This window comes from Lysinibacillus sp. NPDC056959, assembly GCF_042674095.1.
Taxonomy (GTDB): domain Bacteria; phylum Bacillota; class Bacilli; order Bacillales_A; family Planococcaceae; genus Lysinibacillus; species Lysinibacillus zambalensis.
In genome coordinates this window covers 1-57,671 of the sequence record NZ_JBHURE010000025.1, presented here as the reverse complement: position 1 = coordinate 57,671, position 57,671 = coordinate 1, and the positions used below count along the sequence as shown (strand labels likewise).

General features: G+C 36.2%; 58 protein-coding genes, 2 pseudogenes and 1 riboswitch (1 of these 61 running past the window's edge). Of the genes and pseudogenes, 15 read left to right on the top strand and 45 right to left on the bottom strand.

The window, feature by feature from the left end:
* Both ACFTQ7_RS20870 and ACFTQ7_RS20865 read right to left on the bottom strand, forming a co-directional pair.
* Positions 1–141: the 5' end (the start) of a MaoC/PaaZ C-terminal domain-containing protein gene (locus ACFTQ7_RS20870; RefSeq protein ID WP_386830779.1), read on the bottom strand. The gene continues 300 nt to the left of window position 1, outside the view; only the first 141 of its 441 coding nucleotides appear in the window; its start codon is at positions 139–141; the stop codon falls past the left edge of the window.
* 46 nt (positions 142–187) lie between these two features.
* Positions 188–448 carry a hypothetical protein gene (locus ACFTQ7_RS20865; protein ID WP_386830777.1) on the bottom strand — a complete coding sequence of 87 codons (261 nt, stop codon included), beginning with the start codon at positions 446–448 and terminating at the stop codon, positions 188–190.
* Between the two features lie 197 nt (positions 449–645).
* On the opposite strand from ACFTQ7_RS20865, the gene ACFTQ7_RS20860 reads away from it, so the two are divergent.
* Complete coding sequence (locus ACFTQ7_RS20860) at positions 646–1,470, top strand: MBL fold metallo-hydrolase (RefSeq protein WP_386830775.1); 825 nt, start codon at positions 646–648, stop codon at positions 1,468–1,470.
* A gap of 314 nt (positions 1,471–1,784) precedes the next feature.
* On the opposite strand, the gene ACFTQ7_RS20855 is transcribed toward ACFTQ7_RS20860, so the two are convergent.
* From ACFTQ7_RS20855 to citZ, 4 genes are all read right to left on the bottom strand, one after another.
* A complete protein-coding gene (locus ACFTQ7_RS20855; protein WP_386830773.1) occupies positions 1,785–2,369 on the bottom strand; it encodes an SMI1/KNR4 family protein in 585 nt (194 codons plus the stop codon).
* Positions 2,370–2,647: 278 nt separating this feature from the next.
* Entirely contained in the window at positions 2,648–3,586 is a 939-nt protein-coding gene (mdh, locus tag ACFTQ7_RS20850; protein ID WP_349659216.1) for a malate dehydrogenase, read from the bottom strand.
* Between the two features lie 372 nt (positions 3,587–3,958).
* Positions 3,959–5,221: an NADP-dependent isocitrate dehydrogenase gene (gene icd / locus ACFTQ7_RS20845; RefSeq protein WP_386830771.1), complete on the bottom strand. Its 1,263-nt coding sequence runs from the start codon at positions 5,219–5,221 to the stop codon at positions 3,959–3,961.
* A gap of 80 nt (positions 5,222–5,301) precedes the next feature.
* Positions 5,302–6,417 (bottom strand): citrate synthase, encoded by a 1,116-nt coding sequence (gene citZ / locus ACFTQ7_RS20840; protein ID WP_386830769.1) that lies wholly within the window; start codon positions 6,415–6,417, stop codon positions 5,302–5,304.
* Positions 6,418–6,670: 253 nt separating this feature from the next.
* Between citZ and ACFTQ7_RS20835 the strand changes: the two genes are divergently transcribed.
* Positions 6,671–7,636 (top strand): AI-2E family transporter, encoded by a 966-nt coding sequence (locus tag ACFTQ7_RS20835; RefSeq protein WP_386830767.1) that lies wholly within the window; start codon positions 6,671–6,673, stop codon positions 7,634–7,636.
* Here the strand turns inward: ACFTQ7_RS20835 and ACFTQ7_RS20830 are convergent.
* The 8 genes from ACFTQ7_RS20830 to ACFTQ7_RS20795 form a co-directional block, all read right to left on the bottom strand.
* Positions 7,620–8,009, bottom strand: coding sequence for an FxsA family protein (locus ACFTQ7_RS20830; protein ID WP_386830765.1), 390 nt, complete (start codon positions 8,007–8,009; stop codon positions 7,620–7,622). The two genes, ACFTQ7_RS20835 and ACFTQ7_RS20830, sit on opposite strands and share 17 nt — an antisense overlap.
* A gap of 296 nt (positions 8,010–8,305) precedes the next feature.
* Positions 8,306–10,066 carry a pyruvate kinase gene (gene pyk, locus ACFTQ7_RS20825; RefSeq protein WP_386830763.1) on the bottom strand — a complete coding sequence of 587 codons (1,761 nt, stop codon included), beginning with the start codon at positions 10,064–10,066 and terminating at the stop codon, positions 8,306–8,308.
* A gap of 28 nt (positions 10,067–10,094) precedes the next feature.
* Positions 10,095–11,054 carry a 6-phosphofructokinase gene (gene pfkA / locus ACFTQ7_RS20820; RefSeq protein ID WP_349659212.1) on the bottom strand — a complete coding sequence of 320 codons (960 nt, stop codon included), beginning with the start codon at positions 11,052–11,054 and terminating at the stop codon, positions 10,095–10,097.
* A gap of 285 nt (positions 11,055–11,339) precedes the next feature.
* Positions 11,340–12,296 carry an acetyl-CoA carboxylase carboxyltransferase subunit alpha gene (locus ACFTQ7_RS20815; RefSeq protein ID WP_386830760.1) on the bottom strand — a complete coding sequence of 319 codons (957 nt, stop codon included), beginning with the start codon at positions 12,294–12,296 and terminating at the stop codon, positions 11,340–11,342.
* The gene (gene accD, locus ACFTQ7_RS20810) at positions 12,289–13,137 is read right to left on the bottom strand and encodes an acetyl-CoA carboxylase, carboxyltransferase subunit beta (RefSeq protein WP_349659210.1); all 849 of its coding nucleotides are present in this window, start codon (positions 13,135–13,137) and stop codon (positions 12,289–12,291) included. The genes ACFTQ7_RS20815 and accD overlap by 8 nt, the downstream gene beginning before the upstream one ends.
* A 21-nt stretch (positions 13,138–13,158) precedes the next feature.
* Entirely contained in the window at positions 13,159–13,800 is a 642-nt protein-coding gene (locus ACFTQ7_RS20805) for a FadR/GntR family transcriptional regulator (RefSeq protein WP_386830758.1), read from the bottom strand.
* Between the two features lie 176 nt (positions 13,801–13,976).
* Positions 13,977–17,060 carry a DNA polymerase III subunit alpha gene (gene dnaE / locus ACFTQ7_RS20800; RefSeq protein WP_386830756.1) on the bottom strand — a complete coding sequence of 1,028 codons (3,084 nt, stop codon included), beginning with the start codon at positions 17,058–17,060 and terminating at the stop codon, positions 13,977–13,979.
* Positions 17,061–17,488: 428 nt separating this feature from the next.
* Complete coding sequence (locus ACFTQ7_RS20795; protein ID WP_386830754.1) at positions 17,489–18,433, bottom strand: DHH family phosphoesterase; 945 nt, start codon at positions 18,431–18,433, stop codon at positions 17,489–17,491.
* Between the two features lie 90 nt (positions 18,434–18,523).
* Between ACFTQ7_RS20795 and ACFTQ7_RS20790 the strand changes: the two genes are divergently transcribed.
* Complete coding sequence (locus ACFTQ7_RS20790; protein ID WP_386830752.1) at positions 18,524–18,829, top strand: YtpI family protein; 306 nt, start codon at positions 18,524–18,526, stop codon at positions 18,827–18,829.
* Between the two features lie 227 nt (positions 18,830–19,056).
* Positions 19,057–19,248 (top strand): hypothetical protein, encoded by a 192-nt coding sequence (locus ACFTQ7_RS20785; protein WP_386830750.1) that lies wholly within the window; start codon positions 19,057–19,059, stop codon positions 19,246–19,248.
* A gap of 33 nt (positions 19,249–19,281) precedes the next feature.
* Here the strand turns inward: ACFTQ7_RS20785 and ACFTQ7_RS20780 are convergent, their stop codons facing one another.
* Both ACFTQ7_RS20780 and ACFTQ7_RS20775 read right to left on the bottom strand, forming a co-directional pair.
* Positions 19,282–20,589, bottom strand: a complete 1,308-nt coding sequence (locus ACFTQ7_RS20780) for a DRTGG domain-containing protein (protein WP_079561602.1) — start codon at positions 20,587–20,589, stop codon at positions 19,282–19,284.
* Positions 20,590–20,741: 152 nt separating this feature from the next.
* The gene (locus ACFTQ7_RS20775) at positions 20,742–21,425 is read right to left on the bottom strand and encodes a metal-dependent hydrolase (protein ID WP_386830748.1); all 684 of its coding nucleotides are present in this window, start codon (positions 21,423–21,425) and stop codon (positions 20,742–20,744) included.
* Positions 21,426–21,696: 271 nt separating this feature from the next.
* Here ACFTQ7_RS20775 and ACFTQ7_RS20770 point away from each other — a divergent pair, with 271 nt between their 5' ends.
* Positions 21,697–22,785 carry a M24 family metallopeptidase gene (locus ACFTQ7_RS20770; RefSeq protein WP_386830746.1) on the top strand — a complete coding sequence of 363 codons (1,089 nt, stop codon included), beginning with the start codon at positions 21,697–21,699 and terminating at the stop codon, positions 22,783–22,785.
* A 558-nt stretch (positions 22,786–23,343) separates the two neighbouring features.
* On the opposite strand, the gene ald is transcribed toward ACFTQ7_RS20770, so the two are convergent.
* Entirely contained in the window at positions 23,344–24,459 is a 1,116-nt protein-coding gene (gene ald / locus ACFTQ7_RS20765; protein WP_386830744.1) for an alanine dehydrogenase, read from the bottom strand.
* A 436-nt stretch (positions 24,460–24,895) separates the two neighbouring features.
* Between ald and ACFTQ7_RS20760 the strand changes: the two genes are divergently transcribed.
* Positions 24,896–25,345, top strand: coding sequence for a universal stress protein (locus tag ACFTQ7_RS20760; protein ID WP_079561606.1), 450 nt, complete (start codon positions 24,896–24,898; stop codon positions 25,343–25,345).
* Positions 25,346–25,391: 46 nt separating this feature from the next.
* Here ACFTQ7_RS20760 and ACFTQ7_RS20755 read toward each other — a convergent pair whose 3' ends face one another.
* The 5 genes from ACFTQ7_RS20755 to mbcS all read right to left on the bottom strand — a co-directional run bounded on the left by ACFTQ7_RS20755 (position 25,392) and on the right by mbcS (position 30,590).
* Positions 25,392–26,321: a class I SAM-dependent methyltransferase gene (locus ACFTQ7_RS20755; RefSeq protein WP_386830742.1), complete on the bottom strand. Its 930-nt coding sequence runs from the start codon at positions 26,319–26,321 to the stop codon at positions 25,392–25,394.
* 89 nt (positions 26,322–26,410) lie between these two features.
* Positions 26,411–26,914, bottom strand: coding sequence for a thiol peroxidase (gene tpx / locus ACFTQ7_RS20750; RefSeq protein ID WP_349659199.1), 504 nt, complete (start codon positions 26,912–26,914; stop codon positions 26,411–26,413).
* A gap of 238 nt (positions 26,915–27,152) precedes the next feature.
* Positions 27,153–27,770, bottom strand: coding sequence for an RDD family protein (locus tag ACFTQ7_RS20745; protein WP_386830739.1), 618 nt, complete (start codon positions 27,768–27,770; stop codon positions 27,153–27,155).
* A 12-nt stretch (positions 27,771–27,782) separates the two neighbouring features.
* Positions 27,783–28,796, bottom strand: a complete 1,014-nt coding sequence (gene sppA / locus ACFTQ7_RS20740) for a signal peptide peptidase SppA (RefSeq protein WP_386830737.1) — start codon at positions 28,794–28,796, stop codon at positions 27,783–27,785.
* 204 nt (positions 28,797–29,000) lie between these two features.
* On the bottom strand, positions 29,001–30,590 hold the full coding sequence (gene mbcS, locus ACFTQ7_RS20735) for an acyl-CoA synthetase MbcS (protein WP_386830734.1): 1,590 nt from the start codon (positions 30,588–30,590) through the stop codon (positions 29,001–29,003).
* 243 nt (positions 30,591–30,833) lie between these two features.
* Positions 30,834–30,932: riboswitch (TPP riboswitch) on the top strand.
* A gap of 85 nt (positions 30,933–31,017) precedes the next feature.
* On the opposite strand from mbcS, the gene thiM reads away from it, so the two are divergent.
* Genes thiM through thiE form a run of 3 tightly spaced genes read left to right on the top strand, consistent with a single transcriptional unit; the run spans position 31,018 to position 33,219 of the window.
* The gene (gene thiM / locus ACFTQ7_RS20730) at positions 31,018–31,773 is read left to right on the top strand and encodes a hydroxyethylthiazole kinase (protein ID WP_386830732.1); all 756 of its coding nucleotides are present in this window, start codon (positions 31,018–31,020) and stop codon (positions 31,771–31,773) included.
* Positions 31,773–32,597 (top strand): bifunctional hydroxymethylpyrimidine kinase/phosphomethylpyrimidine kinase, encoded by an 825-nt coding sequence (thiD, locus tag ACFTQ7_RS20725; protein ID WP_386830730.1) that lies wholly within the window; start codon positions 31,773–31,775, stop codon positions 32,595–32,597. The genes thiM and thiD overlap by 1 nt, the downstream gene beginning before the upstream one ends.
* Positions 32,587–33,219 carry a thiamine phosphate synthase gene (gene thiE / locus ACFTQ7_RS20720; RefSeq protein ID WP_386830728.1) on the top strand — a complete coding sequence of 211 codons (633 nt, stop codon included), beginning with the start codon at positions 32,587–32,589 and terminating at the stop codon, positions 33,217–33,219. Before thiD ends, thiE begins: the two co-directional genes overlap by 11 nt.
* A gap of 148 nt (positions 33,220–33,367) precedes the next feature.
* Here thiE and ACFTQ7_RS20715 read toward each other — a convergent pair whose 3' ends face one another.
* From ACFTQ7_RS20715 to ezrA, 5 genes are all read right to left on the bottom strand, one after another.
* Entirely contained in the window at positions 33,368–33,583 is a 216-nt protein-coding gene (locus ACFTQ7_RS20715; protein WP_079561613.1) for an alpha/beta-type small acid-soluble spore protein, read from the bottom strand.
* 153 nt (positions 33,584–33,736) lie between these two features.
* Positions 33,737–34,945: a tRNA uracil 4-sulfurtransferase ThiI gene (thiI, locus tag ACFTQ7_RS20710; protein WP_349659192.1), complete on the bottom strand. Its 1,209-nt coding sequence runs from the start codon at positions 34,943–34,945 to the stop codon at positions 33,737–33,739.
* 2 nt (positions 34,946–34,947) lie between these two features.
* Entirely contained in the window at positions 34,948–36,102 is a 1,155-nt protein-coding gene (locus tag ACFTQ7_RS20705; RefSeq protein ID WP_386830725.1) for a cysteine desulfurase family protein, read from the bottom strand.
* Between the two features lie 647 nt (positions 36,103–36,749).
* Positions 36,750–37,223, bottom strand: a complete 474-nt coding sequence (locus tag ACFTQ7_RS20700) for a GNAT family N-acetyltransferase (protein WP_386830723.1) — start codon at positions 37,221–37,223, stop codon at positions 36,750–36,752.
* 205 nt (positions 37,224–37,428) lie between these two features.
* Positions 37,429–39,129 carry a septation ring formation regulator EzrA gene (gene ezrA / locus ACFTQ7_RS20695; RefSeq protein ID WP_386830721.1) on the bottom strand — a complete coding sequence of 567 codons (1,701 nt, stop codon included), beginning with the start codon at positions 39,127–39,129 and terminating at the stop codon, positions 37,429–37,431.
* A gap of 189 nt (positions 39,130–39,318) precedes the next feature.
* Between ezrA and hisJ the strand changes: the two genes are divergently transcribed.
* Both hisJ and ACFTQ7_RS20685 read left to right on the top strand, forming a co-directional pair.
* Complete coding sequence (gene hisJ, locus ACFTQ7_RS20690) at positions 39,319–40,116, top strand: histidinol-phosphatase HisJ (protein ID WP_386830719.1); 798 nt, start codon at positions 39,319–39,321, stop codon at positions 40,114–40,116.
* A 20-nt stretch (positions 40,117–40,136) separates the two neighbouring features.
* Complete coding sequence (locus ACFTQ7_RS20685) at positions 40,137–40,616, top strand: GAF domain-containing protein (RefSeq protein ID WP_386830717.1); 480 nt, start codon at positions 40,137–40,139, stop codon at positions 40,614–40,616.
* Between the two features lie 186 nt (positions 40,617–40,802).
* Here ACFTQ7_RS20685 and ACFTQ7_RS20680 read toward each other — a convergent pair whose 3' ends face one another.
* Entirely contained in the window at positions 40,803–42,680 is a 1,878-nt protein-coding gene (locus ACFTQ7_RS20680) for a sensor domain-containing diguanylate cyclase (RefSeq protein WP_386830715.1), read from the bottom strand.
* A gap of 458 nt (positions 42,681–43,138) precedes the next feature.
* Between ACFTQ7_RS20680 and rpsD the strand changes: the two genes are divergently transcribed.
* On the top strand, positions 43,139–43,741 hold the full coding sequence (gene rpsD / locus ACFTQ7_RS20675; protein WP_134021933.1) for a 30S ribosomal protein S4: 603 nt from the start codon (positions 43,139–43,141) through the stop codon (positions 43,739–43,741).
* Between the two features lie 347 nt (positions 43,742–44,088).
* Here rpsD and ACFTQ7_RS20670 read toward each other — a convergent pair whose 3' ends face one another.
* From ACFTQ7_RS20670 to ACFTQ7_RS20630, 9 genes are all read right to left on the bottom strand, one after another.
* Positions 44,089–45,012, bottom strand: coding sequence for a hypothetical protein (locus ACFTQ7_RS20670; protein ID WP_386830712.1), 924 nt, complete (start codon positions 45,010–45,012; stop codon positions 44,089–44,091).
* Between the two features lie 325 nt (positions 45,013–45,337).
* Positions 45,338–45,517, bottom strand: coding sequence for a hypothetical protein (locus ACFTQ7_RS20665; protein WP_386830710.1), 180 nt, complete (start codon positions 45,515–45,517; stop codon positions 45,338–45,340).
* 219 nt (positions 45,518–45,736) lie between these two features.
* Positions 45,737–46,297 (bottom strand): MarR family transcriptional regulator, encoded by a 561-nt coding sequence (locus tag ACFTQ7_RS20660; RefSeq protein ID WP_386830708.1) that lies wholly within the window; start codon positions 46,295–46,297, stop codon positions 45,737–45,739.
* Between the two features lie 102 nt (positions 46,298–46,399).
* A complete protein-coding gene (locus ACFTQ7_RS20655; protein WP_386830706.1) occupies positions 46,400–47,263 on the bottom strand; it encodes a hypothetical protein in 864 nt (287 codons plus the stop codon).
* A 395-nt stretch (positions 47,264–47,658) separates the two neighbouring features.
* Entirely contained in the window at positions 47,659–48,234 is a 576-nt protein-coding gene (locus tag ACFTQ7_RS20650; RefSeq protein WP_386830704.1) for a hypothetical protein, read from the bottom strand.
* A gap of 175 nt (positions 48,235–48,409) precedes the next feature.
* Complete coding sequence (locus tag ACFTQ7_RS20645; protein WP_386830702.1) at positions 48,410–49,294, bottom strand: hypothetical protein; 885 nt, start codon at positions 49,292–49,294, stop codon at positions 48,410–48,412.
* A 289-nt stretch (positions 49,295–49,583) separates the two neighbouring features.
* The gene (locus ACFTQ7_RS20640; protein WP_386830700.1) at positions 49,584–49,955 is read right to left on the bottom strand and encodes a hypothetical protein; all 372 of its coding nucleotides are present in this window, start codon (positions 49,953–49,955) and stop codon (positions 49,584–49,586) included.
* Between the two features lie 139 nt (positions 49,956–50,094).
* Positions 50,095–50,409 (bottom strand): LexA family transcriptional regulator, encoded by a 315-nt coding sequence (locus ACFTQ7_RS20635; RefSeq protein WP_386830698.1) that lies wholly within the window; start codon positions 50,407–50,409, stop codon positions 50,095–50,097.
* A gap of 14 nt (positions 50,410–50,423) precedes the next feature.
* The gene (locus ACFTQ7_RS20630) at positions 50,424–50,702 is read right to left on the bottom strand and encodes a hypothetical protein (RefSeq protein ID WP_386830696.1); all 279 of its coding nucleotides are present in this window, start codon (positions 50,700–50,702) and stop codon (positions 50,424–50,426) included.
* A gap of 486 nt (positions 50,703–51,188) precedes the next feature.
* Between ACFTQ7_RS20630 and ACFTQ7_RS20625 the strand changes: the two genes are divergently transcribed.
* Entirely contained in the window at positions 51,189–51,401 is a 213-nt protein-coding gene (locus ACFTQ7_RS20625; protein WP_386830694.1) for a helix-turn-helix domain-containing protein, read from the top strand.
* Positions 51,402–51,573: 172 nt separating this feature from the next.
* Here ACFTQ7_RS20625 and ACFTQ7_RS20620 read toward each other — a convergent pair.
* From ACFTQ7_RS20620 to ACFTQ7_RS20600, 5 genes and pseudogenes are all read right to left on the bottom strand, one after another.
* A pseudogene (locus tag ACFTQ7_RS20620) lies at positions 51,574–51,780 on the bottom strand (terminase small subunit); the annotation flags it as partial.
* Between the two features lie 104 nt (positions 51,781–51,884).
* Positions 51,885–52,646 carry a hypothetical protein gene (locus ACFTQ7_RS20615; RefSeq protein ID WP_386830692.1) on the bottom strand — a complete coding sequence of 254 codons (762 nt, stop codon included), beginning with the start codon at positions 52,644–52,646 and terminating at the stop codon, positions 51,885–51,887.
* Positions 52,647–52,822: 176 nt separating this feature from the next.
* A complete protein-coding gene (locus tag ACFTQ7_RS20610) occupies positions 52,823–53,275 on the bottom strand; it encodes a hypothetical protein (protein WP_386830690.1) in 453 nt (150 codons plus the stop codon).
* 139 nt (positions 53,276–53,414) lie between these two features.
* Positions 53,415–54,248, bottom strand: a complete 834-nt coding sequence (locus ACFTQ7_RS20605; RefSeq protein ID WP_386830688.1) for a hypothetical protein — start codon at positions 54,246–54,248, stop codon at positions 53,415–53,417.
* Between the two features lie 55 nt (positions 54,249–54,303).
* Entirely contained in the window at positions 54,304–54,714 is a 411-nt protein-coding gene (locus tag ACFTQ7_RS20600) for a hypothetical protein (RefSeq protein ID WP_386830686.1), read from the bottom strand.
* A 92-nt stretch (positions 54,715–54,806) separates the two neighbouring features.
* Here ACFTQ7_RS20600 and ACFTQ7_RS20595 point away from each other — a divergent pair.
* Positions 54,807–55,379, top strand: a pseudogene (locus ACFTQ7_RS20595) (site-specific integrase); the annotation flags it as partial.
* A gap of 478 nt (positions 55,380–55,857) precedes the next feature.
* Positions 55,858–56,055, top strand: coding sequence for a hypothetical protein (locus ACFTQ7_RS20590; RefSeq protein ID WP_386830684.1), 198 nt, complete (start codon positions 55,858–55,860; stop codon positions 56,053–56,055).
* A gap of 60 nt (positions 56,056–56,115) precedes the next feature.
* Here ACFTQ7_RS20590 and ACFTQ7_RS20585 read toward each other — a convergent pair whose 3' ends face one another.
* From ACFTQ7_RS20585 to ACFTQ7_RS20575, 3 genes are all read right to left on the bottom strand, one after another.
* Complete coding sequence (locus ACFTQ7_RS20585) at positions 56,116–56,538, bottom strand: hypothetical protein (protein WP_386830682.1); 423 nt, start codon at positions 56,536–56,538, stop codon at positions 56,116–56,118.
* Positions 56,539–57,042: 504 nt separating this feature from the next.
* On the bottom strand, positions 57,043–57,330 hold the full coding sequence (locus ACFTQ7_RS20580) for a hypothetical protein (RefSeq protein ID WP_386830680.1): 288 nt from the start codon (positions 57,328–57,330) through the stop codon (positions 57,043–57,045).
* Positions 57,330–57,629 (bottom strand): DUF2089 family protein, encoded by a 300-nt coding sequence (locus ACFTQ7_RS20575; protein WP_142509789.1) that lies wholly within the window; start codon positions 57,627–57,629, stop codon positions 57,330–57,332. The genes ACFTQ7_RS20580 and ACFTQ7_RS20575 overlap by 1 nt, the downstream gene beginning before the upstream one ends.
* Positions 57,630–57,671 lie beyond the last annotated feature (42 nt).

The window sequence follows — 57,671 nt, the reverse complement described above, 5'->3', positions numbered from 1 at the left end:
AATATAAAGTGGATTATTATCATTCGTAAGTCCTAAATAAAGCAATAAATCCTTATCTTCTATCTTTTCGGTTATATGAATCTTCTCGCCAACTGTAATTTCATCAATAGAGAGACCAAGCTTACTGTTTTTTTGAAGCAAAAATACGCCAACCCCTTTTCTATCATATATCTTCATAGTATCAATTTTATTCCAAAAGTACAACGAAAAGCAGAGTAACCATTTTATCTTCATTCAGCAATTGTTTTATCTGTGCGAAAGCGAAGCGGCAGCAACAACAAATGTTTTCTGTGCGAAAGCGAAGCGGCAGCAACAACAAATGTTTTCTGTGCGAAAGCGAAGCGGCAGCAACATTGTTTATCGGTCCTTTGTCTTTAATCGAGAATTGTGTTGCCATTCTTTTTGTTGAACGACCAGATTCTCCAAAGCGTAGCTGAAAAAAATACAAAGGACATCTCCTCTTCATATTTGCGGATTTCATCAATTCCTTACTTAGAGAATCGCCGAATGAACTAAAAATTAACGAACTACAAAATTAACATAATTATGAAATTCAGACTAAAGTTGTAAATACTTTTCTGGATGACGTTGGTAATATATGGTGTGTAATGAATTGAGGTCAAGGATTTTAAAGGAGGAGTAATTTTGAATTACTATATTTGTGAAACATGTGGGGCGCAGTATGAAAAATCAATGGAAGAGCCGAAGCAATGTACTATTTGTTCAGAAGAAAGACAATATGTCAGTGTAAATGGGCAAACTTGGACAACTTTGGACAAAATGATTTCTTCTGAAATCTATAAAAATAACTTCAATCTTGAAGAAGATGGATTATTCAGTATTACAACTAGCCCGACATTTGGAATTGGACAAACAACTTATTTAATTCAAGAACAGGGTTTTAATTTGTTATGGGATTGTATTTCATATATTGATCAAGAAACTATTGATACAATTGAGAGGTTAGGGGGAATTGATGCCATCGCATTATCTCATCCTCATTATTATTCAAGTCAAGTGGAGTGGGCAGAAACTTTTAACGCACCTATTTATATTCATGAGGATGATAAAAAATGGGTTACAAGGACTAGTGACAAGATTATTTTTTGGTCTGGTGAATCCCTTACTTTACAGAATGGGTTAACTCTTTATCGTATGGGTGGTCATTTTAAAGGAGCCACTGTACTAGAATGGAAAAATGGTTATCAACAAAATGGCATATTACTAGTTGGAGATATCATTCGTGTAGTGGCTGATCGTAATTGGGTAACATTTATGTATAGTTTCCCTAATTTCATTCCACTTCCTGTTGAAACAGTGGAAAGAATCTTAAGTCAAGTAGAGAATTTACATTTTGAACGGATATATGATGCTTTTCTCCGTATTGTGAAAAAAGATGCAAAACAATCTGTTCATAACTCAGCTGTAAGGTATATAAATGCTATAGAGGGTAAGCTTTTCACTACTTAAGTTAATTCCACTTTTCGGAAGTATTCTGTTGATATCTCCAAAGTTGTTGCCTCCAATTTTCGCGGAATCAAAAAGCGTCCTGTTATCGTATTTCATTACGATGCAAGACGCTCATCTAATATTTTCTTATAAAACAATACGTAAGCTACTATATTTTTCGCTGTGAGACGCATCGAATCATTTTGCCTGGTAAACTATTATGTCAGACAATATATTTTTGGGTAAAATAAGTGTATGAGATGGATACATCATTCAAGCTTTTCAACAATTGTCGCCCGTTTGTTGAATATTTTTAATATCTAAAATACAAGAGATTACTGTTCTTCGTTTTCCAGAAAAATAAAACCACAGTCAATAAGATCCTGTAAATACTCATCAAAGCTGTTCGCTATCACTTCATATTCATCAGGGTCGTGCAAAAAGCGAATTATTTGACCGCATACACCTTCATCAGATGGGTTAAAATCAATATAGAGTCTCGATGATCCACCATTATTCATACAGTCTGAAAAATGGATATACATACCTGGGAGAAGTCCCTCCGGATTTATCTTAGAGTCAACAGCCTCCTCGTCATATTCTAAAAGATAAGAGACGTCTTCTTCTTCTTTTGAACTTTCGAGCATCTGCTGTGTAGACAGCAAATAGTAAGGATATTTACCTTCTTCAACATCTGAACCTAAAATACAAACCGCAATTTCGCTTTCTCCATATTTCCGCCAATATGTACCATCAATATTATCAAGTAGACAGATTAGTGATTCTGGACAATTTGGATATTCGGACTTTAGCGTTTCAATATCTTCTTTTGTAGCACCACTAGCTGTATTTAGTTCCTCTAGCTCCTCTGTTGATAATGCCTCTCTCAAGCCGTTTAAAAATTGATTTACTAAATCCATTATTTCGTCCTCCCAATAACAAAATATAAAAATTTATTTGTTAGGTTATATGCATGCCAGTACAGAAGGTTTTTTCGTTTTTCTCAAAAACTTTATTTTGTCTCTTTGTTCAAGCAAATGTAGGCAGATAAACCTCGATGTACTTATTGATAGGATAATTTTAGCATATTTCTACTCTTGCACATATGTCCGTACATTTTTACTATACTTTTTGATACCTAAATACTCAAAAAAAAAATCGAGTAGGAATGAATCCTACTCGATTTCATAAACTTTTATTAAGCTAAAACTTTCATAACATCGCGGACTGCTTCTGCCGATTTATCTAAAGCTGCTTTTTCATTGTCTGTTAATTCAAGTTCAAAGATTTTTTCTACACCATTTGCACCTAATAATGTCGGAACACCTAGGTATAAATCATTGTAGCCATATTCGCCTTCTAAGTATGCAATAGATGGAAGTATACGTTTTTGGTCTTTAATGATAGCTTCCGCCATTTCAATAAGCGCTGCTGAAGGAGCATAATATGCAGAACCGTTTCCAAGAAGGTTAACGATTTCAGCGCCACCTTTTCGTGTACGGTCAACAATCTCTTCAAGACGCTCTGCTGGGATTAATGATTCTAATGGAATACCACCAGCGAATGAGTAGCGAGTTAGTGGCACCATTGTATCACCATGCCCACCTAAAACAAAACCTGTGATGTCTTTTACGGAGATATTAAGTTCTTCAGCTACAAACGCACAGAAACGAGCCGTATCGAGTACACCTGATTGACCTATTACACGATTTTTAGGGAAACCAGTTTCTTTGAATACTGTGTAAGTCATTGCATCAACTGGGTTTGTAAGAACAAGGATTGTTGCATTTGGTGAGTACTTAGCAATTTCTTTGGAAACAGCTTTCATTACATCTTGGTTAATTTGAACAAGATCGTCACGGCTCATACCTGGTTTACGAGCAACACCAGCAGTGATAATTACTACATCAGAATCTGCAGTATCCGCATAATTAGAAGTACCTTTAACATAAGAATCATAGCCTTGCACTGGTGCAGCTTCCCACATATCTAGAGCTTTACCTTTTGTTGGGTTTTCAGCTTGAGGGATATCCACTAACACTACATCACCAAGTTCTTTTTGAGCTGCTAAAAATGCTGCAGTAGCGCCAGTAAAACCGCTACCGATTACTGAGATTTTTTTTCGTTTCAGAGACATTCGAATACGCTCCTTTAAAATTAGGTTATATAATCAATTATGCCTCGGCATAATTGCGTCAGGAATCAGCTTTAGGCCTGCACGATGCAGGTCAGTTAGCCGTTATCACATGGATGTGATGATTTTAGGCTAACATCCTCAAAGAACTCCTTTCTGATTCCGTGACATCCGCCGGAGGCTTCATTCAGCGGGTGTTTAAACACCCGCTGAATGAATTTAAAAAAGGGAGGAGAATAAATTCTCCTCCCTCGATTAAACAAGTTCATCGTAAATATTTTATTAAGCTAAGTTCAATAGAAATTTACATTTCACCCTAATTATATCGGCAGAATAACATCCGCTTTAACTATAATTTCTATTTAAAATAGAAAATTAAAGGTTTTTGATTAATTCAGTAGCGAATTCTGAACATTTTACTTCTTTTGCGCCGTCCATTAAACGAGCAAAGTCGTAAGTTACAACTTTAGAAGAGATTGTTTTCTCTACAGATTTAGTAACCATGTCAGCTGCTTCTTGCCATCCTAAGTGTTCAAGCATTAATACACCTGAAAGTAATACTGAAGATGGGTTTACTTTATCTTGACCAGCATATTTTGGAGCTGTACCGTGAGTAGCTTCGAAGATCGCGTGACCAGTTACATAGTTAATGTTTGCGCCTGGAGCGATACCGATACCACCAACTTGAGCAGCTAATGCGTCAGAAATATAGTCACCGTTTAAGTTCATTGTAGCAACTACGTCGAACTCATTTGGACGAGTTAAGATTTGTTGTAAGAAGATATCAGCGATAGAATCTTTAACTAAGATTTTACCAGCTGCTAAAGCGTCAGCTTGTGCTTTGTTCGCTGCTTCTTCACCTTGTTCAGCTTTAATAGCATCATATTGGTTCCAAGTGAATGTTTGATCAGCAAATTCTTTTTCAGCTAATTCATAACCCCATTTTTTGAATCCACCTTCAGTGAATTTCATGATGTTACCTTTGTGTACTAAAGTAACAGATGGGCGTTTATGAGTAATAGCATATTCGATAGCAGAACGTACTAAACGCTCAGTACCTTCTTTAGATACAGGTTTTACACCGATACCAGAAGTTTCTGGGAAGCGGATTTGGTTAACACCAAATTCAGATTGTAGGAAGTTGATGATTTTTTGTGCTTGTTCAGAACCAGATTCGAATTCGATACCAGCATAGATGTCTTCTGTGTTTTCGCGGAAGATAACCATATCAACGTCTTCTGGACGTTTAACTGGAGAAGGTACTCCATCAAAGTGACGTACTGGACGTAAGCATACATATAGGTCAAGCTGTTGACGTAATGCTACGTTTAGAGAGCGGATACCACCACCAATTGGAGTAGTAAGAGGACCTTTGATTGCGATTAGGTATTCGTTAATTTTGTCTAAAGTTTCTTGTGGTAACCATTCACCAGTTTGGTTGAATGCTTTTTCACCAGCTAAAACTTCTAACCATTCGATTTTCTTTTCGCCGTTGTAAGCTTTTTCTACTGCTGCGTCGATTACGCGTGATGCTGCAGCCCAAATATCTGGACCGATTCCGTCACCTTCGATGAAAGGAATCACTGGATTGTTTGGTACATTAAGTACGCCATTTTCAACTACAATTTTGTTTGACATTGATGTTGCCTCCTAAATTCATAATCATAGGACTGTGTTATCAGTAACACAGTCCCAAATATTCTAGCATATTTTCCGAATTAGCGCTCGCTGATTGGAACATATTTTTGCATGCCTGGTCCAACATACTCTGCACGTGGACGGATTAGGCGGTTGTTAGCATATTGCTCAAGAATATGAGCTACCCAACCAGAAGTACGTGATACTGCGAAAATTGGTGTGAATAGGTCATGATCAATACCTAAAGAATCATACACTGACGCAGAGAAGAAGTCTACGTTTGCAGGTAATTTCTTTTGTTCTACGATCATGTCATGGATTTTAACTGACATTTCATAAAGCTCTGGTTTACCAGTTAGCTCAGTTAATTTTTGTGACATTACACGTAAGTGTGGTGCACGTGGGTCGCCTTTGCGGTATACGCGGTGACCGAAGCCCATGATTTTTTCTTTGTTATCTAATTTATTTTGAATATAAGATTCAACGTTTTCAAGTGAGCCGATTTCAGATAACATTTTCATAACTTGCTCATTTGCACCACCATGAAGTGGTCCTTTTAAAGCACCGATAGCTGCAGTTACACCAGAATAAACATCAGATAATGTAGCTACACATACACGTGCTGTGAATGTAGATGCATTTAATTCGTGATCAGCATGTAATACTAATGCTTTGTCGAATGCTTCAACTTCGATTGCTGCTGGTTCTTCACCTTTAAGCATGTATAAGAAGTTTGCAGCATATCCTAATTCTGGTTTTGGAGCAACTGGCTCTAAACCTTTACGAACACGCGCAAATGCAGTAACTACTGTTGCAATTTTAGCTTGTAAACGGATAGCTTTACGATAGTTAGCTTCTGTATCCATAACATCCGCTTCTTCATCGAATACACCAAGTAAAGATACTGCAGTACGTAGTGCAGCCATTGGATGTACAGTTGAAAGTGGGTATGTTTTGAATTGGTCTACAATTGCTTGCGGAATAGACATGTTGTCTGCCAATTGTTGTTTTAATTCAGCTAGCTCGTCTGCTTTTGGTAAACGAGTATGCCATAATAAATAAATTACCTCTTCGAATGACGCGTTCACTGCTAAATCATCAATGTTGTAACCAACATATGTAAGTGTGTCATCGATAATTGAACTGATTTTAGATTCCGCTGCTACGATACCTTCTAAACCTTTAGTTGCTGACATAAATTATCGCTCCCTCATATTTATATTTTTTAGTTGTAAATGCAGTTATTAGGTCGCATTTACGTTTTTTGCTCATATGAACCATTAAGTAAATCGCTTACAATTGCTATTATAATCATTTTTGACAGCTTTGTGAATGAAAAACCTCCGAATAAAGAAAAAGGTGCACGAGCGATTATATATACGCCTGAAAGAGATTCTTTTTTGTATTTTGACATTAATTTATCAATTGAAACGGGGTGAATTTGTAAAAATGAGGAATATTAAATATTTTTCATACGAAAGAACTATAAGTGTTTTGTTTTTTATATTCTACTTAACAATATTGTGGTTCGTATTACCTGTATCTCTCGCGATTTTTTTGTCTTTTTCTACGTATCCTATCATAAAATTCCTTCATTCTTATTGTAGGATTGCCTATTGGCTAGCAGCTATTATCGTGGAAGCACTTATTCTAACTTGCATTTTCCTTCTCGTTATCATTTCTATAAACAGCATTATTCTTATCTTCCCTGAAATTCGAGATACACTACAAAATTTCCCACTTTTCAACGAATATGAATCAATGTTTATCCAAGTTTTAAAGGAAAAATCGCTTTCAATTTTCGATTCAATCTTTTTATACATGGCTAATATTTTCCAACTATTAATGAAACATGTAATTGAAGTATTTATATTCCTTGTCGCTTACTATTTTGCCCTATTGGAAACTCGCAAATCCCGATATTGGTTTTTTCAATATGTGCCAAAAAAATTTCGCAATGAGTGGCAGTCGCATTTTTCTAAAATGATGCAGCTATTTCATTACTTTTTGTATGTGGAGTTTCAGTTGTTCACAATTACTCTACTCATCCTATGTGGGGGCTTCATGATTCTTCAATTTGAACAAGCCATCATCAAAGCTTTTATAGTTGCATTTGCAGATGTACTTCCGTTCTTTGGGATTGGCGTATTTCTTGTACCCATGAGCATTTACTTTTACTTAAAAGGCAATACCTTTTTATGTGTAGCTATTTTACTTTTATATCTCTTCGTTCAATTAACAAGGCAGCTAGCTGATTCCATGCTTTGGTCAAACACATTACAATTACGGACTTTCCACACCTTTTTCATCAGTGCTGCCTCTATTTTATTATTTGGTTTTTACGGCATTTTACTTAGCCCCGTATTTTTATTTTTGGCTGTTAAACTAAAGGAAAATGCTATTTTTGAACGATGATAAATTGACCCTTTTTCATTTTTTTCCGCATCCAATAATAAAAGATTGGTTGGAACATTTTGCGAGAAAAAGGCAGTAACAATAATAAACCAACAAGATCTGTTATAAAACCTGGTAATACTAGAAGTACACCACCACTGAAATTTAAAACGGTGTTAACTAATGCTGGCCCTGGAGCCTCTCCTCGTGCTATCGTATTTTTAACCTTTTGCACAGAATTCATACCTTTATTTTTCACTACATAAATACCTATAATGCTCGTAGCGACTATAAGCAGTAATGTAATTAAAATACCAATATTTTGACCAACTACTATTAATAACGCCAACTCGGCTAATGCATAGACAATGAAACCAAGAAAAATTTTTCTCATATTTTTCTCCTTTCTAGCTGAAAACACTATACCTTATATACGTTATTATAGCCCATTAAGTTTCATAAAAAAACAAAGGTACTATTTAAAGACAAGCCGAAGCTACTCTTTTTATAGTTAAAACTAAGCAAAATTAGCTCACAAAATGCTATTTTCTTCTTTAATATAAGAAAAGCTCCAGTACAACTATGTTGCACTAGAGCTTTTTATTATAGATTCAATTTTGTCTCGGCATCATTTTGCGTTCACAATCGACCGGAGATTTAATTTCTTTCGGGGACAACCACTGAAAGAAATTAAAGAACACTTGCATGCCCTTTGTAAATAACTCCCGTTTCAGCATCCATTGTAATTTCTTGACCGTGACGAATCAGTGTAGTAGCTTCTTTTACTCCAACGATAACAGGGATGCCAAGGCTTAGTCCTACAACTGCTGCATGACTTGTAAGCCCGCCCTCTTCCGTAATCAGACCGATACAATTTTCAAGTGCTGGCATCATGTCACGATCTGAACCAACCGTTACTATAATGCATCCGTCTGTATCATAAGCTAGTGCCTCTGCTGCATTTTTAGCAACAACTGTTTTACCTACTACTGAAGCTTTACCGATTCCTTGACCACGAGCTAATAAATCTCCGATGATGTGTACCTTCATTAAGTTAGTAGTACCTGCTTCACCTACTGGTACACCTGCTGTAATAACAACTGCATCACCATGCGTTACAAAGCCATGTTTCAAGCTTTCATCAACAGCTAGCTCTAAAATTTCATCTGTTGTCGTAACACGTTGGCAAACAACTGGGAATACCCCCCAAACTAGTGTTAATGCGTGAGCTGTATTGGTAGAACCCGTTACCGCGACAATTTGTACACCTGGGCGATATTTTGCAATCATTCTAGCTGTATTACCACTTTCTGTTGGTGCAAGTACGGCCTTTACACCTAAGTTAATCGAAGTGTAAGCTACTGCCTGAGAAATTGCCTCCGTCATATTTGCTTCTTTTTCACGACTACGAGTAGAGACGATTGCCTTATAGTCTAATGAATTTTCTGTACGCTGTGCGATTTTATTCATTGTTTGTACAGACTCTACTGGATATAGTCCTGCTGCAGTTTCACCAGAAAGCATAATTGCATCTGTACCATCGATAATTGCGTTTGCTACGTCACTAGCCTCTGCTCTTGTTGGACGTGGATTACGTTGCATCGAATCTAGCATTTGTGTAGCTGTAATAACTGGTTTACCTACTTGATTACATTTTAAAATTAATTTCTTTTGTACAAGCGGTACTTCTTCTGCCGGGATTTCTACACCAAGATCACCACGCGCTACCATTAATCCATCTGAGACTAAGATGATTTCATCGATATTATCGACACCCTCTTGATTCTCGATTTTCGGGATAATTTGAATGTGGTTACCGCCATTTTGTTCAAGTAATTCTCGAATTTCAAGTACATCCTTTGCTCGACGAACGAACGAGGCTGCAATAAAATCAACACCTTGCTTAATACCGAATAAAATGTCCTGTGCATCTTTTTCTGTAATTCCAGGAAGTTGTACAGAAACGCCCGGCACGTTAACACCCTTTTTATTTTTTAAAACACCTGCATTTTCAACAATCGTATGAATAAGACCTTTTTCCATATCTTTTGCTAATACACGTAGTTGAATAAGTCCATCATCTAATAAAATAATGGCGTTTTGCTCAACATCCTCGATTAAACGTTCGTACGTTACAGAGAAGCTAGTTTCTGTTCCTTCAACTTCCGTCATTGAAATATCAATAACTTGCCCAGCTGCTAAATGCAATTCTCCGTTTTTCATATTATGCGTACGAATTTCAGGACCTTTTGTGTCCAGCAAAATTCCAACTGGTTTCCCTAATTTTTGTGCTACTTCGCGAATTAAATTAATGCGTACTTCGTGTTCTTCATGAGAACCATGCGAAAAGTTTAAGCGTGCTACATTCATACCTGCTTCAATTAGTTTCTCTAAAACTTCTGGTGACTCACTTGCTGGACCAATTGTACATACGATTTTTGTTTTTCTCATTTTCTGCCCACTCCGTTTTTATATCAAATTATATGGATAGTTCTTTCATTAAAGTATATAAGCTTACATCTGCCTCATGATTTTTTTCGAAAGCCTCAGGCATATCATAGTCAATCACTTGATGATTACGGATACCTACCGCCCTGCCAGACTTTCCTTCCATTAGCAATTCAACTGCATGTGCACCGAATTGACTCGCTAGAACACGGTCACGCGCAGTAGGTGAACCACCGCGTTGGATATGTCCAAGAACAGAAACACGTGTCTCTTTTCCTGTTTTTTCATATAATAGCTTTGCCAACTCACTACCTGACATAACGCCTTCAGCGACAATAATAATGCTATGCTTTTTTCCACGCGCTGCACCACGGTCTAAGCGTGCCACAATATCATCCAAATTATAATCTTCTTCTGGAATTAAAACTGTTTCAGCACCGGCTGCAAGACCTGCCCATAAAGCAATGTCTCCTGCATCTCGCCCCATTACCTCAACGATAAAGGAATTTTCATGAGAAGTTGCTGTATCGCGGATTTTATCAATGGATTCCACGACCGTATTTAGCGCAGTATCAAATCCTATCGTATACTCGGTTCCTGGTACGTCATTATCAATAGTTCCTGGAACGCCCACAACAGGAAAGCCTTTTTTCACTAAATCCATAGCTCCACGGTATGAACCGTCTCCGCCAATCACGACTAGTCCTTCAATGCCAGCTTCACGCATATTGTCTATACCTCGTTGCTGAACAGCGGCTTCTTTAAATTCAGGACATCTTGCTGAATTTAAATGTGTACCACCGCGTTGAATAATACCACCTACTGAACCTAAATCAAGATTTTCCATACTTCCTTTTATTAAGCCATCATAGCCGTGCTTAATTCCGACAACATCAATTCCATGATATGCTGCCTTACGAACGACCGCACGAATAGCTGCATTCATTCCTGGTGCATCTCCACCACTTGTTAATACGGCAATTTTTTTCATTGTCGAACCTCCTGCAGATACTATTATTATTCACATTAACATGAAAAAACAAACTATGTAAGTGTTCTGAGGCTACAAAAACATAACTTTTACATAAAAAATAAAAAGAATGCGCTTTCACACACTCTTTCTATTCAAAAATATCCTAAATTTAACATTTTATAAAGTGTTTGGTAATTTATTTTGCACCATTTATTCTTCCATCATTAGGTTATTTTTTTTTAAAAGAAACAACTTTTAACTCTTTACGAGCAAATTTATATGTCCAAAAACCTAAAAATGGATTTAAGCTTCTGTATATTGTCCAATCTTTCTGAATTTCTCATAACGGTCTTCAATTAATTGTTCGCCATTTAAAGAATTCAATGTTTTTAGTGTGTCGCTTAAACATTCTTTTAGATAAAGTGCTTGCTTTGCTACATTGCGATGAGCTCCACCTGTTATTTCAGGGATAATTCCATCAATAACGTTAAGCTCTTTTAAGTCAGGTGCTGTTATACGCATTGCTTCTGCCGCTTGCTTTGCAAGGCTACCATCACGCCATAAAATCGACGCTGCCCCTTCTGGCGAGATTACAGAGTACGTTGAGTTTTCTAGCATAAAGACACGATTTGCCACACCTAATGCAAGGGCACCACCGCTTCCGCCTTCCCCAATAACGATTGAAATAATTGGTACTGTTAAGCCCGCCATTTCGACGAGATTTCTGGCAATCGCTTCACTTTGACCACGTTCCTCCGCTGCCTTACCGGGATAAGCACCTTTCGTATCAATAAAACAAATAATTGGTCGTTTAAATTTCTCCGCCTGCTTCATTAAACGCAATGCCTTACGATATCCTTCAGGGTGTGGCATACCAAAATTCCGACGAATGTTTTCTTTCGTTGATTTTCCTCGTTGGTGTCCAACAATTGTTACTGGCTGTCCTTCAAAAAGAGCAATCCCTCCAAGAATAGCCGCATCATCACCAAACGTACGATCTCCATGTAACTCAATAAAGTTTTCACACATAGCTTCTATATATTGTAAAGTTGTTGGTCGTTCTGGATGTCTAGCAACCTGTACACGATCCCATGGCTTCATATTTGCATAAATAGATTGTTCTAGCTGTGTTAGACGTGTTTCAAGCTTTTCAATTTCGCCTGTCATATCTACATCTGCCTCGGTAGCAATCGTTTTTAATTCATCAATTTTTTCACGTAATTGTACTACTGGTTCTTCAAAAGCTAAATTTTTAGACATGTTGCACGCCTCCTTTTGTATGCATTTTTACAAGCAACGCTACTTGGTTTCGTAAATCTTTTCGATGGAAGATTGCATCAAGCTGCCCATGTGCTAATAAAAATTCTGCTGTTTGGAAATCATTTGGTAGTTTTTCTCTTACTGTTTCTTCGATTACTCGACGACCAGCAAAGCCAATCAATGCTTGTGGCTCCGCAATATTAATATCTCCAACAGAGGCAAAGCTTGCAGAAACGCCACCTGTTGTAGGATGAGTTAGTATTGAAATAAACAATAGTCCATGATCACTATGACGTTTTAATGCCACACTCGTTTTCGCCATTTGCATTAATGATAGTACGCCTTCTTGCATGCGCGCCCCACCACTTGCAGTAAAGATAATAAACGGTACTCGTAATTCCGTAGCTTTTTCTACGGCACTTGTGATTTTTTCTCCAACGACTGAACCCATTGAACCCATACGGAAATGAGAATCCATAATTGCTACAACAATTTCTTCTCCATCAAGGGTACCCACACCTGTCAGTACGGCTTCGTTTAATCCCGTTTTTTGTTGGTCCGCTGAAATTTTTTCAACATAAGCTGGGAAATTAAGCGGATTACTTGTTTGTAAATGATCGTCCATTGAAACAAATGAACCTTCATCTAAAAAACATGCTACGCGCTCCTGTGCAGTCATTTTGAAATGATGGTCACATTTTGTGCATACTTTGTTATTTTTTTCTAATTCTTTCGTTAATTGAATGTGACGGCATTCTGGACATTTTGTCATAAGTCCTTCTGGAAATCCCTTTTCTTGTCCGTCTTCTTTCTTTTTACTAAATATGCTGCGAATTGCCATGTTTGACTCCCCCTTTGTTGTCTAATTACTTCGTAAAGTCTTCATCCACTGCTCGTAAGCTTTTAATGCTTCTTTTTCATAGCCAAGCTGCATCGATTTCAACATAGTTTGAATGATTAATTTTTCTTCTTCTGTTGAGTTTCGATTTAAACGGTCACCATCATAAGCTGCTAACTGAAACCAGACTTTTAGTGAAAGACGATTTCCCGCCGTGATGATTATTTCTCGTAATACATCTCGACAATTAATCGTATCCTCTATCTCTAGCTTTACAAAAAAACTGTCCCACACCGGTAGTGTTCGCAGAGTCCCTGTACAACTTATTACGCGAATGGCTTCCTTTTCATGAATTTGTCGTGTTAATTCGACATCCTTTTTCGATTTTTCATCTTCTAATATAAACATCGACAGTATTTCTACGAGCTGATGCTTATGTGTGGCAGCTAGGAACGTACCTCCCCCATGTTTCGTTTCAATAAGACCTAACAATTCTAAGCTTCGCAATGCCTCTCTCACAGAGGATCGCCCGACACCTAGACGCTCTGAAAGGACTCGTTCAGAAGGTAGTTTTTCTCCAGCCTGTATTTCTTCCATTTTAATAAGTTGTCGTAATTGATGGACGATATCCAAAAACACTTTCTTTTGTTCGGTTTTTTTATCCATACGATCAACTCCTCTTATCAATTCCGCCTTGGCGTAATTGTATCTGTCGCTACATAAACACACCGAAAGTGGTCTGGCCACTTTTGAACATTGACTCTAGCTTACAAAATAACTGTTAAAAAGTAAAGAAAAAACTGCATAAAAAATTTATGCAGTTTCTAATATTTTCTTCAATTTCATATTCTTTTCGTCGCTTGCGCATGTTTTACTTTCACTTGAGGTTTACCAAAGCGTCTTTCAAGTGTCCCCTCAATGTAAAGCAATTCATCTTCAAGTAACAGCTCTTGAACAAGATGAAAAACCTGAGGGAATAAGGTTACAGATACTGTTCCAAACTCATCTTGAAGCTGAACAAAGGCCATTTGCTCACCTTTTTTTGTGCGTATTTTTTTTACTTCTTCTATCATGCCAATCATTTTGACATACGTTCCGTCACGCGCTTGTTTTAACTCTCTGCACGTACTATTTACTTCATTCCAAAAAGCTCTTTCCTCTGTAACCGGATGGGCTGATATATAAAATCCAAGACTTTCCTTTTCGTGTAGCAATTTTTCCTTTTGTGGCATCGCTTCCGCTTCCATATACTTTGGCTTACCAAAGCTAAAGGTAGTAGTCGATTCAATATCAATATCCTCAGTTGGTCTTAGCAGTTCTGCATGCTTCAAAGCTGCCTCCAATGTCGCTATCAGTACTGCACGATCTTTATCTAAATAATCGAGAGCCCCTGCAAAAATTAAAGACTCCATTACTTTTGGTTTAAAATGCTGTGCGCTTAATGCAACTGCCATGTCAAAAATATTATCCAATGCTTCTGGCTTCGCCTGGCGTAAGGCATATACTTTTTCTATAAATGTATAGGGAACACCCTTTATTCCAGATAAGCTGTAGCGAATTCCATCCTTCTCAACAGTAAAGAATTTTGTACTTTGTTTTAATGATGGCGGGTAAAACAAAATTCCTTTCTCTTTTGCCTCATTCTCAAGTTGCAGAATTTTTTCCACATTTCCTGTTGCATTTGATAATAACGCAGAATAAAAACTTTGCGGGAAATGTGCCTTTAAATAGGCCATTTGGTAGGAAATAACGCTATATGCGACAGCATGGCTTTTAGGGAAACCGTAGTCTGCAAAGCGTACAATTAATGCATACACTTCTTCTGCCACATGGACGTCAAAGCCTTGCTTCATTGCTCCATCTACAAATGCGGTACGTTGCTCTTCTAATACTTGACGATTTTTCTTACTTACCGCTCGACGCAATAAATCCGCTTGTCCCATCGTAAATCCAGCCATCACCGAGGCAATTTGCATGATTTGTTCTTGATAAACTATGACACCAAATGTCTCTCGTAAAATGGGCTCTAATGCCGGATGAGGCATAGTAACCGATTCCCTTCCCGCTTTCCGTCTAGCATACATCGGAATAAAATCCATTGGACCAGGACGATACAAAGCATTGACTGCTACTATATCTAAAAAATGGGTTGGTTGAATATCACGTAAAGCTTGCTTCATACCTTCCGATTCTAATTGGAAAATCCCTAATGTATCTCCCATTTGAAGAAGTTGAAATGTTTTTTCATCTTGCATCGGTATAAGCTCAAACTCTATCCAAGGACCACCAGCTTTATAAATTGACCAACGCACTTGCTCTAAAATTGTCAGGTTGCGCAATCCTAAAAAATCCATTTTGACAAGTCCACAAGCTTCTACATCTCCCATCGGCCATTGCGTACAATAAATTCCATCATGCCCTTCTTCAATCGGTATCGTATTAACTAATGGTGAAGGTGACAGCACAATTCCTGCCGCATGGGTGGAAGAATTTCTTGGCACCCCTTCAAGTTTTAACGCCACCTCTAACCAGCGACGATGTTTTTCATCCTCAGCTAACCAGCCTTGTAAGCCTTGTGATTCGGCCACTGCTTTTTGCAATGTTATTCCTGGTTTATTTGGAATCATTTTCGAGATTTTCTCTAGCGTTTCAGCGTCAAAACCAAAAACACGCGCCACATCTCTAGCTACTGCCTTTGCAGATAAAGTGCCAAACGTAATAATTTGCGCCACATTTGCCTTGCCATATTTCTGAGCGACATAATGGATTACTTTTTGTCTTTTACTGTCGACAAAGTCGATATCGATATCCGGCAGTGTAACACGTTCCGGGTTTAAAAATCGTTCGAATAATAATCCGTAAACTAATGGATCTACTTGCGTAATAGATAAGCTATAAGCTACAAGAGAACTTGCTGATGAACCACGACCAGGGCCTGTTAAAATACGATTTTCTTTAGCAAAGTGCATAAAGTCTGCAACAATTAAAAAATAATCTGCAAAGCCCATTGAACAAATAATCTCAAGCTCGTATTGAAGTCGCTCCTGATAAACTTTAGGAATCTCTGCTTGCTTTAATCGTTCTGCCAATCCTGCAAAAGTCTCTTTTACAAGCAAGCTTTCGGCTGTTTCACCTGTAGGAACAGGAAACTTAGGCATTTGTACGTGCATTTCAGGAATTTCCGCCGTACAGCTCGCTAGCATCGTTGCACTAGATGCAAGCCATTCTGGATGATCAGCAAACCAGCTTCGCCATTCCTCTTCTGTCGGAGCGAAATATCCTTGTAAATGAGCTGATCGCATTGTGTCTGTAAGCTTTTCACCTGAATCTATCGCTCTTGCAACCTCAAAGGCGAAATGATCTTCTGGTCGTAAAAAATAACAGCTTTGGGAGGCAACTAGCGTTATATTCATAGTTTCACACCACGTCACAAACGTTTCTTCTTTTTCGGCTTTCATTCCTGCTGGTCTTGCTATCCCCATAAATAAATGATTGCCAAATACCTTGTTTAAAGCACTTGCTACTTCTGTCCAATCCTCAGTTTCTACTAAATCATCCGAAGAAAGTAATGCCACACAGCCCGCCGCATATCCTTCAAGCCATTTCCACGGAAGCGTATTATCCTCTCTTATCGAAACTGCACTACTAATCTTTAAAAGGTGCTGGTAGCCTTCTTGCGTCTGAGCATATAGCACAAGTGGAACTTTTCTATCTTGCCACTGTACGTTTATCGAGAGCCCTAATACAGCATGAATATTCGCTTGCTGCAATGCTTTACAAAAAGGCAAAAGCCCGTACAACTTTGAATTGACGATTGCACAGGCCTGAGTATTTTGCTCTTGTAAAAAAGGGATCAATTGTTCAAGCCGAATCGTACTTTGCAATAAATCCGCACTCGTATGCATTTTCGTATATACATGTGTCAAATGAATCCCTTCCTTTCTAGGTATTTAAAAATGTTAATTTCAAAGCTTTATTATTATGGCAGAAGCACACTCTACAAATCATTACCAAATATTGTATGTTAATAATAAGTGGTTGATTTCCGTTCCGGCCGGCGCTTTCCTAGGGGCGTCCGATAAGCCGCTTGGGCCAACAGATGTTTTTTGCGCGAAAGCGTAGTGCTAACGTAGCGACAGCAGAGGGTTTTGGTTTTGTTTGTGCGAAAGCGCAGCGACAGCAACAGCATGATGTTGGTCACGAAGGCGTGATGTGATGTTTTTAGCCTTCGTTCCTCAATATCGCTGATCCCCAAGGAGTCGCCCAGCCTCCACTCCAATCAACTAACTTATATATGGCATACATTTAACAAATGTCATCCACAAAATTTAGCGATTGAGCTCAATTTTCATGTTTATTGATATGATTTACAAATTTCCTGTAATCTCGTTATAACACGCTCTGCTTCTTCCCATGAATAGGCTGTAGCTCCTGAAGCGAGCGGATGTCCACCACCATTAAATTCCTTCGCCAAAGTGTTAATAATAGGGCCTTTTGAGCGTAAACGCACACGAATTTGATCGACCTCTTCAATGAAGACCACCCATGCACAAATACCTTTCACACTTCCAAGACAGCCAACTAACAGGGACGCCTCTGACGGTACAACATTGAATTCTGCTAGCAATTCCTTTGTCAGCTTGATATGTGCTGCTCCGTACTCATCCATTTTGAAATTTTGATAAATATAGCCCTGTAAATTTAATAGCTTTTGCTCCATTTCATACATTCCATCGAAAATTTGATTTCGATCAAAATCATATGCAATAAGCTCCCCTGCAATTTTAAACGTTTTTGCGGTCGTGCTAGGGAATTGGAAACGTCCTGTATCTCCTACAATACCAGCAAATAATAATCTTGCGGAGGCATCTGGTAGAATCCAGTCGGCTACTTGTTTTCCTTCCTCAAAAAGCTCATAAATCATTTCACTACAAGAACTCGCATTCGTATCTACCCATAGTAAATCACCATACGAATCGTCATTTGGATGATGGTCTATTTTAATAATCATTTTACCTTTTATATAGCGTTGATCGTCCACACGTTCTGTATTTGCCGTATCTGTCACAATAACTAAGGCATTATCGTATTTTTCATCTGTAATGTCATCGGGATTTGCTAAAAATGATAATGATTCATCATGCTCACCTACAGCAAAAACTTTCTTTTCCGGATAATTTGCTAAAATAAGCTCTTTTAAGCCTTGCTGAGATCCATAAGCGTCTGGATCTGGTCGTACATGGCGATGAATAATGATTGTTTCATATGAAGCAATTGTGTCGATGATTTGTCTTTTCAAATTTATTTCCCCCAACTTGATAGTAATAACCGTTAGCATTTTTCTTCAATAATCGTTACAATAATGACTAGTTATGCTAGGAGGTTTACTATGCTCAATTTAATATTTGTGTTTACAATAATCATATCATTTGTGTTTTATTTTTATTTTAAAACAAAACAGTTTCGTTCTGCATTACCGATTGCTAAAAATTGGTATAAGAGTAAAGCCAATGTAAGTTTCGGTGCATTTATTCTTTTGTTTGGTTTTAACCAAGCATATTTATTCCCAGGGTTATTTACATTTATTATTGTAGCAATTCTTGTCGTTTTAGGCATCTTTGTTATTGTCGAAAATACTAAAAAGGTTCGTCACTACGGTCAATTTGTTGAAGAAGAGTACCGTATTAACCAATGAATAATCAATTATACCTCGGCATAATTGCGTCTGGAATCGGCTTTGCGCTTAGGCCTGCGTGAAGTCCGACACGATGTTGGTCATTTCGGTAATGCCACAGGACGTGGCGCTTTTACCGATGCAGGTCAGTTAGCCGTTATCGCATGGATGCGATGATTTTAGGCTAACATCCTATATTGGACTCCCTTCCGATCCCGCGACATCCGCCGGAGGCTTTAGGCCAACAAATGTTTTCTGTGCGAAAGCGTAGTGTTAACGCAGCGGCAGCAAAGGGTTTTGCCTGTGCGAAAGCGAAGCGTCAGCAACAACTTGAAGTTGGTCACTTAGTCGTTGCCACAGGATGTGGCGTTCTTAGACTGAGTTCCTCTATTTCGGCAGGTGATGGACACCCGCAGAAAGAAGTGAAAGGGATGGTCTAGCATTTACCCTAGACCATCCCTTTTTCTGTTTTCTTAACGCTCCAGTAGTTGGAACATCATCATTGCCTTCCCAACAAGCATTTGTTGATTAAACACTTCGAAGTCCATTTTCACAAACTTACGACTCATGTCTAATATTCGAGGCTTTACAGTAAGTGTGCTTTCCATTTGCACAGGCTTGATGAAATAAATCGTCATGTTTTCGGCAACTGCATCCCCACGTTTACGACGCTTTAATGAGAATGAACCAACTTCCGCTAACAAAGTTGTAAATGCTCCATAAGAAATTGCCCCGTATTGGTTTGTCATTTGAGGAGTTACTTTAAATTCTACGATTAATTCTTCATCGCCAAGCACCTTCATCTCATTTTTCACTAAATCATCAATCGTTTCACCATGCTGAGGTTGTCTTTGAGCAAGCTGAAGCGCCTTTAATACATCTTGTCGACTAATTACACCTTGCAAAATATTATCATCATCGACAATTGGTAACAGGTCAATCCCTTCCCAAATCATACGATGTCCTGCAGAAGCAACACTCATTTTCATCGATCCAGCAATCGGATTTTTCGTCATAACCTTTTCAATAAACTCGTTTTCTTCGCGACCGATAACGTCTTTTACTGTAATCATCCCAACAAGCTTATTGTTTGCTGTCACAACAGGAAATGCACCATGAGTTGTTCGTTCATTTAGCTTGTGGAAATGTTGAATTGTTTCATCATTTCGAAGAACAGAAGTATCAGTCATCGGCACAAAAATATCTTCAATAAATAAAATATCTTTTTTAATTAATTGGTCATAAATTGCGCGGTTAATCATTGTTGCCACAGTAAAGGTATCATAGCTTGTTGAAATGATCGGTAAGTCCAAGGAATCTGCAAGTAATTTGTTTTCCTCAGTTGTATCAAAGCCCCCTGTGATTAAAACAGCTGCACCAGCTCGAAGTGCATTTTCATGTGCTTTAAAACGGTTACCAACGATAAGCAAGCTTCCTGCATCTGTATAACGCATCATATCTTCTAATTGCATGGCACCAATAACAAATTTCGTTAACGTTTTATGTAGACCTGTTTTTCCACCTAAAACTTGGCCATCTACAATATTTACGATTTCTGCGAAGGTTAATCGCTCAATATTTTCTTTCTTTTTCTTCTCAATACGAATTGTTCCAACACGTTCAATAGAGCTTACTAAACGACGATTTTCCGCTTCTTTAATAGCACGGTATGCCGTTCCTTCACTCACCTGCATTTCCTTTGCAATTTGACGTACTGAAATTTTATCACCAACGGGTAATGATTCGATGTATTGTAAAATTCTCTCATGTTTTGTAGACAAAATATCACCTATTTCTCAATCATCAATTCTGCTCTTAGTGTACCATATTTTTTATAAAAATATTTAATATAAAGTGATGAATTTGTTATACTTTTCCCACCGTTTCAACTACGCACGCGGTGCCAACTCATATAGTACAGCAGTGTCACTGATTAGGAACAGTTTACTTTTTCACCCGCTTTTAAAATTTGAACCTCTGCATTTTGCACTAAATCTGCAAAAATTTGTGGATCCTGCTCGATTGGAGGGAATGTATTGTAATGAACTGGTACGACAATTTTCGGCTTCAAAAATGACACTGCACAAGCTGCGTCTTCTGGACCCATCGTAAAATTATCACCAATTGGTAAAAATGCAATGTCAATAGGATGGCGTTCTCCTATTAGTTTCATATCACTAAACAAAGCTGTATCCCCTGCATGATAAATTGTTACTCCTTCGATAAATAGTAAAATTCCAGCAGGCATTCCCATATAAATAATTTCGTTATTTTCAGTTACATATGACGAACCGTGGAAAGCTTGCGTAAACTTCACTTTACCAAAATCAAATTCCTTGGCTCCCCCTATATGCATCGGGTGCACTTTCACTCCTTGCCAAGAAATCCAATTGGCTAACTCATTTGGCGCAATGACAAGTGCATCTTTTTTCTTTGCAAGCTCCACTGTATCACCAACATGATCATTATGGCCATGTGTAAGTAAGATTATATCCGGTGCTTCCTCAGCAACCTTTAAATCTGTTTGCCCATTCCCATTAATGAATGGATCTATCAAGATTGTTTTCCCATTTGATTGAATTTTGACAACAGAATGTCCATGATAACTAATTTCCATTACGTTTCCTCCCTGCGGTACATATTGTTCTACACCATTTTTATTCGCTATCCATGCGATTTTTCCCTTTTTTTGATATGCTTGTATAGAGAATAATAGATTCTTTCCCCACAAAGTATAACTTGTAGGGAGACAATTATTCATTCGTACAAAAATGAAGCATCGAATTAGAGTTATAAATCGCTCAAAAGTCGAAGCCTCATCCCGGTTAGGCTATTAGTTTAGCCAAGCACATGGAAATTTTTCAGTGCAATAAGAGGAGGAACTGTTTATGTCAAAGGTTAAAGAAATTCAAAGTTATTTACAACAAAACCAAATTGATGCCGCTTTCGTAACGACACCAGACAATGTTTTTTACGTTTCAGGCTTTAAAAGTGATCCACATGAGAGATTGCTAGGTGTGATGATTTTTAAAGAGGCAGAACCTTTTTTAATTTGTCCAAAAATGGAGATCCCAGATGCGAAGGATGCAGGTTGGTCTTATGAAGTCATCGGCCACCAAGATACTGAAAATTCAATGGAAGTTCTTGCACAAGCGATAAAAGCTCGTAATGTTAATCCACAAAAGTTTGCTATTGAAAAAGGTCAACTTATTGTAGAGCGTTTAGAAGCCCTACAACAATCATTTCCACAGGCAAGTTTCGTCCGCCTTGATGAAAAAATCAATGCTATGCGCGTAATTAAAGAGGAAAATGAATTAGAAAAATTACGTAAAGCCGCTGCACTAGCTGACTATGCTATCGAAATCGGCTGTAAAGAAATTGCTGAAGGTAAAACAGAAATGGAAATCTTAACAGCAATAGAAAGTGCTATTCAGGAGAAAGGCTGCAAGATGTCCTTTGAGACAATGGTGTTGAGTGGTCCAAAAACAGCCTCTCCACATGGTAAACCAGGTGCTCGAAAAATAGAAAAGGGCGATATGATCTTATTCGACCTTGGCGTAATTTACGATGGTTATTGTTCTGACATTACACGTACAGTTGCCTTTGGTGAACCTAGTGAAGCACAAAAGGAAATTTATAACACAGTACTAGCTGCTAACACAAATGCTATTGCAGCCGTGAAGCCAGGTGTTCGCGCAATGGATTTAGATAAAATTGCTCGTGATACTATTACTGAAGCAGGCTATGGCGAATACTTCACACACCGACTTGGTCATGGGCTCGGCATTTCTGTACATGAATTCCCATCTGTTACAGGCGCAAATGAAATGACTATGGAAGAAGGCATGGTCTTCACAATTGAGCCAGGCATCTATAAGTCCGATGTGACAGGTGTCCGTATTGAAGATGATGTTGTAGTAACAAAAGACGGGGTAGAAATACTAACAAAATTCCCGAAAGACTTGATTGTACTGTAAGTTTATTCAAGAAAAAGGAAGCAACCTACAAGGTGCTTCCTTTTTAGTGTTGAAAAGGTCAAGGGAATCTTTGTGAATGTTGTGGCGCTTTAAATGAGGGTGATTTCCATTTAAGACTACTCGCTTTCGCACAGATAAAACTTTGCTGAAGTTTAGTTTTATAACTATAAATTGAAGTGACATATTTGAAAATACACGCTATGTGTGAATTAGTTGATTGGAGTGGCGACTGAGCGACTCCTTGGGGATCAGCGATATAGGAGAACAAAGGCTAAGGGCATCACGTCCTGTGATAACGCCTTCGCGACCAACATAGTGTTGGCCCGATACCCTGGAGCGAGCAGCGCGAGTGAAGCGGCTCATCGGACGCCCCCAGGAAGCTCTGCTCTGCGCGAAAGCGAAGCGTCAGCGGCAAATGTTTTCTGTAGCGAAAGCAAAGCGACAGCTACAAAGCGCTCAGTCGGAACGGAAATCAACCCTCGTTTTGCAAAGAGGAATAGTTTTCAACAACATAAAAGGAAGCAACCATAAACACGGTGCTTCCTTTTGTTATTTTACTTAATGAATTAACTCATCAACATTTACATATGGCAAACCTTGAGAATCTGCAACAGCCTTGTAAACAAGATGTCCATCAATAGTATTAACACCCAGTTTCAATGCTGCGTTTTCAACACATGCTTGTCTATAACCCTTATTAGCAATTTGAAGTGCATAAGGAATTGTATTATTTGTTAAAGCAATTGTTGATGTACGTGGTACAGCTCCTGGCATATTTGCTACTGCATAATGCACAACCCCATGTTTTACATAAGTTGGATTATCATGTGTCGTCACTCGATCAGATGTCTCAAAAATACCGCCTTGGTCAATAGCAATATCGACTACTACTGAGCCTGGTTGCATTGACTGAATCATTTCCTCAGAAACTAGCTTCGGTGCTTTCGCTCCAGGAATTAAAACGGCTCCAACTACTAAATCTGAGTTTTTCACTGATTCTGCAATATTATATGGATTGGACATTAATGTTTGTACATCACGGCCAAATAAATCTTCTAATTGACGTAAACGCTCTGGGCTTAAATCAATTACCGTTACATCAGCACCCATTCCGACTGCTATTTTCGCCGCGTTTGTTCCAGCTATACCGCCACCGATCACTGTAACTTTACCACGTGGTACACCTGATACGCCACCTAGTAAAATACCTTTACCTTCATGGTTTTTTTCTAAGAATTGAGCACCAATTTGCGTTGCCATTTTACCAGCAACTTCACTCATTGGTGTTAAAAGCGGTAAAGAACCATTTGTTAATTGCACTGTTTCATAAGCAATACCTACAACTTTTTTATTTAAAAGTGCCTGCGTTAATTCAAGCTCTGGCGCTAAATGTAAATAAGTAAATAAGATTTGACCTTCATAGAAGTAATCGTATTCTGACGCTACAGGTTCTTTTACTTTCATAATCATTTCTTGCGCCCATGCTTCTTTTGCCGTATCCACAATTTGTGCGCCTGCAGCAACGTAGTCTGCATCTGTAAAGCTTGAGCCTAAACCTGCTCCAGTTTCAATGTACACTTCATGACCTGAATTTGTTAATGTAACAACCCCTGCTGGTGTCATGGCTACACGATTTTCATTGTTTTTAATCTCTTTTGGAATACCAATCTTCATCTTCCCTATCCCCTTCCATTACCTAAAAAATAAGCACATTTTGTTACATACTCTTCGATGTATTGATGCACCCCTTGCATTTCCATATTACCAAACATAAACAAAAAATGCTTTAATTAAAATAATAATAGAAAAAATTAATAATATTTTTATAACGCTAAATTTTCAAACTATACGGCAGTAATTTTCCAATACTTATCTTTCTTCCGGTATGACATTTATTAAAATATATACCTTTTATTAGTTGATAGAAGTGAAGGTTGTACAGCTCCTTGGCGTTCACAGCGCCTTAGAGGAATGTGAATCCCCTATGTTATGATGATAAACAGAACAACTGTAAACGCCTTCATTTTTTCACATTTTTTCTTCCGGAAAGTATTTCCTTTAGAAAATCATTTGGTATAATCAACATATACAAATCAGGGAGGTAATACAAATGGCTAATAAATATAAAAGCATTGTAGTTGCAGTAGACGGTTCGAAGGAAGCTGAGTACGCTTTCCGTAAATCAATTGACGTAGCAAAACGTAACGATGGTGCTGTATTAAATTTAGTAAATGTTATTGATACACGTTCTTTTGCTGCTATTGAAGCATATGACCGTTCGATTGCAGAGCGTGCTCAAGCATTCTCTGAAGAGCTACTAAATGGTTACAAAAAACAAGCTGAAGAAGAAGGCTTAACAAATATTAACCTTGTAATTGAATATGGCTCACCAAAAAATATCATTACAAAAGAGCTTTCTAAAATTGTAGACGCAGACTTAATCATCTGTGGTGCAACTGGTCTAAATGCAGTAGAACGCTTCCTAATCGGTTCAGTATCTGAAGCGATTGTACGCTCAGCTAAATGTGACGTACTTGTTATCCGCACACCTGAAAATTAATTTTGTATTACATAAAAGGTATCCAATATTGGATACCTTTTTTTACTTATTTCCCTTCTTGCCACATCTTTACTTTTTCAAAGAACATAGCTAGAGCTTGTTTATTTTGCATATTTGGTACTTTTGCTAATAGCACCTCTTTTGGAGCTTTGAAATCCTTACCTTGCTTTTGTAAAATGACAATGCTCTTTTCGAGTGCTTTATTGGCGAACATTGTATCTGGCAATTGAATAATTGCTTGAATCCAAGCATGCTTTTGAATGTATTTATGCAGTTGTTTCGATTGCTCAGATTCAAAGAGATGCGTTGGTGCAAGGAAAAATAGATAGCCTCCATCCTTCGTGTAGTTAATGGATTGCTCAATAAATAAATGATGCGCATAGCTCAACCCTTCTGAAGGGCACAGCTCATAGTCTAATGCGATATCTTCATTCGGATAATATCCTACGGGTAAATCACAAACAATAGCATCTGCAGGACTTACTAATAAATCTTGTAACGCATCTTGACGGTATAAGGAAACGGGCTGCTCTGTCAAATCAGCTGTTGCAGCAGCTATACGAATAAGTAGTTCATCAACCTCTACACCTGTTGCCTCTATTTTCTCGTCTAATAAGTTCATAACTGTTAGGAGTAAATTCCCTGTACCTACTGCTGGATCTAAAATAGAAATTTTTTCGGTTTTTAGACGTTCTGCAAATAGTTGCTCCACAAAATAACCAACTAATAACCCAAGAGTATCTGGTGTCATCTGATGATTCGGCTGAGAGCCTTTTCGCATTCCCTTTAAAACAGCAATTTGAATTGCTTTGCGCACATCTTCCTTTGTAGCACCTTCTTGTGAAAAATCAACTTCCCCATCTAGCCATGCCTCTAAGCCATCTAGAATACCCTCTAGCAATGTAATATTATGTTCTTTTTCTATCTTTTCAGCATGTTCATTTAGCATACCAAACAACTTCTCGATATTTTCCATACACAACTTCCTTTCAAGCAGAAAAGAGCCGTGACAAAAACTTGTCACAGCTCCTTTGTCTAGTAATATCTTAGCCTAAAATCAATAAATTATGCTAGTGCTTTGACAGCCGCAATTGCCGCTTCATAGTTTGGATGGTCTGTTGCTTCAGGAACATATTCCACATATGTCACTTTGTCATTTGCATCCACAACAAATACTGCGCGTGTTAGAAGACGTAACTCTTGAATATAGACACCATATGCTTCACCAAATGATAGGTCACGGTGATCTGAAACTGTTTGAACTGCATCAATACCCGCTGCACCACACCAACGTTTTTGAGCGAATGGAAGGTCAACAGATACTGTATAAATTACTACATTATCACCTAAGTCAGCTGCTGCTTCATTAAAACGACGTGTTTGTGCATCGCATACACCAGTATCTAATGATGGTACAACGCTAAATAAACGAATTTTCCCCTCTGAATCTTTTAATGTAACAGGTGACAGGTCATTCGCTAATATAGTGAAATCTGGTGCTTGATCTCCAACCTTTACTTCGTTCCCTACAAGTGTTACTGGACCATTTTTAAATGTTACTTGTGCCATGTAAACGCCTCCTAATCATCATATGTACTTAATATTACTAAATGGAGGGAATTAATTGCAACTGAGACAGCTTATCAAAAATAGTTTTGAAAAATCTTTCACATCTATTCAGCCATATTTACTTAACGTTGCACCTTTTTCCAAGTTCATCACCATAATGTAGGGTTGATTTCCCAACTAACTAATGATGAATCACCCAAAATAAAGAGCTGCCTCTGCAATGAGACAGCTCTAGCCATTATTCTTCGTTTTTTTCTTCTAGCTTTTCAAGTTCTGATTTTTCCTCTAAAGATACTGGTTCAGTCTTTTCCTCTTTGATTGGCAAAGGAGGTTCCACAATATTTTTTTCTATATATATTTTTTCATGAACAACTGTTGTATCCGCGAAGTAATCGTGTAAACCTTGATTGTTCGGTAAGATGCCTACAAGAATATAAAGTGGCATAAAAACGGTGTTGATGATGCGCCCGATCCAATCACGGAATAATACATCTGACCAAGTCAGATTCTCATGCTTTAATGAAATAACACGTAATCCAAATATCATTTTCCCTAATGTTTGCCCAAAAAATCTCGTCATTAATACGAAATAACTGTAATAGAGAATAGCGGATATAATCGAAATCGGTGCATACCACACTGTTTCAGATAATGACCAATCCATTAAATAAAAAATTGGGTTAACGAGAATCCCACCTACTGCAGAAATTATTAATCCATCTATTAAAAATGCCCAAAAACGTATCCAAAAGCCTGCCGTTTTTAATGCATAAATCTTATTCGTAATTGGCTCATCCATTAGGTGAGCATTCTCCATAGAGGGTGACCCTTGCATAACAATCTCATTGTTTGTCATTGTACTCCCTCCTTAGTATTCGCCATATAAGTACATCATTTTAGGTGCTTTATAGTCCGCCATAATTTTCATCAGCATTTTTTCCTCTGCTGATGGACCAAATATGGATCCAATTTTCATCCCAACATATGATTGCCAGCCACCCACATCATATGTATACTCGAATAATTCTGCGTCCTCTAAACCAAAGTCTTTACGCAATGCAGTAATTGTTGCTTCCTCATCACCAATCTCATCAACTAACCCTGCTTCAAGGGCCTTCTTACCACTAAGAATTCGACCATCAGCCACTTTTTTCACATCTGGTTCAGACATATTACGTCCATTTGCAACAATACTAACGAATTCTTGATACGTTTCATTAATCATGTCTTGCATCATAGCACGCTCTTCCGGTGTCACTTCACGCATTGGACTAAGCATATCCTTATGTTCACCAGATTTAAACGTTTCATATTTCACACCAACTTTTTCTGCTAACGCCTGATAATTAATAGATTGCATAATGACACCAATCGAACCTGTAATTGTATCGCGTTGCGCAAAAATTTTATCTGCAGGTGCTGAAATGTAATAACCACCTGAAGCTGCCATCGAATCCATAGATACATAGATTGGAATTTGTCGCTCTTCTTTAATTTTCAACAGCTTTTTATATATTTCTGCTGATTCCTTGACACCGCCACCTGGTGTATTAACACTTAAGACGATACCTTCCACAGTCTCATCATATAAAATATTATCTAATTGATTTAAGAAAAATTGATGATCATAAGAAATTGGTTGCCATAATGTACTTGATCCAACATCTTGAATCGTACCATCAACCTTTAAATATGCAATACGTTTATCCATATTGCCGCTTTCTTTTACCTCTTCTAATACCATCAAGTCGTCTCCAGCAACCAAGCTATCAAAACTGCTAAAGAAATCTGATTTAAATATTGCAAAAATAGTGTTCATTCCTAATGAAAATACTAAAAGCACACCTGCAATTATTAAAGCAGCCCACCTTTTACCATTCATTTTTTTCTGCCTCCTCATGAATATCATAATTTGTTTCATACTTATTGCAATAATATGGCTTATCGCCTTAACACGAAGTTGATCTCCAACACTTTGCAAAAGCTTTAACTTATTCAACCTATAATACATTACCTAATATTATAAAAAAAATCAAAGTTCATAAAAAAGCAGGAACTTTGATTTTCGACATTATTTCCTAGGAAATTAATGATGAGTGATAGAATGGATTTTTTCTTGCTCTCGTAATTCGACACGACGAATTTTGCCTGATGAAGTCTTTGGCAGCTCAGTAACAAATTCAATCGCACGAGGATATTTATATGGGGCTGTTAAAGTTTTTACATGGCTTTGCAGTTTTTTTATAAGTGTTTCATTACCAACTTCTCCTTCACAGAGCACAACAAACGCCTTCACGATATTTCCACGAATCTTATCTGGACTTGCAACAACGGCAGTTTCTTTCACAGCCGGATGCTTTAACAACGCATCTTCTACCTCAAATGGGCCAATCGTATACCCAGAAGAAATAATGACATCATCCCCACGTCCTTCAAACCAAAAATAACCGTCATTATCTTTGTATGCACGATCTCCGGTAATATACCAATCGCCTCTAAATTGTAAATTTGTTCGCTCTGGATCGTTTAAATATTTTTTAAATAACGCGGGTGTTTCACAGTGTACAGCAATATCTCCAACTTCCCCAACCGCAACAGGATTTCCAATATCATTTATAATTTCAATAGTATTACCCGGAGTAGGTTTGCCCATTGATCCCATTCTAGACTCCATCCCTACCATTGTACCAACAAGTAATGTATTCTCTGTTTGTCCATAGCCATCTCGTACTTGTAAATTATAAACTTCGGAAAATACTTTTATCACTTCACTATTTAAAGGTTCACCTGCTGACACAGCCTGACGTATTGTACTTACATTAAAATCTTGTAAATTTTCAAGACTCGCCATAAATCGATATTCGGTTGGTGTGCAACATAGAATATTAATATTGAATTTTTCAATCAGTGCAAAGTAAGTTGCCGCATCAAAGTGACCTTTGTATACAAATGCTGTTGCACCACTTCCTAAAGTAGCGAGGAACGGACTCCAAATCCATTTTTGCCAGCCTGGAGCTGCTGTTGCCCAAACAATGTCACCCTCTTGAACCCCTAACCAATTTGGCGCAGTAGTTCGCAAGTGTGCGTAACCCCAGCTATGTGTATGTACCGCTGCCTTTGGATTGCCTGTTGTACCACTTGTATATGCTAAAAATGCAATGTCTGTACACTTAGTTGGAGTAGAGCTTATATAAGATGTTGGTTGGCCTTGCATTTTTTCAAGCAACGGTTGCCAAGGCTCATGTGCATGACCAATGACAAATTGCTTTATTGCTTGTAAATTTTCCACATTATCAAATTGTTCAATATAAGGCTCAAATGCAACAACTCCTTTTGCATCGGCATGATTGATTCGATATTCAATATCTTTAGTTCTCAGCATTTCTGAACTAGGAATAATCGTTAACCCTGCCTTCAAAGCTGCAATATATACGATATATGCTTCCACTGACCTCGGTACCATGACTAAAATAACATCGCCTTTTTTTAAACCTTGGGAGGTAAATACATGTGCTGCCTGATTCGCCTTTTCAAGTAAAGTTGTATATGATAAGTACTGAATTTCCTCGTCTTCGCTATAAATTAATAATGCATTTTTGGTAGGATCCTGTGCATACTTTTCAATTTCCTCTGAAATGTTATACCATTCTGGTGCGATTAAATCTTCTCGTTTCATGGCAATTGCCCCCTTTTGTTACGCCCATTATAAAACTCAATTTTTATCATTTTCAATGGAATTCACTCTAATTCATTAAAGTCGTGACAACTATCATGCCCCGCTATATGGCATCAGTCACGTATTGCTTCTATTTATTTCAACTTGGCGTAATCATCGCTTTCGCACAGAATTGCTGAATAAAAATAAAAAACTCCCTATTGAACGTGAATGAATAATATGGTACATTTTGGTCAACTAAAAGCATAATTGCAGGGGGACTCAATTAGAGTTGAGAAGGTAAAACCTGACCCTTTGAACCTGTTAGTTAATACTGACGTAGGGAGCAATTCACATCGACTTACTGATGAAAGGCTCTTTTACGTGTTTTTTGCACGCAAAGAGCCTTTTTTGCACGCTTACGTCCATCCAACGAGGAGGACTTAAATTGATATTCCAAACGATCCGTAAACAAAATCCACTTATTCATTGCATGACGAATTATGTTGTTGCTAATTTCCAAGCAAATGGCTTATTAGCAGTAGGCGCTTCACCAGTCATGGCTGATGACGGTCATGAAGTTGAAGAAATGGTCACAATCGCCTCAGGTTTATTGATCAATATCGGGACCCTTAATGAGCGAATGAAAGAATCCATGTTACTTGCAGGGAAAAAAGCAAATGTTCTTGGCATTCCGGTTGTTTTAGATCCTGTTGCAGCAGGTGCAACGACTTACCGGAAACAAACAGTACAGCAATTATTGGAGGAAATAAAATTTGCGGCAATTCGATGTAATATCGGAGAGCTTGCAGCAATTGCCAATGTAGACTGGCAACAAAAAGGCGTAGATAGTGGTAGTGGTTCAATTTCTATAGAACTAGAGGCACAGAAAATAGCTCAACTATACAATTGTATTGTTATTGTGACCGGTGAAAAGGATTTTATTACTGATGGCAAACATCAGCAATGGGTTACGGGTGGAAATTTACAAATGACAGAAGTTACTGGAACTGGTTGCTTATTGAGTGCACTATGTTGTGCCTCCTTCACCGCAGGAGCTCAACCGTTTGACCAATTACTAGAAACATTATCGCTTTATAAAAAATTAGCAGAAAAAGCCGCTTCTTCTACTCGATTCATTGGCGATTTTCAAATTGCTGTATTGAATGAACTACATCGCCTTTCAAAGGAAGGTGAAGAATAATGCATATTGTAACGACAATTGCCGGTTCAGATAGTGGCGGCGGTGCAGGTATACAAGCTGATTTAAAAACATTCCAGGAATTAAAAGTATTTGGAACGTCTGTCATTACAGCTTTAACGGCCCAGAATACTTTGGGTGTATCAGATGTTTTACCAATTGAAGTGAGCTTTGTTGAAAAACAACTGAAAGCGCTAATCGAGGATTTTTCAATTAGTGCTATTAAAACAGGAATGTTGTTTTCCTCCGAAATCATCCAATCAATTGCACATATTTTAGCCGAAGTAAATATTCCCCTTATTGTAGATCCTGTTATGATCGCAAAAGGTGGCGAGAGCTTATTACAACAAGAAGCAATTGAGGCATTACGAAAACATTTGCTACCTTTAGCAACAATTGTAACGCCAAACATTCCTGAGGCCGAAACCCTTTCCGGAAGAAAAATTAATTCTATAGCAGATATTAACGAAGTAGCCCAGATCTTATTACAGACAGGCGTTCAATGCGTCGTTATGAAGGGCGGTCATGTAGAGGATAAATGTTATGCTACTGATTATGTATTTTTTCAAGATGGTCGATCATTTTCTATGCAATCTACTCGTATTACAACAAAAAACACGCATGGTACAGGATGTACATTTTCCGCTGCATTAACTGCTTTTCTTGGTCTTGGGCTACCTATAGAAATGGCAATTGAGGAAGCTAAAAAATTTATTCAATTAGCAATAACTCATGATTTATCCATTGGGAATGGCCATGGTCCAACAAATCATTTTGCTTATCAACAGTATAAGGATTCCTGCGAGGTGATCATTCATGAAACGTGACGATTTACAGCTATATTTTATTATGGGTACAGGTAATGTTTTCAATCAGGAGCCACTAACCGTATTAGAAAAAGCTCTCCAATCTGGAATTACTATGTTTCAATACCGTGAAAAAGGGCCAAATCCCCTTACTGGACAAGCCTATGAAAATTTTGCTCGTAAATGTCAAAACCTCTGTCAACAGTATCATGTTCCGTTTATTATTAATGATGATGTAGAGCTCGCTATAAAACTTAGAGCAGATGGCGTTCATATTGGCCAAGAAGATTTTCCTGTGTCAATGGTACGTGAAAAAATTGGCAACATGATACTAGGTGTTTCTGTTCATTCTCAAGCGGAATTAAAAACTGCTTTACAATATGGTGCTGACTATGTAGGAATTGGTCCAATTTTTTCAACTACTTCTAAAAGTGATGCCAAACCGCCTATTGGAACTGAATTTTTACAACAAGTTCGCAGACAATATCCAAAGCTGCCTATCGTTGCAATTGGAGGCATAAACTGCTCGAATGCACATACGGTATTTAAAGCAGGTGCAGATGGAATAGCAGTTATTTCCTCAATTTGCGAAAGTGAGGATATTCCGAATACAGTCTCTACATTTAAAGCATTTGTAGGATAAAGTGAAACTTTAATCAGTGGGTGTCTTTCAATCCGGTTTTTTAATTACTCCCCGTTAATACGGGATAAAAAATAAACATTTTAAACAAACTAAAACCAGTGCCTTTTACGGTCACTGGTTTTAATTTTAATAATTGCTAATTAAGCAATTATTGGTTGTTCGGCATACCTTTTAATTGAGATTCTGCCATTTGTACAAGACGTTTAGTGATTTCACCGCCAACGGAACCGTTAGCACGAGCTGAAGCGTCAGCTCCTAATTGAACACCAAATTCTTGTGCAATTTCGTATTTCATTTGATCAAGTGCGCGCTCTACACCAGGTACAGCAAGTTGATTTGAACTGCGGTTGTTGTTGTTTGCCATGTGTTTCTCACCTCCTTGTGAATATAGAATGTGCGATTTTAGATTTTTAATACAAAAATATTTCAGGTAAATTGTACCTCAGAAGGAAATAGACTAAAAAAGCCGACTCAAAATGTACTTTTGAGTCGGCTCTTATGAAATCGCAAGTTTCTTCTATAGAAGATCCGCAAATTTATCGGCTTCTTGTTCTTTTTTCGGGAAAATGTAAACTTCACGGTTTTTCACTGCTCGTTCGATGAGTTCATCAAAATCCGAAAAGCTTTCGTAATGCTCAACCTTTTCAAGCTTTGGCTTTGTTTTTGGACTTGCAGGAGTAAAAATTGTACAGCAGTCTTCAAATGGCTGAATAGACGTTTCGTATGTGCCAATCTTCTCTGCAATATCGATAATTTCTAATTTATCTGATGAGATTAATGGACGTAAAATCGGTGTGTTCGTTACTGCATTAATAGCTGTAAGGCTTTCAAGAGTTTGACTCGCTACTTGCCCAAGACTTTCACCTGTAACAATAGCTAGTGCGCCTATGTCTTCACGTACTTTGTCAGCCACTTTTAGCATCATACGACGAGTAGTTGTCATCGATACATTAGATGGTACTTTTTCTTTAATAAGAACTTGAATTTCAGTAAACGGAATAACGTGTAAACGTATACTCGCTCCGAATTTCGTTAATTCATTAGCAAGTACCTTTACTTTTTCCAATGAGTTTTGGCTTGTATATGGTGGGCTAAAGAAGTGAATCGCTTCTAAGCGCACTCCTCGTTTCATCATTAAATAACCGGCAACTGGACTATCGATACCACCTGAAAGCATTAATAAAGATTTACCATTCGAGCCTACAGGCATTCCACCTGCACCCGGAATAACTTGTGCCATCATATATGTTGCATCATGACGCACCTCTACACGAAGTTCGATATCAGGCTTCTTCACCTTTACAGACAAATTTTGATATTGTGGTAATACATAACCACCAATTTCGCGTTGAATGGCATGTGATTCTAACGGGAATGTTTTATCTGTGCGCTTTACTTCTACTTTAAATGTAAGCTGTTCATTTTTAAATGTATCCATAATTGTTATGGCTAGTTTTTTCATGGCTTCGATATCTTTTTCACATGCAGCCACGGGACTAAATGATTGAATACCAAAAATTTTAGGTAATCCTTTTAATAGTACGTCCATTTGTGCTTCATCTTGAATGGCTATAAACATTCGATCACGCTCTGTGCGAATGTGTAAATGTCCTAAATCCGCAAACGCATGACGAATGTTCTCTCGTAAACGACGAATAAAATCCATCTTGTTGCGGCCTTTTGTAGAAAGCTCTCCATATCGAATTAAAATTTCTTTCCAAATCATTTTTAAAATTCTCCTTTAAGTTCCGTCAATACTTCATCTAATACTTGTTTAACCTTTACAATATCTTCATCTGTTACATGCGCGCCAAAGCTTATACGAATAACACCATTTTTAAAATGCTCATCGATATTTAGAGCTTCAACAACATGACTTGTTTTTGTCTGTTTCGATGAACATGCACTCGATGTCGATACAATTACATTGCGTTTTTGCAATGCATTGATAATGACTTCACCTTTTAAGTCGCGAATACTAAAAGATAAAATATGTGCTGCTCCTTTTGGTGTTGATAAAATATGCACTTCATCTCCATATCCACGTAATTGAGTGCATATTTCTTCATACCATTGACGATATTTTTTTGCACGGTCATTCATCGTCTCTATCGCTATCCGGGCTGCTTTTGATAATGCTACAGCTTGCGGTACAGCTACTGTTCCGCTACGTAAACCAAATTCCTGCCCTCCACCAAGTGCATACGGTTGCCATTTCATTTTTTTACGGAATGCGAGTACACCTGAACCTTTAAAGCCATGAATTTTATGACCAGAAATTGAAATACAGTCTGGACCATCGTCATCGTTAAATGATATCGGTAACTTCCCGAAGCTTTGAATAGCGTCTACGTGAAAAGCTGCACGACTCGATTCATGAATAATTTTTGCAGCTTCAAAAATCGGTTGGATTGCGCCCATTTCATTATTTACATGCATCATACTTACTAAAATGGTATCCTTCCGCACTTTTGTGCGAAGCTCCTCTAAAGAAATAACTCCGTTTTCATCTACTTGCAAGTATTCCACATCAAAACCGTCTTGCTCAAGCTGCTTCACAGATTCTAGGACAGATGGATGTTCAATTTCAGTTGTTAAAATATGATTTCCTTTATGTGTGTTGCTACGTGCTAAACCAAATATAGCCGTGTTATTGGATTCAGTACCACCTGATGTAAATAGCACATTTTTTGCGTCTGTATGCAAAATATCTGCTACTTGCTCACGTGCACGCATTAATAATTCGTTTGATTCAACACCCATTGCATGAATGGAAGCAGGATTGGCATAATACTGCTCATTCACTACCATAAATGCTTGCATAACCTCTTTTATAGGTTTTGTTGTTGCACTGTTGTCTAAATAGATTGTATTAACTTCCATTATTATCACACACTTTCAAAACGTTGATTTAACGGTATTTATCATAACGCAATCTTCAGCGATTGACTACTAACTTTAACAATTATCCTAATTTAATCACTTATTTGTTTGCTTTTAATGTGAAAAACCACCCTTTATAGAGTGGCATCTTAAAGACTTGCTATGAACGTTTCCTTAGTATAAAAAATGACTAGGATTTATTATGGTGAAATCCTCCTTCAATACGATAATGTATCATACAAGTGATTTCACAGTTTTGGATGACATGTTATTTGAAAAATATGTCATTTGAATAGTGGAGATTGGGAGACTCCTTGGGGATTAGCGATATAGAGGAACGAAGGCTAAAAACATCACGTCCTGTGATAACGCCTTCGTGACCAACATCCTATTGGCCCAAGGCCCTGGAGCGAAGCGGATGTTTTCTGTGCGAAAGCGCAGTGCTAACGTAGCGGCAGCATCAAAAGCGGCTCATCGGACGCCCCCAGGAAGCTTTGCTCTGCGCGAAAGCGTAGTGCTAACGTAACGGCAGCAATTGTTTTATCTGTGCGAAAGCGAAGCGACAGCAACAAAGCGCCCAATCGGAGCGGAAATCAACTCCACGCTATAATAGAGCCTAACAATACAAAAGTCCAACCCGCTTATTTTTAACCTTTCCTCATTGTTATAAATTCAGTTGAAGCTGTGAAATCCATGACTTTTTTAAAGCCTAATTTTTCATATAGGTGAATGGCTCTTGTATTAAAGGTAGCTACTGTTAAACGAAGAGGACAATTTTTTTCTTGTTGTAGATTTTGTAGATGATTTAAAACAAATGAAAAAAACTCTGCACCATAACCTTTGCCTGTTAACTCGGGCTTCATTCCTATTCCAACATCAATACATTCATCTATATATACACCATAGTCATGTCCTTTTGGTACTTGTGCAGATGTTCCTGTACAGAAGTAACCGACTAGCTCTTCTTGATCATTAACAATAGAATAATACGGACTTTCAAGAAATTCTTTTAGAGATTCGTCGCAAAGTTCATTGTTGTAAACATCATATGGTTCTTCATATTTCCAGTTTAATATATCAGTCGCATACATTTCATTCATTTCCCGACTATAAAATTGCATGTTTAACACCTCTATTTTTCATCATTTCTAATCAAAAATAATTAAAGTTTCCGCCTCATTTGATGTTCCATCTTTAGCTTTTATATCTACGACGAGGGGTTGATTTCCATTCCGGCAGGGCGCTACTTCGCACCTTAATAAAAAGCTGTCTAAAAAGTAATACTATACCTTTTAGACAGCTACTGTAATTTCTTATTATACTTGACTATTTTGACATTGTTTCTTCTGCCACAAGTTCTTGAATTCGCTTTAAAGCACCAGGCTCCATTTCTTCAACTGCTGTCCCAGCCTCTTCTAATGCTTTGGAATAACGGAATTGATTGAAAGATCCTTCTGCTTCTTTTAAACGAGAATTCAATTTTGGATTTGTTGCACGATGACGATTACCGTACTGAATAATGCGCTCAATCAGCATTACATTTTCAATTAATTCATGCGACTTCGCTTTTACATCTTCTACACAAAGTGTTGCGGCATTTAAATTATTATGAACTGTTCCCATGTTGAGAGGCACCTCTTGCAGGCTTTGCATAACTAAATAAATATGCTCTGCTGCCTCATCGAGACGGGCATCCATCTCTTCAGGGATACCTGGAATATTAGCCTTATTCAAAAGACGATCTGTTTCTTGTAATGTTTTCTTTAAGCTTTCTACTTGCGTGCGAGCCTTGTTTTCATCAATTCGTAGCTTCTTCATCGTATTCGACAAATGACCCTGCTCCTCATGAATCCGTTCTAGCTCATCACTAATTTCAATCAATTCTTCCTGCAAACTTGAATATGCAGATTTTTCCTCTCTAACACGCATCGCCAATAAGTCATAGCGACGTTGTAAAGCTTCTAATTGCTTTAATGCAGCTTTTGGAATTTCAGCATCTTTTTCATTTAAGCGATAACTTTGCTGCACAAAGGTTGCTTCATCACTTACTAATCTTGTTGAACTAATAACATTGGTGATTGAGCTTAGTAAACGATCACAATTTTGGTCAACATAATTTTTAGCAATAACCTCTTTTTCAAGAAGATCATAAAAATGATCAATTTCTTCATTTATATCCGTAACACGTGGTTTAACAACATTTAAGTTAAGCTCTGCTAATTCACTTTTTAATGTTACAAATTCTTCTTCAAATTTATTTAGCTCTTCAGTTAGCTCTAAATGTTGTAAATAATAAGATTGATCTTCCATTTCACGCTGGCCACTTCGTAATTCTTGTACCGCTCCTGGAAGCTTCACTTGCAATTCAGTCAAAATTGATGGGACATCATTGATATATTCAAATGTCTGTTGTGATTCTTGGTTTAAACCAATAACAATTTCTCGCGCCTGCAAATAATTCCCTTCACTCGTTAACACATCGAATTCCTCAAACTTTTGAACAAACGTCTCCAGTTTTTTCTCCAGAGCTGGTAATGCTACCCCAAATGAATGTTGGTGCGCTAACAATGTTTTACGTGCAGAGCGATAGTATTCTTTTAATTGTTCAATTTCAATACGATTTTTTTCTTCGCTGCCAATTAATTCATTTAGTTCTTCTAAAATTTTATCTTTATCTTGCTCACACTTTTTAATGTAATCTTCTATCTCACGTTCAATTAATGTTGCTTTATTAAAACGAAGTCTATTGATTTGATCCTCTGCATCAAATAAAAGTGAATCAATTTTAGTCATATGTACATCGATGACTTCATCCCAACTATTACGCCATCGTTCAAACATTTCTTCCGTTTCACCGTTCATGTTTAAAGATTTAACTTTTGAAATTTCCTCATTTATGGGATTGTTTTGTATTTGTGATTTTTCATTTTCAAGTTTAGCAATGATTGTTGTATGTTTTCGTCGCATCATAAATCCTACTATCGCTAAAATTAATAGTAGGATAACTGGAATGATGATATACTCCATCGTAAGCCTCCTATTCTACAATAAACGAATTGGCTAGTTGTATTTATTATATACTATGTTATCGCCTTTTGTACTAAAATTTGAGTGTTTTTTATGTAATTACGCCTTTTTAGAATAACAATAACTTAATTTTTGAACAATATGCGCAAATATAAGTGTATTATCCAAAAATATAAAGGAGTGGTATTTATGAAATGTGACGGCCATGTTCATAGCCCATATTGTCCACATGGTACCTCTGATTCATTTAAGCAGTATATAGAAAAAGCAATCTCTCATGATTTCACAGATATTAGCTTTACAGAACATGCACCATTACCATTGAATTTTGTAGACCCTACACCACAGCAAGACAGTGGTATGAATCCAGAATTTTTAATGCCTTATTTTGAAGAATTACAATGCCTTCAAAAAGAGTACGCACAAGACATTCGCATTCATATAGGGCTAGAGGTCGACTATATTCAAGGCTTTGAACAAGAAACTCGTCAATTTCTTGATACATACGGACACTTTTTAGATGACTCTATTTTATCAGTTCATTTTTTACAATGGGACAATACCTTTGAATGCATAGACTTTTCTCCAGAAAGTTTTATGGCTTTTTCAAAGAAAGTCGGCTCTATTGAACAAGTGTATAATTTATATTACGATACCGTCCTACAATCCATTAAAGCAGATTTAGGACAATACAAGCCTAAGCGCATTGGGCATCCTTCACTTATTCACAAATTCCAATTAGCACATACGGTGAAGATTGATGATTCTGCGCAGATTCGAAAAGTTTTAGATGTAATGAAGGAAGAAGGTTATGAGCTAGATTTAAATAGCGCTGGATTAAGTAAAACATATTGTCAGGAAACTTATCCACCATTTTCCTTCATAGATTATAGTAAATCTATTGGGCTTCCAGTTGTTTTCGGTTCAGATGCTCATACTGTTGCTGATTTGCATCAACACTATAATGTTATATATCCAAAAAAATAACTTTCAAACGAGGTGCTTTTATGTTTACTCAAATCAATTATGAAGGGCCAATTGCCGAGCAATATAATACGTTGGCCAAACAATTAGATGCCCTACTTACAGGAGAAAGTGATCGCATTGCTAATTTAAGTAACGCCTCTGCATTACTAAATCAGTTTCTGCCGAACATTAACTGGGTTGGTTTTTATGTATTACAAGGAGAGCAACTTGTATTAGGGCCATTCCAAGGCTTACCTGCATGCGTCAGAATACCAATTGGACGTGGTGTATGTGGAACAGCAGTAAGTAAAGAAGAAACAATGGTCGTAAAAGACGTACACGACTTCCCTGGTCATATTGCCTGCGACGCCGCTTCTCAATCCGAAATCGTGATTCCCTTGAAAAAAGAAGGAGAGGTCATCGGTGTTCTTGATATCGATAGTCCAATCGTAAATCGCTTTTCTAAGGAAGATCAAGATGGATTAGAGTTATTCGTAGAAACCTTACTCTCCCATTTATAAAAAAAATACCCTGAAATGATTTATTATCATTTCAGGGTATTTCATTGTAAAAAGATGACTAACGTTTTATTTCGTGAAGTCGATTTTCATTCTGAGCACTTTCCTTGTGGCGTCCGATGAGCCACAATTCCGAAAGAGTTGTCCACCCTCCACCGAGATGTCATCCCTAATTTTAGGAGCGAGTTATTAATTTATTTGATACGGTCGATCATGCATACAAAATCGATTTTTACCACTATTTTTAGCTTCATAGAGCGCTGTATCTGCATGTAGGAAAACAGATTGGAACGCTGGACGATACAGTTCATCCCATGTTATGAGACCTGCTGAAATTGTCACCCGAGGATCTGTTGTATTTGGAATTACTGCAACAATTTCTTCAGCCAATTCGATTGCTTCTTTCTCATCAATATTCGGAACATACACAGACATTTCCTCTCCACCCCAGCGTGCACAAATACCACGAGCCCCAATCATTTCTTTTAACTGCACCGCAATTTGCATAAGAATCTTATCACCAATTTGATGACCATACGTATCATTCACACGTTTGAAATTATCAATATCAATGAGTAGGAACATCCCTGATTGATCATTAATAAGTGACTTTTCTACATACTTGTCTAAATAACTTCTTGCATACAATTTTGTTAAATGATCTAAATCTACCATTTCCTGGAGTTGGTGTCGTAATATTGAGTTTGCAATTGCTAAAGAAGAGTGATGAATTAATGATTGCATTAACTTAAAGCTATCAAACGAAAAGAAATATGGCTCCTTGTGTAACACAATACTAAAGCCATTAATTTTTTCTTCCATTAAAATCGGGATTGCCATAATTGAACGATATTCAATATGAGTAGGGGTTAAACGGCTGAAATCTGCAATAAATAGTGGATCGTTGGTACTTTTAAAATGTTGTTCAACATGTTTTATAAATGTTTGACCCTTTTCTGTATTAAATAAGGCCGTACTAGCATCCGTCACTTCAAATGTGTCATTATGCTTAAAAGCGAAACAAACTTCCATTGGTTGAAATGATTTCATTAACTGCTTTTGAAGGAAAAGTAACATTTCATTAATGCCTATCCTCATATTTAAACGATGTGATGTTTCATTGATGAGTTGCAAATCACTCACAAGGCGATGTGACTGATGATATAATTTTGCATTTTCGAGCGCATTTCCTGATGTTTGCGCTAGCATTCGTACAAAATCTTTTTCAGTCGTTGAAAAAAGATACGTTGTAGGTGCACTTACTTGTAAAATGCCATAAATAGCTTGTCTTCCTTTAATAGGGGCGTTTAAAACTCGGCAATTCAAATCGCTAGCAAGCTCCGTCGTCAGCTCTCCTGAGACAAAAGCCTCAATAGTCGCAGGCCTTTCAGATAAGTAATCAAAAAGCTTAATATCGATAGTCGTATGGCGGTCTTGATCATTCGATAGTATAAGCTCCACATTAAATTCGGGGAAATTATCCTTAATATTTTTTAAGACGTTTTCTAAAATTAAATCAATATCCATTGTTGAATGGAATAAATCTGTCATGTTATACAATTTTCTATATTGATCTTCATTCACTTTCACTTCATAATTTTCTCTCATCAACTGAAGAACTTTCGTAAGCGTTTCTATACTTTCTTCTCCGTAATTAGAAGTCATAAAGTCTGTCCAAGCATCTGTTGCCTCTACAAGTAGCACACCTATTGGATTTTTGCCTTCTACTTGGAAAAGAACCATATCTGTCATCTTCGAATAGGCTTCTTTTTCTTTTAATATATAAGGAATTTCCACCATTCTCTGTTGATAAAAACTAGCTTCAATCATTAACCATGACACAGCATTTAGTTTCGTTTCAATTGTTAAAGTAGCCATCTCTTCTACAGGTATTAAAGAATTACCTTCAAAACTGAGGAATGCCATATTTACAATCCCAAAATACTTCTTTAGACACTGTTCTAACGGGTGAAAATACTCATTTAAACCAGTTTGTTCTTTAGAACTCACCCAAATGCTCAAAACATCTGATTTTATATATTTTAGCGTTTGTAAATGGTCTGTCATGAAATCACCTTTTCTATATAACGTACAAATCAATTACTATTAACTTATTGTATATTATACATAATTTGTGTCATTTTGACTATGTTATTCTGCTTTACTTTTACATTTTACACCGCACACTGTATCATTAACTATTCCAAAATTTCGCATTGTGTACTGAAAGGAAATATTTACTATAGTTCTTTTTTGAAAATAGTTTGTGTTATAATTGACGTCTATGTAATAAGCAGTTACAATAAAATTTGTGTAAAATAAACGCAGCAGTGGTATGAGCTTATTACTGTATTTTATTCCTCTATTTTATTTAGGATAACTAAACAGATTCAAATAGATGGTGTATTGTGTAACCTAACGGCTGCATAGGCGAAAATACATGAAAATAAAATACGTATAAGAATGGGTACTACTGGTTTTTGTTTTACAACAAAAAAACCAAATTTAAAGGAGGAGACAACAATATGTCTCGTTATACAGGTCCATCTTGGAAATTATCACGTCGTCTTGGTATCTCACTAAGCGGTACAGGTAAAGAAATCGAAAAACGCCCTTACGCACCAGGTCAACACGGTCCAAACCAACGTAAAAAATTATCAGAATACGGTTTACAACTTCAAGAAAAACAAAAACTTCGTCACATGTACGGCATGAACGAACGTCAATTCCGTACTCTATTCGACCGCGCTGGTAAAATGAAAGGTGTTCACGGTGAAAACTTCATGGTTCTTCTTGAAACTCGCCTTGACAACCTAGTTTACCGTTTAGGTTTAGCTCGTACTCGTCGTGGATCTCGTCAATTAGTAAACCACGGCCACATCTTAGTAGATGGCAAACGCGTTGATATCCCTTCATACAGCGTAAAACCAGGTCAAACGATTTCTCTTCGTGAAAAATCTCAAAACCTTGCTGTAGTAACAGAAGCAATCGAAGTAAACAACTTCGTACCTGACTACTTAACATTTGACGCTGACAAAAAAGAAGGTACATTCACTCGCCTTCCAGAGCGTTCTGAATTATCAGCTGAAATCAACGAAGCATTCATCGTAGAGTTCTACTCTCGTTAATAAAACTTCGTTGCATTTAGCAACATTAAAAGCCTTAGAAACCTTGTTAATTCAAGGATTCCGAGGCTTTTTTCTTTTGTGAAACTTTGCAAGTAAATGTATTAAAATACTTTTCGCTAGGGTTTGATTAGGGTTGTATTAGGGTTGAACCCTAACTATAAAAATAAGCTTGGCGGCGCTTGTATAGGAATGTGTGGGTTTTATTAGATTGGGGCTAACCGCTTCAATCTTTTTTTGTGGTCATTTATCAGAATAACTTAATTACATATAAAATAGCACTGCTTGGCACATTGTATATAAAAGGGATAATAAAAGCCCTCCACAGATAAATTGTGAAAGGCATAGTTTTATAATGAATAAACATGTACTTGTTTTTTATGAAAAATCGAACCCTTGATATTTAGGTATTTGATATTTTTGCCATATTCATTTTCTTTTACGGTAATAAAAGAATAAAATGCAATATGATCATTTCCTTTTTCTACTTCTGCTTTAATATAATCTACAGCTGATTGGTTATACACCGCTACTTCAACAGAAGGAATACTTTTAAATCCATCTTCATCGACTTTATCAATATATGGTCTTGTTAACACTACAGAATGATATTTAAACTTTTCATTCGGTTCCTTGATAACTTTTATTTTTCCTTCAATGCAAACTGGATGTTTTATGTTATTTCCACTTACATATTTAAAACATTTAATATGTTCGTCAGTAGAATAATAAAATTTATTCCAACTAATATTTTCTGCATCGAACTCCAATTGCACAAGAGTGCTTAACTCTTTATTTTCTTCAATTTCAGACCTTAATATTAATATTTTATTCATAGTCGATAAATAGGATTTAAGTTTTCCATTACTTTCATACTCTTGATTTTTTTGTTTATTTACATCATCAGATAATGTGATCTTACTTTCGTTGTCAACTTGTTCTTTCCTTAATTTCTTTAAGGATGTAGCAATTAAATTCATTCTAAAATTATATTTACCATTATCTATACTTTTTAAAATGTCATCGGAATCGCGTGCTATGATTTTCACTCGGCCATCCGTGTTATATTTACAATTTTCATCATGAGTATAAGTATTGGCCAATTTAAAATAATCTCTTACTATCGTAACTTTATTGTCACCATAAATTCGTTTAAACGGACCAACATAGCTTATTGGTGCTTTACAACAAACACAAAATAAATTTGTTGTTATCCCTTTGTTTCTTGCATCTTCAATAGTTATTTCTTCATTAAAATATTTTGCTTTTGGCATTTTTATTCCCATATAAATTATCACTCACTCTCTATCAATTCAATTCGTCAAAAAGGTACCTCGGATGCCTATATGATTGATTTATTTAACAATTTTCAAATGCCGCTTCTTATTGAGCTTCAGCTTTGCAGGCTTTCCATGCCTTGTACAGCAAAATCCATGATATCACGATTCAAATATTCCATAAGTAGCTCCAAAATGCTTTCCCCTATTTTTGCATGTGGTCATAGTTCCTGAGTGATTTCCACAGTTGAAGAAAAAGTAACGGTTTTTTCTAACTATAAATGTATTAAAAAGGACTCCGCCGCAAGAGTCCTAGAATGCTTTATTCTTCTTTTTTATCTTTCTTTTTCTTTTTATCTTTCTTTTTCTGTTTCTCTTTTTTCTCTAAGTACTCCTTGTGTTTCTCAGGAGTTACCTCAAAGCAAAATGCCTCTAAGCCTTTCTCGTGTGCAAATAATCGTTTACCATTTCTCAATGTAATATATGGAGTACAAATTAACATGTTATCATTTCCCTTCGCAATTTAATGTCTTGCAAAGGGCCATTGACAGTGTTACGATATGTATAAACTTTGGCGAGTTTATATCGTAGCGACAAACACTTATGTCGTAATAATTACGTAGGGCCCTTGCAGGGTCCATTTTTTTTGTTCATTTTACAACCCTCCGTTTTCAATTTTTTTTTTGAAATCCATTTTTTTAAAAAAAAGAGGATTTCTCCTCTAAAAAAGACTTTTATAAATAAATTGTCTTCCTCCATCCTCTAGATTTTCCTCAACACGTCTAATCAGCCGATTTTTATATAGCGTGTTAAGATGAGTACTAATTAGAGAAAGTTTTTTTTCAAACTCATCAGCAATAATTCTTGCTGTTGTATGTTTATTCTGATAAACAAAAATCAGTATATCCTTTTGAGTATCAGAAATATCGCCTAAAAAATTTGGACCATCTGAAGTTCGTTCTACAATCCCAATCTTTGCTCGATTTTTCAAAAAACTATCGATATTATATCTATGTTCGTAATATTCTTCTCTAAGGTGGTCTAAAAACAGGAACTTATCTTCCACGGTCATAAGATACTTAATCACTTTAGAAATGATTTCATCAACCCCAGAACCATTAATCCCCTCTATTTTTGAAAAATCATAATAAAATATTGTGTTTGGTGGGGATGAGTCAATTTGAAGTATAATACTCTCTCTGACAGGAATTAATTTTTTTCTCACTATCAGATTTTGATTATCTATTGCAGATTGATCTAGCTTAACAAAAATCTTTTCCACTCTCACTCCCCCTTTAATAACTCCAAAATCGATTTCAAATACAAAATTGAAACCTCTTATCTTGATAATATATTCTAATAATTAGGATGTCAATAGAAAAAACTAGAATTGAAGCTCAATTAGATAAAATGTACCTGGATGATATTTTTTCTCATTTATTAATTCAATATCATTTTTTCCTACACGGTATAATCCTTTATGCGTTCGCAATTCAAAAGAAGTGTGTTTGGTTCCTTCATGAGAATAATCTCTAGCATCTACTAATCCCCACCCTCTATCAATATCCTTTGATGAACTAAAACCTCCAGAAAATGCTTTATTTATTATTTCTAAGTCTGATTCAATCTCATTATCTTCTTTTCTGATTTCTTTAATCATTCCCTTTCCAGTATCTGCAATGCCGATCATAATCTTATCGAACTTAGGATAATATTGAATCGCAGCATACCCTGTGCCACCACTATGATCCAAAATATTTGTACCCAATTCAGTGAAAATATTCGCTACTCTCGTAATATTCCCACTTTTCATACCGTGACTTTTTAAGATATAAACTACACTGTCATATAAAACATCTATATCATCATATTCTTGAATTTTTGTAATCTCTAATAATACTTTTCGTTGATCATTTCTAACCCTTTGACCCATTTTGTCAATATCGTATTTCTCTTTGAATACTTTAGTTATTGGTTCAGGACAATAATCAAAAAAATTCATTCTCTCTATATATGTTACTAAGTTCTCTTTATCTTCTGGAAGAATAATATGATAGTTATCCAGTTTTATTATTTCTTCAAAAAACTGTAGCAAGGCAATTGCACCTATCGGAGAAACAAAAGATAAATTTGTTAAATCTAAAGTTATATTCTTGTAACTTTGAACATCTTCAATATTTTGTACATTATTTAATAAATCATGTATATCAATTAAATGTTTCAATTCACTCTTGATTAAAATCTCCATCGTTTGAAGTCTCCTTAGAAATAATCTAAGAAATGATAGCATATATTACCTTTTAATACTACAATCTACACTCAAAACTTCCAACATAATAAATATAAAATACTATTCTTTTATACATTGATAAACTAATTAACATCTGTTTGCTTGTTTTTGGAAGGATGATCTATAGTCCTTAATTACATGACCCTCTTTTTTGTTTATATTTTCTAGTTAATTTTCTTTAATTGCTTCCATCGTAGCCCTCTTCACTCAATCCTAATCCATATAATTAAAATTAAGAAGCTGCTACAATTTTAGTTGAAGCCCCTCGCTGTCTTTGATATTTACGTTCAATCAATGACATCACCCCATTAAGCTAGTTGCTTTATAAAATAAAAAAACGCATATTGCGTTTTTTAAAGTAATTCCTTTTGAATTTTTTTGTGCTCGTTTTTTAAATCTTTAGTTATTTTTTCAAAACTATCAAAATGCTTCTCATGATAGCTTATCGAATAACTTCTGGTTAATAGATCTTCTGATTCTAAATAGTCTAAAGTAATTCTAAAGCCAAACAGTTCCGTTTTATACTCTTCTAAATGCTTTGGAAATTCTAAATCAATTTGGTAAAATTTATCAATATAACTTTCGCATTTCTCAAGGGAATAATCTAAAAGTTCTTGTATGTCATTATTTACTTTGTACAAACGAACAATTTCTAATGTTTCATCAAGATAATCCTCAAATCCATTAATATCTTTAGCATTTTGTAAGTACCTCATTGTTAAATTTTTTCTTTGTTCATTTTTTAACCCTATTGAGACACCAATTAATGTTAATGCACCAGACATTACTCCACCTAGATAGGATCCCCAAAAACTTAACCATTCACCATACTCGCCCTCAGAATCAAAAACCATTTTATTCCCGATAAAATTAATTAACAAAGGAAGCAAAATAATAACACTTAATATTCCAATAATATATTTTTTCAATACTGAGCCCTCCTAATTATTCAATAATAATCCGAGAGATAACAAATTGGAACAATTTTCTACAAATTTCACTCTTAAAAGCAAGTACCGTTGCCCTAGCAGTTAAGGGGAGGAACTGCCCGATACTCACTTTTCAAGGCAAAATAAAAACACCCCGAAGGATGTTTTACATTATCTATTTTTTCTCGTACAACATTTCTAAAGATTCTAAATACCTTTCGTATTTAATTTCTTCTTCATCTATTTCTTCCAGGTGTTGCGAAATAGTATGTGGACTTTCCATTAATAATTCACTAACCATAAGAACATCGTTTTTTGTAATCCTTAGCATTTCCTTTATAAAGGTGTTTGAATAAATAGTAGGTGTTATTTTACGAGAAATTATTTTTACTGTAATATCTTTGGTTTTGGTGGATAAATAATTTCCGTCATAATTGAATATCTTGTTTTCTCCTTTTAGAACTTTATACGCCTCTTTATACTCATTAAACAATTCTGAAAGATGACTGCATATAGTAACTGTTTTAAAATTATTGAACTGTAGATAATATCTATTGTCACCACTTGGCTGAAAATACCCAAATTCCAACTCCTTTAAAAATTTCCTACTTAAACCAGTGTATAAATTAAATCCGATTAAAAGTCTATCCTCTATTTTTTGATTCTTATCATTACAAAAAAGTTTAATTTTATTTATTTCTTCTAAGTTTAGATACTCCTTATTTTTTACTTCTGTTTTTGGAATTCTGATGTTCTTCATCACATCGCTAGTGTAATCCTTGGAATATGTAAAATCGAAAAAAGATTTTAACGAGTAATAGTGATTTACATGATTACTATCTACCACTTTCATTAGGTATGTACTGACATCACGTGTATGTATGGATTTAAGATTTCTATGGCTTATATCATCTACTGATTCATAAAAATATTTCAAAAATTTTTCAACTTTTGGTTTATAGGCTTGTGGATGTTTCCTATCTTTCTCCCTTTCTTTTTCTTCGTAGTACTCTTGTAAAACACTATAAAACGGCTCTAAATAATCTCGAATTTCATCCATTTATACTCCCCCCTTAACATTACCTTAAATAATTTCTCGTAATTATTCAAATTATTACGTTTATTAAAAAAAGGTAAGTACATCTAACATAATTCCAGTAATACAAGGTAATTTAAACAACTGCCACTTACTAACCCTCAATCATTTCGTGGCTGTTTGATGCAGTTTCAAAGCAAAAGAAAAAGCCCTACGTAGTACTGCAAGGCTCTTCTAATTGGCATAATACAGCTGATGATAAACTACTCCCTCACTAAAGGTCATAAATCGATGGGCTCTAGGTCTACGACCGCTACAAAGCTTCTCTATTAGTAACATATATACCCAAACGCTCATTCATATAAAGAGTATTTTTGTTTTTCCATTCAAATACTTTATCCCGTGGATAACGAGCTGAAATTGCATGACACTTAGGAAATCCTTCCATGCGAATTATCTTTTCTACAGTTGATAATTCACATTGGAATATTTGAGCTACATGTTCTTTTCTCAGATTTGAAGGAAGAGTTAATTCGAATTTCATATTTTCTCTACAATCTTCTATCCCCTTTTTATATGCCTCTATAACAACTTTTTCCACTTTTATCCTAATTAATTCTAACTCAAGTTCATTTATTTTTATTTCTAAATTAATACTATGTTCCATTTCCTTTTGCACTTTCATAAAATTGACTCCTTTAGTTAAAATATATTTTCATCAATACCATTAACACTATAATGTCCAATCTTGAAGAAAAGAAAAAGAAGCGGTTAAATTGTTAATCTAAGCCGCTTCATATATGTTATTATATTTATGATTTATTTCAGTTAACCAACTGGATTTTTGAAGCTGTCGTTGCCGCGACGGCTTTTTCATTTTCTAATGTTCCACCAATCACCTTGCCAATAATCTTCACTTGATGTTCACGCACTACCTGGATTCGTTCACCCAGCAACATAATTTGATTCCCGAAGCGGGTAAAGGCACTAATAAAACGTTCTCCGGCCGCTTCAAATACTGCTAAATCCTTTCCGTTGCTTCGAGGCTGTTTAATAGTTGAAACTAGCACCTCATCGCCTTCTAAAAGCCCTAATCCAATACAATCATTCATTACTTCTAATTTAAATTCTGATTCCATTTTGAAAACCTCCCTTAGTTATCTTGTAAAGCTATTTTGACTGTACTAAATAGGTCTCTTAGCAGTGCTTCAGCATGGTAAACGTTGTCGCTTACTATTCTGTTGAAAACTCCATAACGATGGTAATCATGAACAATGCCAATCTGCACATCGCGCTCATCAACATTACAACGACCGAAAAATTTTTCTTCAACTAGCTGTTGAACATAATGCGCATTTTCTAAAATCTCTAGAATATCCGCTAGTGCATCTACTGTATTTACTAGGCTAAATGTTACTGTTGTTTTTCCCATGTTTTTTAGCTCCTATCTGCTATGTTTTATAGTGTGATTTAATAGTCGTTATTCACCGTTAAATAATCCAATACCTTAGCGATTTGTTGCTACTGCATTCAAAAGTAATTGCTTATTACGGTCAGACATAGCACACCACTCTTTAACTTTTACTTTCATTTGGATGTCCTCCTTTTAATTAGAAAAAACTTCGTCCCCCACAAAATTAATTATTGATCTGTTGTGTGAGCAACTTCATATAGCCTTTAATCAAAGCGCGAACTATTCGCTGGCTTTTTAACGCTGATAGTCGATCCATATATTCACCTACCTCTTTTAGTGTGTCGGTTATTTCAAGTCCATTCACCGACTGACTGTTGACAGTTTAAACAACTACGTTCCGTTGTCGTAAATCCATATTATAATACCCCCACAACATTGTCAACTACGTTCCGTTGTCAAAAACTTTAAAATTTGATATTATTAATTTAGGGACGAGGTGAAAAAATGCGTGCAAAGTCCACTTTAAAGGACGTTCTTGATGAAAGAGGCCTTTCGATTAGTAAGTGTGCTGAAATAGCAGGGTTAAAAAAAGAAACTGTTCGTCGTCTGTATAATGACACTACTATGCAATATCAACGAGATACTTTAGGAGCGTTATGTAAAGCTTTGGATGTCGAAATTTCCGACATACTCACTTTAGTAGAAAATGATGAATAACATCACCCAAAAGGCATCTACTCTCTTGGAGAGGATGCTTTTTATATTGAAGCGATCATTAAATTATTAAAGCCTCATCCGGAGCCACTAACGACCTCGAAATTTCCGGAGCAGTGAAACATAGCTGTGAGAACATTCAGCCGTCTGATTTTTCCATCCCTTTACCCCAACATTATGGGAATGTTGTCAGCGTCTTCATTACTTCGTGTTGGTCAGCTATCCGTTCAGGCTTTAATTCCTCCATGCGCTCTTCTATATAGGCTTTTACGCTAACATTTGTTAACATTCGACTTCCTGCTGCTCTCGCTGTCGCTTCCTTCTTAACATTCGGATATGCCTTCAAATAAGCTTCCGTTGCATTCCCTAGTTCAATAAAATAATCAGCAAACGCTTATTGCTTTACTGTTAACTTGTGTTCAATCAATGGCATCACCCCATTATGCTAGTTGCTTTTCAAAATAAAAAACACTCTAAAAAGAGTGCTTATTCTTCAATACGTTGGATTAGCGAGAGCATAAGTTTTCCAACACTATTAAAATAATATTTTTCATCAATATCTTGTGTTACATCAGCCATTTCCATATCTACATCAATATCAACACCGATATCTGGTTCCAATTCTTTTGTAATCAATTGTAGTCCAAGACTCTTTTCGAGAGTAAGTAATAAACTGGTTCTAGTTACATTTTTCTCTTTAGCAAAGGTTGTTAATCTGCCATTGACATAAAAACTCCCGGTCTTCTTTGTTCCTAATCTTGGAATTTTCAACTCTTTTGGTCCAACATAATCTATATATTCATTCAATAATTTTAAGTTATTTATATCAATATCATAAAAATGTGATAATGCGTTCAAACAAATCAGGGTCTCATGCGTTACTTCTTTTTCGTCATTTACAACCGAATTCAATATAGTTCCCATTATTAAAGAAGCTTTTGAAGAATTACTTAGCAAAACTTGTCTGAAAGTATTAGCTACAAATTCAGCTTTTACTGGAGAATCAATAAACTTTTTTAGTTTATTTAGTTGTTGTTCAGTTGGATCATCCATTGTAAATCCTTTTAAACATTGTTCAAATCTTTTTTGGCTAATCCAATTGTTCGCTTTGATTCCTAAATCTACAAATTTAAATATTTCTCCACTTGATTTTACTAATTCGTTATCAGTTACAGTTGTTAAAAAATCAGATACTTTTTCTATTTTCTCGCCAATTTCTTCAATAATCTTTTCTACGTCATTTGACATTATTTTTCACCTCTAACCAATAATAAATCAGAAGATGTAATATATGTAATAACTTTTTGCTCAGAAAACCACACCAAACTCCGCCCTCTCAACTCGTAGTGTTTTGACTGTTTGATGCAGTTTTCAAAGCAAAAGAAAAGCCACCGATTTATAATCGATAGCATGTATTTATGTATTTATGTATTTTGTTCATTTCCTTTTAGATGAATTAATATTCTTATCAAATCATATAATTGATTCCTTTTTTTACTGCTATATTGTTCAAGTCTAAATGCTATTAAAATTAAAATTAGTTGGCATAGTAAGATTACTAAAAGTAACACTAATTTGTAATCATAACCTACTCCTAAATTGGGATACAAAGATATTAATATTGCAAAAGTTCCAATAAAAAGTGCCATCATCACACTTAAACCTGCCCAAAAAGAAGAATTATTTCTGCTACTATTATTAATATCTACTAACACCGTTTCTTCCATTTTATACAATTCATTTAAGTTTAGATCTTTTAATGTATTCCGTGAAAGCCATTCCATTGTGCACCTATCATAAATATCAAATCTCATTATATCTTGAAAAAACCTATAAACCTCCGTGACTTTATACATTAATAAATAGTTATCTTTCATGTCATTCCCTCCTATTCCATAATAGAACAAAAGGTATATGCAAAACCTTAATAACTTTCTGCTCTATACTCACTCTTAAGGGCAAAATAAAAGCACCTACCGTCCATTGAGCGTAGATGCTTGTTTACTGCTTTTTTGTTTATAATCCCCACTGTTCTTTTAATTTTGTTAAAAACTTCATCTTGCTACCATCGTCACCACAAGCATCTGGATGAAACTTCTTGGATGCGATTCGATAGATTTCTTTTAACATCATTTTTTCATTTTCGTTGTAGTTACTATTTGAAGTTGACGAGTAACTACCGCCGCCTTTTCCAAAGTGTTCCTCGAATCGTTTCCACTGTTCTTGCTCGCTACGTCTTTTATATTCTTCTTGCGCCTTTTGCGCTTCTTCTGCCGTACCTTTAGCGGCTATCAACCGTTCTAGGTATTCCTTATTTCTAACTATGCCGTACACATCATAAATACGGTTGTAGGTGTCTTTACCATATAGTTTTTCAAATTCTCTCTTGGCATTCCTATGTGTTGTTAAAATAGCCTGGTGTTCTTTATAGGTTTTATATTCCTTTGTTTGCTCAAACTCGGCTTTTATTACATCTTCCAACGGATTTAACTTATCATAAACCATTGTATAAAACTGACCTCTTTTAATGCCCATTTCCGCTATCTTTGCATCAAGTACAGACTTTACAACCTTATCATCAAAGCAATATTCAACAATATCATAATAACTCATTGTACAGATTGCCCATTGTTTCTTTTTAACCTTACCATTTTCTCTATACGAATGATGAATACTAATCTTGTAGGTATCCAGTATATGTCGTTCAAAGCGATTCTCACTGTAACGGTAAGTATATTCCATTATTTCTTCCCCATCGACCGTATAAACAACCGTATCAACTAACAATTCCTTCGCTGCTCCGTATTCATCTGGCTTCTTCTTTTGTATTTTCTGAATGACACAAAACATGTATGATACTCCTTTCTATGTAGTTACTTGCAGAACATACGTAGTACCTACAGTACTAGGAACACGCCATTGTCTTACGGAAGCGGTTATTTATCTTAAACTTTTCAGCATAGTTCTGTAACGCTCGTTCAGATAAATCAACACGGCCATACTGTTTTTCTTTTTCTCGCCGCTTCTTAATTTCCTCGTCAAATGAACCATCACGATCCCAGTAATCCGAAAGTAGCTCATCGTCTTCCATTGCATCTATCAACGCATCCCATTCAGTCAGCGACATTTCACGAGCATCTTCTTTTATTTGCTCACGCTCTATAACGTAATACAAGCACTCTCTTAGCGCGTTTAATACATCGGGGTATAAATCAACAAGATTTGCATTCCAAGCCTCATACTGCGCTCGCTCATCATCAAAGAGAAGGGAAACTGCTTCTTCCAATACTTCAACACGCTTTTTTACTTTATCCATGCGCTGAATTCGTTTTTCATAAAGCTCTACCAGATAACTAGCATAATCTTCAACGTGACAAGCCAATTTGTAGATACGGCCACTACCATAATTCAGGTATGCGCCGAGGCGAGGCAAGCGGTCTACAATGGAAAAACATTGACTTCAAGAATAATACGATTACAGTTGAACGTACTCGCGACAATAAAGGAGCGCGACCACCAAAAACGAAAAACAGCTACCGCACTATTTTAGTGGACGAGCTTGTTATGACCCAATTGAAAAAGTACCAAACCTGGTGTAAGCAGATTATGCTCGCTTTTGGCATACGTTTCTCTGAAAGTTCATTCGTATTCATTTCATACCAAACTGCCGAACCGATTACAGATAGTGCTTTGCTATATATGCTTAGACGTGTACTTGAGGCTGCTGGATTAGTGACGGTTGTTGAAGAGGATGGGAAAGAAAAAGTCATACCCAAATGTACGCTACATGGTTTACGCCACACACACGCTACTATCCTTTTGAATAGCGGTCAAAATGTAAAGGTTATTGCCGAACGTTTAGGAAATACACCGACCATGATCTATGAAATTTATGGTCATGTTTTAAAGGAATTAGAACAAGAATCTGTAGCCGTATTTAGTAACAGTTTAGAGGTTTCTAGGGTTGATTCTAGGGTTTAGTAAATTGAATATACGAGCAAAGCGTTGATACGCCTACACCTCTAAGGTCGAGAGAGTACTACTCTCGTTAATTTTTTAACGTTAGATTACTTACGATTCTTAAACCTCGCAACCTTGTTTATTCAAGTGTTTGCGAGGTTTTTGCATATAATCAGACAATCGAAAATCCGCGTTTTTTTCGGGGGATTTTTTAGGGAGCTCCTGGGGGAGTATTTTTTCTTTAAAATACAATAACATGCGGACAGGTGTACGTTTTAATAGTAAATAAAAAGTCACTCAAATTGAGTGACCTAAATATAAACACTTATTAATAGTGAGTTTTCGATCTCTCTTTTTTAACTTGTTCTAGTAACATTTTGTACATTGTTTGTACGGTAGTGTTTTGCTATTGGAAAAGATTTTAGATTCTATCAGATCAATAAGCCAATAATCATCAATTTCTTTAAGGGCATTACCTGACCATAAAAGGTCAGGTAACATGTCAGTTTTCAAAAAAAGTGATATAAAAATTATAGGTCAACTCCATTATGTAATTTACTCCCCAACTGTTGATCTATATGAAAATGTCGGTATTAACTATAAAGAACTTGCACAACAGCGATGGGACGAGGATGTAGCTATAATGAGAGAAAAGATAGAACAAATTAGAAAACACAATCCTGATTTTTTAAAATAATGTTTAGCGACAAAAAATGCCCAGGCTCAAAATTAATTGAGTACCTGGGCTTTAAAAAATCTAATTCAACTCTTTTTGTATCTGCAATGCAAAATCTTCAATAGTTTCTCTATCTTGATAAATTGTAATACCAATACCTGAACGAGTAGATCTGCGTGATGTATACTCACCAGCATCAATCCAGAATTGGAATTGATATATTCGTTCATCAATTAACTCGCTTTTGTTTGCTAAAATAGAAAACGAAAATGAAGGTTCAGTCGAGTCCCATACTTCAGCTTCCAGTAATTCGTCCCAATTATTCAGGATTAATGTATGTAACATTATAAGGTCGCTTCGCAAAGCCGCAAATTTAAAATCTAATTGATTGTCACCGCAAAAGAATTTAATAAATATACCACTAGAAACTGAATCACCTTCAAATATTTCTATCTCTAAACTTGTTTTCGATGCACTAAATGACCTATCGTTTATTCTTGCCATAATTACCACTTCCAATTACTACCGACAAATTTTGAAGCAATTTCTCCAGCATCAGGTTTGTAAATAGTTGCTACTTCTTTTGAATTTCCAACAAAAACAACATTTATATTTTTTCTTTATCATATACCGCTCTAGCACATGTGTATTTGTCCATATATTTTCTACCATTCACAATGGTTTTAGCGACTGTCTTTGAAGTAATCATTCGTTCGTTTGCTCTACTAACTGCATGTGAAGTAAATTTTACTGTAACTTTTGGGAGTTGTTTCGCAACTAGTTTAGCACATGTGGCTGCAACGAACCAAAAAAATATGCTGTTTTCCAAAAGTTTGTTTTGATATTTCGTGAATCAAAATTTAACTAAAGCTCCCTGTTAGTGAAATAAACTAAGATATTAAGACTTTACAAAAACTCTTTTTGCCAAAAATTAAGATATTTCATTTTGACTCTACCTATTAAATATTAGTACGACTTATGCGAATAATTAACAACTTCCCATTTTCTCTATTTCATGTCGTGAGTTTTCATTTTATCCAGTTCCTTTTTTCTTTTCTCGTGAAGATACTTTCTACCTCCATTCCATTCTGCACATAGGAAAAGTATCCCTAATAATAGATAGAGGATAAAGCCCATATTACTTTCAATATGATTCGTTACAAACAGCCATGTCAAAAACACAATATATGCAACTGGTAAAATTGCTCCCCAATAGATATTGTTCCTAGTTGAAAAGAAGAATTGAACAGCTAAAATACCAGCAATAATAAAAACCCCATAAATACCAAATAACATTATTTCTCATCTCTTTCTTGTTTATATTTTTCAATAATTAATTTTGCATCTGCTACACTTATGCGATCATCAATCGACAGGCTCTTGATAAATTTAATAAATTCCTCGTTTTCTACGGCATCATTCATTTTTATTTTATTGATTAATCTATCAAGTTTAAGTCTTACCGTTGGATACGATACCTCATAAACCTTTGCAATCTCTTTTAAAGAACCTGAATGTAGTACTAAGTTTTTAACAAACTCTAAATCCTCATTTTCCAAGACTAAAATCCAGTTTGGAATATTGTTAATATCCACGCCTATACCCTCCATTTACTTTTATTAATATAAGTTTAACAT

Bases quoted from the DNA above. Each gene is read 5' to 3' on its own strand.
- ACFTQ7_RS20855 (WP_386830773.1), bottom strand. From the start codon at position 2,369: ATGGATTTAGTAAATCAATTTTTAAACGGCTTGAGAGAGGCATTATCA.
- mdh (WP_349659216.1), bottom strand. From the start codon at position 3,586: ATGTCTCTGAAACGAAAAAAAATCTCAGTAATCGGTAGCGGTTTTACT.
- icd (WP_386830771.1), bottom strand. From the start codon at position 5,221: ATGTCAAACAAAATTGTAGTTGAAAATGGCGTACTTAATGTACCAAAC.
- citZ (WP_386830769.1), bottom strand. From the start codon at position 6,417: ATGTCAGCAACTAAAGGTTTAGAAGGTATCGTAGCAGCGGAATCTAAA.
- ACFTQ7_RS20835 (WP_386830767.1), top strand. From the start codon at position 6,671: ATGAGGAATATTAAATATTTTTCATACGAAAGAACTATAAGTGTTTTG.
- ACFTQ7_RS20830 (WP_386830765.1), bottom strand. From the start codon at position 8,009: ATGAGAAAAATTTTTCTTGGTTTCATTGTCTATGCATTAGCCGAGTTG.
- pyk (WP_386830763.1), bottom strand. From the start codon at position 10,066: ATGAGAAAAACAAAAATCGTATGTACAATTGGTCCAGCAAGTGAGTCA.
- pfkA (WP_349659212.1), bottom strand. From the start codon at position 11,054: ATGAAAAAAATTGCCGTATTAACAAGTGGTGGAGATGCACCAGGAATG.
- ACFTQ7_RS20815 (WP_386830760.1), bottom strand. From the start codon at position 12,296: ATGTCTAAAAATTTAGCTTTTGAAGAACCAGTAGTACAATTACGTGAA.
- accD (WP_349659210.1), bottom strand. From the start codon at position 13,137: ATGGCAATTCGCAGCATATTTAGTAAAAAGAAAGAAGACGGACAAGAA.
- ACFTQ7_RS20805 (WP_386830758.1), bottom strand. From the start codon at position 13,800: ATGGATAAAAAAACCGAACAAAAGAAAGTGTTTTTGGATATCGTCCAT.
- ACFTQ7_RS20790 (WP_386830752.1), top strand. From the start codon at position 18,524: ATGCTCAATTTAATATTTGTGTTTACAATAATCATATCATTTGTGTTT.
- ACFTQ7_RS20785 (WP_386830750.1), top strand. From the start codon at position 19,057: ATGTTTTCTGTGCGAAAGCGTAGTGTTAACGCAGCGGCAGCAAAGGGT.
- ACFTQ7_RS20775 (WP_386830748.1), bottom strand. From the start codon at position 21,425: ATGGAAATTAGTTATCATGGACATTCTGTTGTCAAAATTCAATCAAAT.
- ACFTQ7_RS20770 (WP_386830746.1), top strand. From the start codon at position 21,697: ATGTCAAAGGTTAAAGAAATTCAAAGTTATTTACAACAAAACCAAATT.
- ald (WP_386830744.1), bottom strand. From the start codon at position 24,459: ATGAAGATTGGTATTCCAAAAGAGATTAAAAACAATGAAAATCGTGTA.
- ACFTQ7_RS20760 (WP_079561606.1), top strand. From the start codon at position 24,896: ATGGCTAATAAATATAAAAGCATTGTAGTTGCAGTAGACGGTTCGAAG.
- ACFTQ7_RS20755 (WP_386830742.1), bottom strand. From the start codon at position 26,321: ATGGAAAATATCGAGAAGTTGTTTGGTATGCTAAATGAACATGCTGAA.
- tpx (WP_349659199.1), bottom strand. From the start codon at position 26,914: ATGGCACAAGTAACATTTAAAAATGGTCCAGTAACACTTGTAGGGAAC.
- ACFTQ7_RS20745 (WP_386830739.1), bottom strand. From the start codon at position 27,770: ATGACAAACAATGAGATTGTTATGCAAGGGTCACCCTCTATGGAGAAT.
- sppA (WP_386830737.1), bottom strand. From the start codon at position 28,796: ATGAATGGTAAAAGGTGGGCTGCTTTAATAATTGCAGGTGTGCTTTTA.
- mbcS (WP_386830734.1), bottom strand. From the start codon at position 30,590: ATGAAACGAGAAGATTTAATCGCACCAGAATGGTATAACATTTCAGAG.
- thiD (WP_386830730.1), top strand. From the start codon at position 31,773: ATGCATATTGTAACGACAATTGCCGGTTCAGATAGTGGCGGCGGTGCA.
- thiE (WP_386830728.1), top strand. From the start codon at position 32,587: ATGAAACGTGACGATTTACAGCTATATTTTATTATGGGTACAGGTAAT.
- ACFTQ7_RS20715 (WP_079561613.1), bottom strand. From the start codon at position 33,583: ATGGCAAACAACAACAACCGCAGTTCAAATCAACTTGCTGTACCTGGT.
- thiI (WP_349659192.1), bottom strand. From the start codon at position 34,945: ATGATTTGGAAAGAAATTTTAATTCGATATGGAGAGCTTTCTACAAAA.
- ACFTQ7_RS20705 (WP_386830725.1), bottom strand. From the start codon at position 36,102: ATGGAAGTTAATACAATCTATTTAGACAACAGTGCAACAACAAAACCT.
- ACFTQ7_RS20700 (WP_386830723.1), bottom strand. From the start codon at position 37,223: ATGCAATTTTATAGTCGGGAAATGAATGAAATGTATGCGACTGATATA.
- ezrA (WP_386830721.1), bottom strand. From the start codon at position 39,129: ATGGAGTATATCATCATTCCAGTTATCCTACTATTAATTTTAGCGATA.
- hisJ (WP_386830719.1), top strand. From the start codon at position 39,319: ATGAAATGTGACGGCCATGTTCATAGCCCATATTGTCCACATGGTACC.
- ACFTQ7_RS20685 (WP_386830717.1), top strand. From the start codon at position 40,137: ATGTTTACTCAAATCAATTATGAAGGGCCAATTGCCGAGCAATATAAT.
- ACFTQ7_RS20680 (WP_386830715.1), bottom strand. From the start codon at position 42,680: ATGACAGACCATTTACAAACGCTAAAATATATAAAATCAGATGTTTTG.
- rpsD (WP_134021933.1), top strand. From the start codon at position 43,139: ATGTCTCGTTATACAGGTCCATCTTGGAAATTATCACGTCGTCTTGGT.
- ACFTQ7_RS20670 (WP_386830712.1), bottom strand. From the start codon at position 45,012: ATGCCAAAAGCAAAATATTTTAATGAAGAAATAACTATTGAAGATGCA.
- ACFTQ7_RS20665 (WP_386830710.1), bottom strand. From the start codon at position 45,517: ATGTTAATTTGTACTCCATATATTACATTGAGAAATGGTAAACGATTA.
- ACFTQ7_RS20655 (WP_386830706.1), bottom strand. From the start codon at position 47,263: ATGGAGATTTTAATCAAGAGTGAATTGAAACATTTAATTGATATACAT.
- ACFTQ7_RS20645 (WP_386830702.1), bottom strand. From the start codon at position 49,294: ATGGATGAAATTCGAGATTATTTAGAGCCGTTTTATAGTGTTTTACAA.
- ACFTQ7_RS20640 (WP_386830700.1), bottom strand. From the start codon at position 49,955: ATGAAAGTGCAAAAGGAAATGGAACATAGTATTAATTTAGAAATAAAA.
- ACFTQ7_RS20635 (WP_386830698.1), bottom strand. From the start codon at position 50,409: ATGGAATCAGAATTTAAATTAGAAGTAATGAATGATTGTATTGGATTA.
- ACFTQ7_RS20630 (WP_386830696.1), bottom strand. From the start codon at position 50,702: ATGGGAAAAACAACAGTAACATTTAGCCTAGTAAATACAGTAGATGCA.
- ACFTQ7_RS20625 (WP_386830694.1), top strand. From the start codon at position 51,189: ATGCGTGCAAAGTCCACTTTAAAGGACGTTCTTGATGAAAGAGGCCTT.
- ACFTQ7_RS20615 (WP_386830692.1), bottom strand. From the start codon at position 52,646: ATGTCAAATGACGTAGAAAAGATTATTGAAGAAATTGGCGAGAAAATA.
- ACFTQ7_RS20610 (WP_386830690.1), bottom strand. From the start codon at position 53,275: ATGAAAGATAACTATTTATTAATGTATAAAGTCACGGAGGTTTATAGG.
- ACFTQ7_RS20605 (WP_386830688.1), bottom strand. From the start codon at position 54,248: ATGTTTTGTGTCATTCAGAAAATACAAAAGAAGAAGCCAGATGAATAC.
- ACFTQ7_RS20600 (WP_386830686.1), bottom strand. From the start codon at position 54,714: ATGGATAAAGTAAAAAAGCGTGTTGAAGTATTGGAAGAAGCAGTTTCC.
- ACFTQ7_RS20590 (WP_386830684.1), top strand. From the start codon at position 55,858: ATGTCAGTTTTCAAAAAAAGTGATATAAAAATTATAGGTCAACTCCAT.
- ACFTQ7_RS20585 (WP_386830682.1), bottom strand. From the start codon at position 56,538: ATGGCAAGAATAAACGATAGGTCATTTAGTGCATCGAAAACAAGTTTA.
- ACFTQ7_RS20580 (WP_386830680.1), bottom strand. From the start codon at position 57,330: ATGTTATTTGGTATTTATGGGGTTTTTATTATTGCTGGTATTTTAGCT.